Below are 57,671 nucleotides of genomic sequence, written 5' to 3'. Positions count from 1 at the left end.
GCACCTAATGCGCATAATGTGTTGTATGATGACTGCCAAGACAGTGCCAAACTTGCGTCCACTTTATGGCAAAAATATACGCCTAGAAGGGTGCTTTTTCTGGGTGCAAAGCCTGAGCTAAGTATTAGCCAGGCTCGTGAACATGGTTTTATGCAATCGTTCAGCAAGTACGCAAAGCAAAGTGCGGTTGAGCACCTTTATGCCAGTGAGTTCACCCGAGAGGCAGCTGAGCAACTCTTTCAACAGTGGCTTGCCAATAATCGCCTCCCCGATGCCGTATTTGTAACCTCATTAAGTTTATTGCAAGGCGTTCTTCAAACGTTATTAACCCATTATGGCAGTTTGCCGTCACAGCTGATTATTGCCACTTTTGGCGATCCAGCAATGCTAGAATTACTGCCTAACCCCGTGCTTAGTGCTGTTCAACCGTATGAAAAGATGGCGCAGTATTTAATGTGTACTGTAAAAGCAAAAGTCCATAAATATGAACAGATGCAGGCATTAACTTTAACTCGAGAAATCGTGTATTAAAAAGTGCGGTCTAACCGCACTTTTGTTTTTTATCGCCATTTTGTTGGTGGGTTTAAGAAGAGGTTGAGGCGTGAGGAATAGCAGGTAACGCCTTTACGGATTAGGTTATTTTTAGGGCGAATGGCTCGCCCAACGATGCGTTCGGCAATTGGTTGCCAAAACGATTGGCGTTGCAATGCTGCATCCATAAACGGATAGTCGGGATAGTCATTTTGTTGAAAAATAGCACATACTTCGCCTGTATTTTTATGTCCAATGATATTTAGCCCGATGGCATCAATGGTGATGTTAAAGTCAGCTTTTTCAACTTCTAGTGGCTGTTCTGGTTCAGTCCAAAGATGAATGTTGTCCGCACCGTAGGTCAGTAAAATTAAGGTTCTCAGCGACCATAATGCACTGCCTGATCCACTGTAACTGTCCACTAAGCGGCGGTCGGCTTGAAAAAGCCCTTGAGTGAATACACCACGTTGAATTGCACCACGCTGGATAAAAAAGCGGTTGAGGGTGGAGACGATGCGTTTGACCTGTCCGTCGGCTTTGCCTTGTTGCAGCATTGAGCTTACGAGCGCCGTTGGGGCAGCGAAGCGGTAGATGATACTGCGCCCAAAAAAGGTTAAACCTGTTGGGGTGAAGAGATATTTGAATTTATCACAGAACGCTTTTGCACTTTCGACGATAAAAGTGCGGTCGAAGCTCGGATCAATTTGATCGATCCAAAAGAGTGCATAGTGAAAGCCCCAAGAATTGTAGTAATCAAAATTGCCTTTTGCACCATCACGGAACCAGCCGTCACCTACGTAAAACTCTTTAATGCGGGCATAGCGATCGTGATTGATGCAGTCCTCACCACTGAGATCACGAATAACAAGTTGAGTGAGCACAATAAAGAGATGCCAGTTGTTATCGACGGTTTTAACATCGTTAATTTTTTTGAGCCAATTGAGAATTTGTGTTTGCTCAGCCGTTGTGTAATGTGCCCAAACCGCACTTTTACTTAACCACAGCGCGAGGGCAAAGTCGGCGGTTTCACAAATCACCTGGCTATAATCGTGTAGCTCGCCCCAAAATCCCGTACTTTGAGGATTCGTCGCATTGAGAAAACCTGTTTTTAACATGGCGGTGACTTGTGGATAGAGCAATGAATTTTGATTCTGCGGGTTATGTAAAAACGCGGCCAGAAGAGGGTAGCTACGAGCCGCACTTTCAATGGCATCACTTTCTACGCCTTGTTCTGCGGGGATGCCTGGGTAGTAGGCTTTCGCACCGTCATAGTGTGCGTGATGAAGAAAACTGCGGATAAAATAATCACGCATCACGGCGCAGCCGTTGGCAAAATCATACTCTTCATCAGCAAAAGTTTGTTGTAAAATAGCATCAAATTCCTTGAAAGTTTTTTTGTATTTGAACAGTTTGCCGATATTCTGTTTAAAAGTGCGGTAGTAATCTTGCCATGTTGGATGCTCATGGGCGAGAAATGGGCGTTCGGTATAGCGGATGTTATCAGGCATAAGTTGCTCCATAAAATAAGCACTCTCTAGATTTTACACTAGAGAGTGATGAGATGTGTGTTAAATATTATGCTTTTGGTTGTTCAGGGGGCGTACACGCGTCTAATTTTTTCTGCATTTTCTTCGTTGGTCCTGTGATAAATTCAACAGGACGCCAAGAATCCCCCGTTTTTTCCAGCCATGGGATCAACTCTTCTTTTACCAATTTTTCAATCAGTTCAGGCTGTTGATCGGCGATATTGGTTTGTTGGTATGGGTCATTAATGTTATCAAATAGCATATATTTGAGTGGTTCACCGTCTTGACGATCTATTTCGAGCGTGTGCGTTGCTGTACGTACGCCGCGTCGTCCAAACGATGGCTGACCATAAGGTACGAATAAATAAAGTTGCGATGTTGGATTTTCACCTTTATCATGCAGGACTTGTTCGGCAAGGCTAACGCCTTCAACGCTACCTGGGATTGAATCTTTCAAGCCGAGCAGGTCTAAAATTGTTGGATAAATATCCGGTGCGGACATTAATGCTTGGTTCACGCCCGGTTTGATTTTATTTGGTAAACGGAACATCATTGGTACACGCATAGATTCTTCAAAGATAACATTTTTCGTTGGCTTGCCGTGCGAACCAATACAGCAGCCGTGATCGGAGAAGAACACAACGAGAGTATTGTCGCTCAAGCCTTGTTTATCCAGTTCAGCGAGAATGCGACCAAATTGTTCATCAACCCCTGTAACCATGGCCAAGTAAGATTTGAAGTTATCAGGGCCGTATCCTTCAAGGTATTTTTTGTCCCAGTCAACATTTGGACGTGTGTTCAGATCTTTTGAGGTTTTGTCTTTGTACATATCCAAATATTTTTGCGGCACTTGGTCATAAGGTGAGTGCGGCGGATTCATTGAAACAACAAGGGCAAACGGTTTGTTGGGATCACGGTATTTATTTCCTTCATTACGCAAATAATTAATGGCCATATCTGCTTCGTGTTCAGGTCCCCATTGATCTACATATTCAGGATATTCTCGAGGTGTGTCGTTCCCCCAATACATTGGTTTCATATGGAGATCGTATGTTCCGTAAGAATACCAAAAATCAAAGCCATGGCGACGATCAGGTGGTGTCCATTCATTCCAGTAGCGCCCTTCCATTGGGTTGTTGTAGCTTTTAATATAAGGTTCATGTGGTACATCTAAATGCCATTTTCCGATATAACCGAGGGCATAACCTTCATCTTTCAATACATCAGACCAGCATTTAGCATAAGGCGACAGCTCAATTCCCACTTTACCGCCATAATCATGGGTATTACCTGTTACACCATTATGTAGAGGATATTGTCCTGTCATCAACATGCCGCGAAATGGGGAACAGAGCGGATAATTTGACACCATTTGATCCATCACTTTGGCTTGTTTTGCAAATGCGTCTAAGTGCGGCGTAATCGCGGGATCTTCGTTTTTAAATCCTTGTGCTTGCGCACGCATTTCATCAGGGAAAACCAATAATAAATTGAGTGGCGGGTCTTTAGGTTTTTTAGCGTTATCATTTGCTATTGCTTTACCCGCAAATGTTGCAGCGACAGAGCTACCAGCAACACCTTTAATAAATGTTCTGCGCGAGATACTCATATCTTGACTCCTTGATCATTATAGTAATTTCATTTTCTTTCGTTTTATGAGTATAGCAAAGAATATGTTCTTTATTTGAGAGGAAGTTCACAAATTTTAAAAATGGAAACCGCACTTTATAAAAAAGAGAAAGTAAAACAGGTTTTGTTAAAGTGCGGTTTGTTTTATGCCTTTTAATAACTAGGTTTAATGAAATGTGGAGGTTTATCTATCGTCAATGAAGTGAATTATTTTTGTGAGAGAGATCAAAAAAACGATATTCTATAATTGAGCTTTCGTTTTCTTTCGTTTATTGTTGTCGCAAGAAAATAAAAGAAATAAAGGTTGATTGTGATGAAAAGTGTAATTGAGCGTCGAATGGATATTGTTAGTCTCGTAAATGCACAAAATTCAGCACGTGTTGAAGATTTAGCAACACAATTTGGCGTATCAACAGTGACTATTCGCAATGACCTCAACTTTTTAGAAAAAAATGGTTATATTTTGCGCTCTCATGGCGTAGCAATGCCGAATAAAGGATTGATTGCCGAATTGTCTAATTCCGAAAAGCGTCAACGCAATAGTGGCATTAAGCAAAAAATTGGCGCAGCAGCACAGAAATTGATTCGTGATAATGATGCAATCATTTTAGATTCTGGCACTACCACAAGAGAGATTGCTACCTATTTAAAACAGTCTGCACTGTCTAATGTGCTGGTGATGACCAATGGGCTTGATATAGCCACAGAGTTAGTCAATGCAAATAATACCGAAGTGTTAATGACAGGCGGACGACTGCGGAAAAATGCATTGTCGTTTTCAGGTCGTCAAGCGGAGCTTAGCTTGCAAACGCATTGTTTCAGTAAATTTTTCTTAGGTGTTGATGGATTTGATTTGCGAGTTGGAATTACCACACACAATGAGCAAGAGGCGAATTTAAATCGAGTGATGTGTGAGGTGTCAAATCAAGTTATCGCAGTAACGGATTCAAGTAAATTTGGTAAGCAGAGTTGCCATATTATTCGCAGAGCATTTGAAATTGATACGTTAATTACCGATTCAGGTATCCCCGATGAGTATGTTAGTGCATTTCAAGACAATGGCATCGAGGTCATTATAGTAGATTAAACGGAGATAAGTCAGTGAGTATTTTATTAGATGTAATTCAACAACATAAAGCCGGTGGACATAATGGTATTTATTCGATCTGTTCGGCTCATCCAACAGTCATTGAAGCATCACTTTTACAAGCATTGAAAGATGATTCGGTTTTATTAATTGAAGCAACCTCAAACCAAGTTGATCAATTTGGTGGCTATACAGGGATGACACCTGCCGATTTTCGTGACTTTGTATTAGATTTGGCTCGCCAAGTGAATTTCCCTAAAGAGCGGTTAGTGCTTGGCGGCGACCATTTAGGCCCGAACCGTTGGCAAGGTCTGAGTGCGGATGAAGCCATGAAAAATGCCGAAGGGTTAATTGAGGCTTATGTGGCCGCAGGATTTGAGAAAATTCACCTTGATTGCAGTATGTCTTGCAAAGGCGATCCTGTGCCACTTTCCGACGAAATTGTAGCTGAACGCGCGGCTCGCTTAGCGGTGATTGCCGAAAAAACGGCTGAAAAGTGCGGTAATGCGGGCAAAACGGTATATGTGATTGGCACTGAAGTCCCTGTACCAGGCGGTGAAGCTGAGGCAATCAATGAGCTTGAGGTAACCCATCCTGACGCTGCTAAAAAAACGTTAAATACACATCAACAAGCCTTTGATAAAGTCGGTTTAAACACGATTTGGGACCGTGTGATTGGCTTAGTTGTACAACCAGGCGTTGAATTTGATCACACCAAAGTGATCGATTTTGTTCCCGAAAAAGCGAAAGCATTAAGTAATGTGGTCAGCGAATTCCCACATTTAGTGTTTGAAGCACACTCAACTGATTACCAAACAGCACAAGCCTATAAAGATTTAGTCGATAATCATTTTGCTATTTTGAAAGTCGGACCAGCCTTAACATTTGCGTTGCGGGAAGGGTATTACGGCTTATGTGGCATTGAAAAAGAGATTTTCCCAGCGGAAAAACGTGCCAATTTGCGTGATGTATTAGAAGAGGTGATGTTAGCGAATCCTGATAACTGGGCCAAATATTATCACGGCGATAAGCAACAACAGTTCTTCGCACGCAGTTATAGCTTTAGTGATCGCATTCGTTATTACTGGGCAAATCCAACTATTGGGGCTGCCGTAGATAAATTATTCTCGAACTTTGAAGGTGTGGAAATTCCATTGCCGTTGTTAAGTCAATATTTCCCAGAGCAATATATCAAAGTGCGTGAAGGCAAATTGCAAGCAGACGCCAAATCACTGGTTATTGATAAAGTACAAGGCGTGATTCGTGATTATGCTGCGGCTGCATTTTTCAATCAAAAATAAGGAAAAGAAGCATATGGAACAGTATTTAGGATTTACACTGGATGCGTTAGAAAAGCAAAGTGCGGTGATGACAGCGAAAGAAATTAATCAGCAACCGTCATCTTGGGCTAAAGCGTTGAAAAATTTAGATGCACAAAAAGCACAAGTGCTGGACTTTATTCAACCTGTTATGGCGGCAGACGTTTCTCGTATTATTTTTACAGGAGCGGGCACATCTGCATTTGTAGGGCATTCTATTGCGCCTGCGGTTCGCACCATTACGGGTAAACGCACAGAGTCAATTGCAACGACTGACATCGTTTCTAATCCGTATCAATATTTCAGTGAAGATATTCCAACGTTGTTGATTTCGTTTGCGCGTTCAGGTAACAGCCCTGAAAGTGTAGCGGCGGTAGATTTAGCTAACCAATGTTTAAGCAATGTACGCCACTTATTGATCACCTGTAATGAAAAAGGGGCATTGTTTGTCAACGGTTCAAAACAAGATAATGCGCTGCCATTGCTAATGCCAGCAGAAACAAATGATGGCAGTTTTGCAATGACATCGAGCTTCAGTTCAATGATGCTGACCACACTTTCTGTTTTCTTTTTATCACAGGGCTCTGTGGCTGAGCGGTTTGGCTATATTGCAGAAAACACCGAAAAATTGATCCCACGCTATGTCGATTATGTGAAAAGCATTATTGATGATGGCATTGAGCGCATTATTTATCTGGGCAGTGGCGGCTTACAAGGTTTGGCGCAAGAGTCTGCGTTAAAAATTTTAGAATTAACCGCAGGTCAGGTCGTGGCAACTTATGATTCCCCAATGGGCTTTCGCCACGGTCCAAAATCCATCGTGAATAACAAAACGATGATTGTGGAATATTTATCTAACAATGAATATACCCGTTTATATGATGTGGATTTATTAAAAGAACTTCGTCGTGATGGCATTGCCCGCCGTGTCACTGCGTTGACCGCACTTTCTGATGAAAGCATTGTAAATCCTGATGTATTGCAACTTGATGGCTTTGAAAATGCACACGATTTTGAGTTGTTATTCCCATATATTGTATTTGCGCAAATTTACGCGCTTTATAGCTCACTGAAACACAATATTACACCTGATAATCCTTGCCCAACCGGTGAAGTTAATCGTGTTGTTCAAGGCGTCATCATTCATAAATTTACTAACTAACTTGGAGGATTATATGCCAAACATTGTATGGACCCGAATTGATGAGCGTTTATTACACGGTCAAATTCGTATCACATGGGGCAAGCACACAGGTGCGAATTTGATTTTAGTGGCAAATGATGCGGCGGCTGAAGGTCCAAATGCGGCATTCATGCAAGCAGGTATGAAAGCGTCTGCAGGCGGTGAATATGCTGTGCGTTTTTTCACTATCCAAAAAACGATTGATGTGATTCATAAAGCCTCTCCGCAGCAAAAAGTCTTCATTCTTTGTAATAATCCAACGGATATTGCGAAGCTCGTTGAAGGGGGGGTGCCTATTAAACATGTCAATATTGGTAATATGCACTTCCATGATGGTAAAAAACAGTTAACTAAAACAGTTTCTGTTGATGAAAAAGATATCGAAGCATTTAACAAATTGGTAGCAGCAGGGGTGAAATGTACTGTACAGAACACACCAGATGCTCCTGAAGTCGATATTATGGATCTCATAAAATAATCTAATTGATATAGGAGTTTACGACTATGTTCTTTGAAGCACTCTTGGTTGCCGGATGGGCATTCCTGTGCGGTATCGATAAATACGATGTCGCGCTAAATATTCACCGTCCATTGATCACAGGTCCTGTTGTTGGCTTGATTATGGGGGATATGCAACTTGGTCTTGTCACGGGTGCAACCCTTGAATTAGCTTGGCTTGGTCTTGTTCCAAATGCTGGGGCTCAGCCACCAGATGTAACAATGGGAACAATTGCAGCTGTTGCTTTTGCGGTAATGACAAAACAATCGCCAGATGTTGCAATGGGTGTAGGTATGCCAATTGCAGTGGTGATGCAAATGTTGGTTATCGGTTTCTTTGCGGTAACATCGTTTACGATGGGCAAAGCGGATAGCTACGCAGAAAGTGCAAATCCTCGCGGTATTGACTTCTTATTAATTGCAACTATTTCACTTCGCTCTTTAATGTATGCCATTGTGGCCTTTATTACCGTTTACTTTGGTGAACACGCAGCACAATGGATCGATGCTTATGCACCGAAAACATTGCTTGAAGGCTTAGGTTTAGGGGCGCGTTTAGTACCAGCAATTGGTTTTGCAATGTTATTAAAAATTATGTGGTCAAAAGAAATGGCGGGTGTATTCTTCATCGGTTTCGTGGCAACAACTTACTTAAAATTACCAATCATGGCGGTCGCAATTATTGGTGGTTCAATCGCTGTTCTTTATTACTACTTCAGCGGTAACAATGGCAACAAACAACAAGCACAGGAGTTTGAAGATGGAATCTAATATGGAAAACAAAAGCTTAGTGGATAACATCGACGCATATCAAGATACCACAGTACGACAAGTTATCACTAAAGGCGACCTTTGGAAATGTGCGATCCGTGGCTTGTTTATGGAAGGGAACTTCAACTTTGAACGTATGCAAGCGGGTGGTTTTGCTTATTCAATTATTCCTGCGTTGGAAAAAATCCACGGCAACAATAAACGTGATTTGGCAACGGCATTGAAAAACCATCTTCAATTCTTCAATGCAAGCCCTAAACTCTTTACTTTCTTGCTCGGTACCGCTATTGCGATGGAAGAAAATAAAGAGCAGCCATCAACGATTAACGTCATGAAAGTGGCAGGTATGGGGCCAACAGGTGGTGTGGGTGATGCTATCGACCACATGACCTTAATGCCATTAACCTTAGCACTTGGTGCGTCAATTGCTATTGAAGGCTCAATTGCAGGTCCATTTGTATTCTTTATTCTTTACCAATTGGTTCACTTCTTTGTGTACTTTGGTTTGATGTTCATGGGCTACAAAGCGGGTACTGCGGCGATGGTAAGTATGAGTGACTCAACAGAGAAACTTGCTCGTGCAGCCAACATCATGGGTATTTTTGTTATCGGTGCACTGTGTGCGACCTTCATTCGGTTTAAAACGACCGCAACGCTCACCATGGGGGGCAAGGTCGTGCCGCTGCAAACCGACTTCTTTGACAAGATTATGCCAAATCTTTTACCACTAGCATTAGTCTTCTTAATGTTCAAATTGGTGAAAGGCACTGGATTCTGGGCTAAACCACCAGTATTAATCTTCTCAACACTTGCTTTTGGTGTTATTGGACACTACATCGGAATCATCTAACCAATTAGGGAGGGGCTTGCCCCTCTCTTTATCACATTTATTTGGGGGATATTATGTTAGGCATCGTCGTTTCAGGGCATTTACATTTCGCATCAGGTATGCAATCGGCCGTTGAGGCTATTGTCGGCAAACAAGAACAGTTAGAATTTGTTGATTTTTTAGAAAGCATGTCAACCGAGCAACTTGAAGAGCAACTTGTTGCAGCAATGAAAAACGTCAATCAGGGCGAAGGCGTACTTTTTTTAACCGATATTTACGGTGGCTCACCGACCAATCGCGCTATCAATATTTTATTACAACACCCTGACGTAGAAGTCGTATGTGGGGCCAATCTTTCTATGATCGTTAATGCTGCACTTGAGCGTGAAGAATTTACCTTAAAAGAATTAAAAGACGCATTAGTCAGCGGTGAAATGAGCAACATTAAAGACATTCGTGTTGAAGTTGAAGCAGCGATGAATGCGCAAGATGACGAAAGCGAAGACGGTCTATAAATAATCAAAGTGCGGTCAACCGCACTTTACAAAAGGAGCATGTATGAGCATTCAAAAAGATGCGGTACAAACCTTGATGAAACGGGTTTACCGCTGGCAAGCCGCTAATCAAACACGCAGCGTGATCCGCCGTTCAGGCAAAACTCGCTTTATTAAAGATACTGACTGGGAACGTGGCGTATTTTGGTCGTGTGCTGCTGCGGCATGGCTTGCCACAGGCGATGAAGAGTATCGTGATGGCGTGTTGAATTACACCTTACACACAGGCTTTAGAACAGGCCCAAATGCCCGTTTTGCTGATGATTTAGTGTGTGCACAAGGTTACATTGACGTGTATCCAGAAATCAATCAAGCAGAAGCCCTCGAGCCGACCATCAACTTCATCAATGATATGATCGACAATCCAAAACCTGGTCGTGAAGACTGGTGGTGGTGTGATTCGTTATTTATGGCACCGCCAGCATTTGCTAAATTAAGCAAACAAACAGGGGATGCAAAATACGTTAACTATATGAATCAAGCCTTTTGGGATAGTGTTGCGCATTTACAAGACCCTGAAACCGCACTTTTCTATCGTGATCATCGCTATATTCCTGACGGAAAAGGCAGTGAAATGCGTGAAGCCAACGGTGAGAAAGTGTTCTGGAGTCGTGGCATTGGTTGGGTGATTGCGGCGATTCCACGCATTTTGGCGAGCCTACCAGGTGATTTTGCTGATCGCGATCGTTATTTAAATTTATTTAAACAGTTGGCAGAGCAGGTGATCAAATACCAACACGATGATGGTTTTTGGCGTGCGAGCTTACTCGATCCAGATAGTTTCCCAGCTCCAGAAAGCTCAGCGAGTTCACTATTTTGCTATGCGCTCGCATGGGGTGTGAATCATGGAGTGTTAGATAAGGCGACCTATTTACCTGTAGTAGAAAAAGCCTGGTCGGCACTTGAAAGTGCGGTACACGAAAACGGCATGATTGGCTGGGTGCAACTGCCTGCATTTAACCCACGCGATGTGAAATTTGAGCATAACATTGATTATGGTGCAGGGGCATTTTTGCTTGCAGGATGTGAAGTACAGCACATTACACGCTAAGTCAGCGGTTGATGAAAAAGCGTAAGTGCGGTAAAATGAACCGTGCTTTCAATATATTTGATAAGTATTTTTTAAGACAAGTTTAAGGATAACAGTTTATGAAAATTGCATTAATGATGGAAAACAGCCAAGCGGCGAAAAATCCAATTATTTTAAAAGAATTACAAAGTGTTGTAGCACCAAAAGGCTACGATGTTTATAACGTCGGTATGGACAGTGAAAATGATCATCACTTAACCTATATTCACTTAGGCATTATGGCAAGCATTTTGTTAAACGCTAAAGCAGTGGATTTTGTGATCACTGGTTGTGGTACAGGTCAAGGAGCATTAATGTCATTGAACGCCCATCCAGGTGTGGTATGTGGCTACTGTTTAGATCCAGCCGATGCTTTCTTGTTTGCCCAAATTAATAACGGTAATGCCTTGTCATTGGCGTTTGCGAAAGGCTTTGGCTGGGGAGCTGAATTAAATGTACGTTATATGTTTGAAAAAGCCTTCGCAGGTGAGCGTGGTCAAGGCTACCCAGTTGAGCGCAGAGAGCCACAGTTACGCAATGCAGGCATTTTAAACCAAGTGAAAGCAGCGGTTGCGAAAGACAACTATCTTGATACCTTAAAAGCCCTTGACCCAGAATTAGTAAAAACAGCAGTTACAGGAAAACGCTTCCAAGAGTGCTTCTTCAACAATTGCCAAGATGATGAAATCCGCGCATACGTTGAAAGCGTGTTGAACGCATAATCAAAAAGTGAAAAAGCCAGCATTATGCTGGCTTTGGCGAATGTAAGAGGTGATAGTATGACGAAAAAAGTAGCAATTATTGGCGAATGTATGGTGGAGCTGAAAAAAGAAGGCGATCTTTATAGCTCTGGTTTTGGTGGAGACACCCTCAATACCGCACTTTACCTTTCTCGCTTAACCGCTGACCATGGGGTGGAAGTCGCTTATTTAACTGGGCTTGGCACTGACGAGTTTAGTCGTAATATGTTGGACGCATGGAAAAAAGAGCAAATTAATACGGATTTAGTCGCTATCTCTGAGAAAAAATTACCAGGGCTTTATACCATTTCGACTCGCCCTGATGGCGAACGTGATTTCCGCTATTGGCGCAGTGATGCGGCGGCGCGTTTTTGGTTGTCTAGCGTTGATGTGGAAGATTTATACCGCACTTTGAGCCAGTTTGAGTTGATTTATTTAAGTGGCATCAGTCTTGCCATTTTGCCCGAAAAAGAGCGAAATATTCTTTTTGACTTACTAGAGCGTTGTCATAATGAGGGTGTAAAAATTGCCTTTGATAATAATTATCGCCCAATTTTGTGGGAAAGCAAGGCAGCAACACAGCAAGCCTACGCACGCATTTTAAAATTGACGGATATTGCCTTTTTAACTTTTGATGATGAAGTGATGTTATATGGCGATAGTGCTTTAAGTGAATGTTTAGACCGCACTTGTGCGTTTGGTGTGCGTGAAATTGTGATTAAACGCGGCAGTGAATCGTGTATTGTCGTAACGCGTGATGAGCGAGTCGAACTTGCACCAACGCCAGTCAAAAATGTGATTGATACTACTGCGGCTGGGGATTCATTTAGTGCTGGCTATTTAGGTGAACGATTGCTAGGAAAACCAATTTTAGAGGCGATTGCAGGTGGGCATCGCTTAGCAGGCACAGTGATTCAGCATAAAGGGGCAATTATTCCCAAAGCGGCAATGCCAAAATAAGCGTAGAAGCAGGCGAAAGCCTGCTTTGCTTTTTAGAAGTAATGGTTTTATTATAAGCAAAAATGAGAGCCGTTTTTAATTAGGAGAGGTTATGTTGACGCTCAGACAACAACGTTTAAAAAAATTATGTAATAACAATAATATTATTGGTGCCTTGGCGATAGATCAGCGTGGTGCATTGCGCCGTATGTTAGGAGAGAGTGCAACGAATGAGCAATTGGCGGTATTTAAAGGCTTGGTATCGCAGTACTTAACACCTTATGCGTCCTCTATTTTATTAGATCCTGAAGTGGGTTGGGAAGCAGCAGGCAAACGTGCACCGAATGCGGGGCTTTTAATGGCGTATGAAAAAACAGGTTACGACAAAACGCAACCAGGACGTTATCCTGATCTGATTGATGATGTCTCTGTTTATCGCTTGAAAGAAAAAGGTGCAGATGGCGTGAAGTTATTACTTTATATTGATGTTGACGAAGGCAAAGAGGTCAATGACGTGAAAGAAGCCTTTGTTGAGCGAGTCGCCGCAGAATGTAAAGCGGAAGAAATGCCATTTTTCCTCGAACTTGTTAGCTATGATGCCAACGTAAGTGACGCGAAAGAATACGCTAAACTTAAACCACGTAAAGTGATTGAGGCAATGAAACTGTTCAGTCAACCGCACTTTGGGGTGGATGTGCTGAAAGTGGAAGTGCCGGTGAATATGAATTATGTGGAAGGCTACGGCAATGACGTCGTGCATACTCAAGCACAAGCCAAAGCGTTTTTTAAAGAACAGAGCGATGCTACCCATATCCCGTTTATTTTCTTAAGTGCGGGAGTTAGCTCTGAGCTATTTAATGATACACTACGTTTTGCCAAAGCGGCAGGTAGCCAATTTAATGGTGTTTTATGTGGGCGCGCCACTTGGGCGGGTGCAGTTGATGTCTTTAAAAACGAAGGCATTGAGGCGGCAAAAGTATGGCTTGAAACACAAGGCAAAGCGAATATTGAAGCCTTAAATGTCGTTTTAAATGAAACAGCACAGGGTATAACCTATTAATTTTAGAGCGTTATTCACGCTAATAACGCCTTTTTCTGAGTTTATTCAAGCGGAGTGATTTTGCAACAGCCTCAACATTTAGCTAAACCTAGCTATTTTCACGTGATGGCGAAGCCGAGCAGTTTTAATTGCAACATCAAGTGTGAATACTGTTTCTATCTGGAAAAAGAAGCGGTATTAACACACAAAGTAGATTTGATGAGCGATGAAACATTAAAGGCGTATGTGAAAAACTATATTCATTCTCATGCCGGTGAAACGGTTGATTTTGCGTGGCAAGGTGGTGAGCCAACATTAATGGGAATTGATTTTTATCGTAAAGTGGTTGCATACCAAAAGGCATTTGCAAATGGAAAAACCATTACGAATAGTTTTCAAACGAATGGCATCGCTTTTAATCGCCAATGGATGGAATTGTTTAAACAAAACCATTTTTTAATTGGTATTTCTGTTGATGGTGAAAGTGCGGTACACGATAAATATCGCATTTCTATCAATGGGCAGCCCACCTTTGAGCGTGTTAAACGGGGTATTGCGTTATTAAAAGAATACGAGGTGGATTTTAATACCCTGACGGTCATTAACGATCAAAACTGGCATAAAGGCGTGGCAACTTATGAGGCGTTAAAAGAGCTGGGTTCTACGTTTATGCAGTTTATCCCTATTGTGGAGGTGGCAAATTACGATTTAACAAAATCGGATTATTCGCCGAATAAAAATGCCAGAATGGCACATTTTTCAGTTCCAAGAGAGGGGTATGGGCGGTTTTTGCTGGATGTATTTAATCACTGGGTGCGTCGTGATGTTGGCACGATTTTTGTTAGGGAATTTGACAATCTGCTTGGACAATGGATGGGTTTTCCGTCCACCAGTTGCATCCATACCGTGACATGCGGCAAAGCTGTCGTGATTGAAGCCAATGGTGACGTGTATTCCTGCGATCATTTTGTTTATCCTGCATATAAAATTGGCAATGCGACCAAAACCTCACTAACAGAAATCATTAACTCTAAAAAACAAGTGGCTTTTGGTGATGCCAAGCGCGATACCTTAACCAAAGCATGCGAAAAGTGCGATGTGCGGTTAATTTGTCATGGTGGTTGCCCGAAACATCGCATTGTGCCATTAAAAGGGGAGCAGCATAAGCACAATTATCTTTGCCCATCGTATCAACTATTTTTCCGCCAAACCACACCCGTGATGAACCGCATGCGTCAAATTATTCAACGAGGTGGATCGGCAGCGGATATTATGCCAATGATAAGATAGCGTGCGGTTGCATAGTTAACAGAAGGACATTATGCAAAAAATTACCATAACTTTATTTGATAAAAACGAAAATATCAAACTCGCACGCAGTGATTTTGATGAAGTGGTGACCACCTTTAAAGGCGAATATGCCCAAGGGGATAAATGGGTTGTCGAGGCGCAGCATTATCCTTGCTATCTTAAAGTGCGGTTGGAAGATAGCTTTGAAAGTGCGGTGTTATATTTAACTGAAAAACTGGTCTTCACTATTCCATTTGGCGATGATATTCGCGTGTATAACAGCGATAAAGCCTTTCGTGGCGGTATTCATTTTGTCTGGGTGCGTGTTGCGCGTGAGTATGAAATTGCACAATATGGCAATTTAGCGTTCAACCCATATCAACAAGCGGCACAGCAAGGTATTTATCCAAGTGCGGTCAGCAATATTCAAGCGGGCAATATTCGTTTTGCCGCACGCAATGTGATTGATGGGGCATTTGACACCAGCGCACATGGGTCTTACCCTTACACTTCGTGGAGTAATGCCCAAGATCCTAACGCACAATTACACATTGAGTTTGGGCGTGAGGTTGAAGTTGATTGTATTGTGTTGTATTTGCGCGCCGATTTCCCGCATGATAGCTGGTGGCAAGCGATCACATTGCGTTTTGATGACGGGCAGGAAGAACAGATTGAGGCACAACGCACAGGTAAAGCGCAGTGTTACCACATCAGCCCACGACGTTGCCAAAAAATCACATTAACACACTTAATTAAAGGCGAAGAACCCGCCCCATTCACCGCACTTTCTCAGCTTGAAGTGCTTGGGCACAATGTATAAAAAAGTGCGGTTAAGCCGCACTTTGTTGTTTGTTTAGGCAGGAATTTGCCCAAATTTACCTGCGTTGAAGTCCGCAATGGCTTGCCTGATTTCCTCTTTGCTGTTCATAACAAAAGGACCATATCCCACCACGGGTTCATCAATCGGCACGCCCGATAGCAATAGTACTTTTGCACCATGTGGACTGTTTAGCTCTATTTCGTCGCCATCGTGATGGAAACTTACTAGCTCGCCAGTGCGCGCAATGTGATCACCGATTGTGATGTCACCACGCAAGACCACCAGTGATAAATTGTGGTTGCTAGGAACAGGCAACCGCACTTTGGCGTTTTCATTGAGCGTTATATCCCACACGTTCAATTCAGTAAACGTGCGTGCAGCACCGTGCGTATCGTATAGCTGCCCTGCAATAAGGCGAATACTTCCCGCATTTTCGTCCAAATTATAGACTGGAATCGTCTCGCTGGCTAAATGCTGGTAGCGTGGCGGATGTTGTTTATGGGCTTTAGGCAAATTCACCCATAATTGCACCATTTCAAATACACCACCTTGCTGACTAAAAGCCTTGGAGTGAAACTCTTGGTGAATAATACCATTGCCCGCAGTCATCCATTGCACATCGCCTGGGCGTAATACACCACCGCTGCCACTGGAATCACGGTGCTCAACCTCACCTTGATAGGCGATCGTAACCGTCTCAAAGCCTTTATGTGGGTGTTGCCCTACACCGCGTGGGTTATGGCGATTAGGCGCATATTCATGCGGCGCAGCATAGTCTAGCATTAAAAATGGATTTGTTTGGCGATCTTCGCCCATATGACTAAAGAGCTGACGTACAAAAAAGCCATCACCGACCCAATGTTTTGGGGCTGGGGTATAAATTCGATTAACTGTTCTCATAAATTCTCCTTAAAGTTTATCTTTATGGATGCTATTATAGCAGTTAGTTATTTTTATGTAAGTACGCACATTTTTTATACTTAGAGAGACATAAAAAAATGAATAAAATGAAAGACTTTTCTGAACGTTGCCCTGTGTATGATACGCTTGACATTATTGGTGGAAAATGGAAAGTGCTGATTGTGCACCACCTGACACAAGGAACACAGCGGTTTAACGCATTGCGTAGGGCAATGCCTAACATTACCCAGCGTATGTTAACGTTACAATTAAGAGAGCTCGAAGCCAGTGGTATTGTGCAGCGTAAAGTTTATCCTGAAGTGCCACCTAAAGTGGAATATTCCTTGACCAAATTGGGTGAAAGTTTACTGCCCGTTATTCAGGCTATGCACGATTGGGGGGCAAAATATGCCCGCCAATGTAAGCAGAAAACACAAAGTGCGGTTTAGCTTGACCGCACGTTAATGGTTTAGTGTGAAAACAGCAGCCACGCGATTTTGTTGGCGGTTTCAAGATCAATGGCAAACGTTTCTTGCGTGAGGTTTTGATTGTGAGCGAGCCACTGATTTAAACTGTGCTGGCAATTGAAAAAATGCATAATATTGCAACAACTACACGACCAATTGGCGTATTTATCTAAATTGGTGTGCAACACATAAATATCATTGCCGCCTTGCTCTACATGTACTTTGCCTTTATCAAGGGTTAGCACAATTTTATCGTGGCAATGCTCACAGTGACTTTCTATGCGAATGGGTTGATTAAACGCATAATGAAAACCGAGTGCATCAATCGCACACATTGCCCACGCTGCCCGCCCGTCGGCTAAAAATACCCGTTTATTGGTCGGCGTGGCTGAGATCGGATAAACCGCACTGAGCTGTTTTTCACGCACCGCCACCACATTTTTGGCAATTAATTGCTCGAGGATAGCATGCTGATGCGGTGTAAAGTGCGGTTGCTGGTTATTCAGTAAGCATTGCATAATATCGTTACGTAACCGATTTTCCTGAGTGGTCAATTTAGAGGTGATTGGCTGAGAGATGATTTTAGTAATCGGATAACAGGCTTGCATATACGCTCCTTGAGATAACTCATTGGCATATAGTATCAAAGTGCGGTAGAAAGTCTATGTTTTTTTGAGAACTATTCTCAACAAGTGGTATTTTACTGGTTTCAGTCATGGCTTTTGCTTTATGTTTTGGTGCTTTTTCGGTAAAATAACAGATTACGCAAAAAGGGCATACCGCACTTTTGATCCAGTGAATGATGTTATGGCAAAACAAGCACAGTTTTACATTCTCCCAAATGATGATGGGCAAGCATTAACCCAAGCAGAAATGCTCGCCTGTGACTTATGCGCACAAGCATGGCGTGAGGGCAAACGTGTGTTGGTGGCTTGTGAAAATCAAACACAAGCGTTAAAACTTGATGATGCCTTATGGGCACGTGATGCCGATGCGTTCGTGCCGCATAATTTGTCGGGTGAAATCACGACTTATGCCACACCAATTGAGCTTTCGTGGGTAGGGAAGCGTAATAGTCAGCGACGCGATGTACTGATTATGTTGCAACCAACAGTGCCTGATTTTGCTGCACATTTTAATGTGATTTATGATTTTGTGCCCGCCAGTGATGAACAAAAAGCCCAAGCGCGTGAACGCTATAAGCAATACCGTCAGTTAGGTTTTACCTTAACGACACAAACACCGAACAACGAAAACGAATAAGAAAATACTATGGAAACCACCTATAATCCAAAAAATATTGAACAGCGACTTTATCAACATTGGGAGTCGCAAGGCTATTTCAAGCCATCTTATGATGCAGCTCGCCCTAATTATAGCATTGCCATTCCGCCGCCAAATGTGACGGGCAGCTTGCATATGGGGCATGCGTTTCAACAAACGTTGATGGATACCTTGATTCGCTATCATCGCATGCAAGGTGATAATACGCTATGGCAAGTGGGCTCAGACCACGCGGGCATCGCTACCCAAATGGTGGTGGAGCGCAAAATTGCGGCTGAAGAGGGTAAAACCCGCCACGATTTCATCCGTGAAACCTTTATCGATCGCATTTGGGATTGGAAGGCTCAGTCAGGTAATACGATTTACCAACAAATGCGCCGCATTGGTAACTCGGTGGATTGGGAGCGTGAGCGTTTTACCATGGACGAGGGCTTATCGAATGCAGTGAAGGAAGTTTTTGTACGGTTGTATGATGAGGGGTTAATCTATCGCGGTAAACGCCTTGTAAACTGGGATCCGAAACTGCATACTGCCATTTCCGATCTGGAAGTGGAAAACAAAGAAGCGAAAGGCAGCTTATGGCATTTCCGCTATCCCCTCGCTAATGGTGCTAAAACCGCTGAAGGTCTGGATTACTTAGTGGTTGCCACCACACGCCCTGAAACCATGCTGGGCGATACCGCCGTTGCCGTTCATCCTGAAGATGAGCGTTATCAAAATTTGATCGGCAAAACGGTGATGTTGCCGCTGGTGAACCGTGAAATCCCGATTGTCGCCGATGACTATGTCGATCGTGAATTTGGAACTGGGGTAGTGAAAATCACGCCAGCCCATGATTTCAACGACTACGATGTGGGCAAACGCCATAATTTACCGATGGTAAATGTGCTGACACTTAACGCCGACATTCGCGATAAAGCTGAGGTATTTGACGGCAAAGGGCGTGAAATCTGTGACTATGACGCGATTATTCCAGCGCAGTATCAAGGCCTAGAGCGTTTCGCTGCACGCAAATTAATTGTGCAGGAATTTGAGCAACTGGGCTTGTTAGACAAAATTCAGCCTCACGATTTGAAAGTGCCTTATGGCGATCGTGGTGGTGTGCCAATTGAGCCAATGTTGACTGATCAATGGTATGTGAGTGTTGCGCCATTGGCGAAAGAAGCGATTCGTGCCGTGGAAGAGGGCGAGATTGAATTCGTGCCAAAACAGTATGAAAATCTCTATTTCTCGTGGATGCGTGATATTCAAGACTGGTGTATTTCTCGCCAATTATGGTGGGGGCACCGCATTCCTGCGTGGTACGACGCCGACGGCAACGTTTATGTTGAGCGCAGTGAAAAGGAAGTGCGGTCGAAATACAATCTCAGTGCTGATATTGCGTTGCACCAAGATGACGATGTGCTTGATACCTGGTTCTCATCGGGGTTGTGGACGTTCTCTACCCTTGGCTGGCCTGAGCAAACCCGAGAGCTAGAAATGTTCCACCCAACCAGTGTGTTAATTACAGGCTTTGACATCATTTTCTTCTGGGTGGCACGCATGATTATGTTCACCATGCACTTTATTAAAGATAAAAATGGCAAGCCACAAGTGCCGTTCAAAAAAGTGTATGTCACAGGCTTAATTCGTGATGAAAATGGGCAGAAAATGTCTAAATCGAAAGGCAACGTGCTCGATCCATTGGATATGATCGACGGCATTGATTTGGATTCCTTGATGGCGAAACGCACCTCCAATATGATGCAGCCACAGTTAGCGGAAAAAATTGGCAAAGCGACACTGAAAGCCTTCCCAGACGGCATTGCCGCACACGGCACTGATGCATTGCGCTTCACGTTGGCGGCACTAGCGTCTACTGGACGGGATATTAACTGGGATATGAGCCGCTTAGAGGGCTATCGCAACTTCTGTAATAAATTATGGAATGCCAGCCGTTTTGTCTTGATGAACGCCGAAGGTAAAGACTGTGGTTTCAACGGTGGCGAATTGAAATTGTCCGTTTCTGATCGCTGGATCTTGGCGGAATTCAACCGCACAGTGCAAACCTTCCGCCAAGCACTGGATCAATTCCGTTTTGATTTGGCGGCGAACGTGCTTTATGAATTTACATGGAATCAATTCTGTGACTGGTATTTGGAGTTGACCAAACCTGTACTGCAAAACGGCAGTGAGGCGGAGCAGCGTGGCACTCGTCACACCTTGCTCACCGTGCTGGAAAGCCTACTACGTTTGGCGCACCCGATTATTCCATTTATCACCGAAGAGATTTGGCAACGGGTGAAAAGTGCGGTCAACATCACCGCCGATACCATTATGCTACAACCGTTCCCAGCATTTGATGCCGCACGAGAAGACGCTGACGCTGTGAGCGAGATTGAATGGCTCAAACACGTGATCATCAGCGTGCGTAATATTCGTGCAGAGAAAAATATTCCACCAAGTAAGCCATTGGAATTGTTGCTGCGTAATCTCAACCCGCAAGAGCAGCAAGCCCTCGAGCAAAACCGCACTTTGCTACAAATCATGGCAAAGCTCGAACGCATTGAGGTACTGGCTGCTGACGTAGAAGCACCGTTGTCAGTTGCTAAATTGGTCGGCAATGTGGAAGTGCTGGTGCCAATGGCAGGTTTTATCGACAAAGACGCAGAGCTTGCTCGTTTGAACAAAGAGATGGCGAAATATCAGCAAGAAATTGAGCGTATTGAGAAAAAACTGGCTAATGAAGGCTTTGTCGCTAAAGCTCCTGCGCAAGTGATTGAAAAAGAGCGCGCGAAAATGGCTGACTACCAAGAGGGGCTCGCCAAACTCAACGCCCAATGCGAACGCATTAAAGTGTTGTAAAAAATAAAAGTGCGGTTAAGAAATTAACCGCACTTTTTATTTTTAAAACCCTAAAACGTCATTTTTCTAGATTAAATCACCTCAATCTCGGCATTGGCAATGCCGCGCAGTTGCCCACCTCGGCGACCGCGTTCGCCGTAGAATTTGGCTAAATCTTCGGGCTTTAATATGACTTTGCGTCTTCCTGATTTGATTGCCAAGCTGTTGCTTGGTGAGATGATCAAAATTTGGCTCAGTAACTCTTCGCGTGCTTTAGCCTTGTTGGCGGGAATGCCAATGATTTTGTTCCCCTTGCCTTTGGAAAGCATTGGCAGCTCTTGGACTGGGAAGATCAGCATTTTGCCGATGTTGGTGATGGCAACGAGCAGTTTGTCTTCCCCTTCAATGGCCTGAGGTGGCAGTGGCTGAGCGTTTTCAGGTAAATTAATAAGTGCTTTGCCTGCTTTATTGCGTGCAACTAAGTCACTGAAAGTACAAATAAAACCATAACCAGCATCAGATGCCATAAGATAACGCTGCTCGTCGTTGTCCATCAATACATGTTCGACATTAGCACCCGCTGGGAGCGTGAGTTTACCTGTAAGTGGCTCGCCTTGTGAGCGGGCGGATGGCAATGAAAGCGGCTCTATGGCATAACTGCGCCCTGTGCTGTCGATAAATACCGCAGGCTGATTGCTTTTGCCGCAAGCATGCTGAAGGTAGCTATCACCACTTTTATAGCTTAAATTTTGCGCATCAATATCATGGCCTTTGGCGCAGCGTACCCAGCCCATTTTCGAGAGTACGACGGTAACGGCTTCTGCTGGCAGCATCTCATTTTCCGCAATGGCTTTGGCCTCAGCGCGTTCCACTAATGGTGAACGGCGTGGGCTGGCGTAAGTTTTCGCATCTTGTTGAATTTCTTTTTTAATCAAGCTGTTGAGTTTGCGTGGCGAGTTGAGTAGTTGCTCTAGGCTATCACGTTCAGCATTGAGATCGTTCTGCTCGCCTTGAATTTTGACCTCTTCTAATTTGGCTAAGTGGCGCAATTTGAGATCTAAAATTGCGTCAGCTTGAATTTGGGTCAGGTTAAAGCGAGCCATTAACACTGTGCGAGGTTCGTCTTCATTGCGGATAATGTCGATCACTTCATCAATGTTCAAAAATGCGATCATTAAACCGTCTAAAATATGCAACCGTGCCAGCACCTTATCAAGGCGATATTGCAAACGACGTGTTACCGTTGTACGGCGGAAAGTAAGCCATTCGGTTAAAATGTCGAGGAGATTTTTCACCGCAGGTTTGCGATCGAGACCTATCATATTCATATTGATGCGATAGCTTTTTTCCAGATCGGTCGTGGCGAACAAATGTGCCATTAGTGCCTCCACATCCACACGATTGGAGCGTGGCACAATCACAATGCGTGTCGGGTTTTCGTGATCCGATTCATCGCGTAAGTCATCCACCATCGGCAATTTTTTGTTACGCATTTGACTTGCAATTTGTTCCATGACTTTTGCGCCTGATACTTGATGTGGCAGAGCCGTGACAATGATTTCACCGTCCTCTTTTTGCCATACTGCACGCATTTTTACCGAGCCACGTCCCGTGCTGTATATTTTTGCAATGTCAGCTTTTGGCGTGATGATCTCCGCCTCCGTTGGGAAATCTGGCCCTTGCACAAAATTTAAAAGTGCGGTTAGATCCGCAGTAGGATTGTCAAGCAAATGCACTGTTGCATCGGCAATTTCATTGATGTTATGCGGTGGAATATCCGTTGCCATGCCCACCGCAATCCCTGTAGTGCCGTTGAGCAAAATATGTGGTAAGCGGGCGGGCAGATATTCAGGCTCTTCGAGTGTGCCATCGAAATTTGGCTGGTAATCCACCGTGCCTTGCCCCAGTTCTGAGAGCAAAATTTCAGAAATTTTCGACAAACGCGACTCGGTATAACGCATCGCTGCGAACGATTTCGGGTCATCTGCTGCGCCCCAGTTTCCTTGCCCGTCGATTAACGGGTAGCGATAGGAGAAAGGTTGTGCCATTAACACCATCGCTTCATAGCAGGCACTGTCGCCGTGCGGGTGAAACTTCCCGAGTACGTCTCCCACGGTGCGAGCTGATTTTTTGTATTTTGCGCTAGCGTTTAATCCCAGTTCAGACATGGCATAAATAATCCGCCGCTGCACGGGCTTTAAGCCGTCGCCGATAAATGGCAGGGCACGATCCATAATCACATACATGGAATAATTTAAATATGCACGTTCAGTAAACGTGCCAAGCGGCATTTGTTCAACGCCCTCATAATTGATTGTGTTATCCATAAAATTCCCTTGACCGCACTTTATACGGTTAAATCAGCATTATTACCATTTGCTTGTAGCCATGTTTTACGATCTTCGGCCCGTTTTTTGGCAAGTAACATATCCATTAATTCAAGCGTGTTGCTATTTTCTGTTTGTGCTTCATCGGTTTCTGGGATTGCTAACGTCAGCTGTACCAAGCGACGTGTGTTTGGATCCATTGTGGTTTCTCGCAATTGTAATGGATTCATTTCCCCCAACCCTTTAAAGCGTTGTACATTCGGTTTACCACGCTTGGCTTTAAGCCGCTCCAAAATCGCCTCTTTTTCGGCTTCATCAAGGGCATAAAAAACCTCTTTCCCTAAATCAATACGATACAGTGGCGGCATTGCAACATACACATGCCCCTCTTCCACGAGTGCAGGGAAGTGTCGGACAAAAAGCGCACACAATAGAGTCGCAATATGCAAGCCGTCAGAGTCGGCATCGGCGAGGATACAAATTTTACCATAGCGTAGTTGGCTTAAATCACGGCTATCAGGATCAATACCAAGGGCGACGGCAATATCATGAATTTCCGCCGAGGCAAGCACTTGATCGCTGGCAACTTCCCACGTGTTCAAAATTTTACCTCGCAGAGGCAAAATCGCTTGATATTCCCGATCCCGTGCTTGTTTGGCAGAGCCGCCTGCTGAGTCTCCCTCTACTAAAAAGAGCTCAGTTTTGGCTAAGTCTTGACTGCTGCAATCGGCCAGTTTTCCTGGGAGTGCGGGGCCGCTGACCAATTTTTTGCGTACCACTTTTTTAGCTGCACGCAATCGACGTTGCGCGGAGCTAATGGCCATTTCAGCTAATTGCTCAGCTTGTTGTACGTTTTGGTTAAGCCATAGACTAAACGCATCTTTCACGCAGCCTGCCACAAAAACCGCACTTTGGCGTGAAGACAACCGCTCTTTGGTTTGCCCTGCAAATTGCGGATCTTGCATTTTAAGGGATAAAACATACGCACAGCGATCCCAAATATCATCGGCACTGAGTTTAATGCCACGAGGTAGGAGGTTGCGAAATTCACAAAATTCACGCATTGCATCCAGCAGACCTTGACGCAACCCGTTGACATGTGTACCGCCTTGTGGCGTTGGAATTAAATTGACGTAACTTTCGCTGAGTAAATCACCGCCATCAGGCAGCCAAGTTAATGCCCAGCTTACCGCTTCGCTGTCGCTTTTTATATCGCCAACAAATGGGATTTCAGGCAGGGTGGTAAAGCCGTCCACGCTTTCTTGTAAATAATCCGATAAGCCGTCTTGATAGCACCACACATCTTTCGTTTGGTTGACTTTATCGACAAAAATTACTTCAAGTTGTGGGCAAAGCACCGCTTTAGCACGCAGTAAATGACGCAGACGTGTCACAGAAAATTTTGCACTGTCGAAATACGTCGGATTTGGCCAAAAGCGTACAGTCGTACCCGTATTACGTCGTCCACAGGTGCCAATCACCTCAAGCTCTTCCACTTTATGCCCATTAGCAAAGGCGATACGATAGACTTCGCCGTTGCGTTTCACCGTCACTTCCACCCGCTCAGACAGGGCATTAACCACCGAAATACCCACACCATGCAAGCCGCCCGAGAATTGATAATTTTTATTCGAGAATTTACCGCCAGCATGCAGTTTGCTTAAAATTAATTCTACGCCTGAGATTTTTTCCACTGGATGAATGTCCACAGGCATACCACGCCCGTTGTCGATCACCTCAAGGGATTGATCCTCGTGTAAGATCACCTCCACCTTGCTGGCAAAGCCTGCTAAGGCTTCATCCACACTGTTATCAATCACCTCTTGTCCAAGATGATTAGGGCGCGTGGTGTCGGTGTACATTCCTGGGCGTAGTTGCACAGGCTCAAGGTCTTTTAAAACTGTAATATCATCGGCTTGGTAAGTTGATGTTGTCATAACCGTCTGTTTATCTGAAAATGATAGCGAAAGTTTACCCGATGTTGCCAATTCAGACAAATAAAAGGGGAATAAAAAGGCAAAGTGCGGTCTGACCGCACTTTACTCTGGGCTATGGTTTAATCATCGTGATCGCATTATAATATGCAAAACGCCTATATAGCTAAAAGTGCGGTTGAAATCATTTAAAATCAATTGTTGACACGCCATAAAGGAAACCCTATGCTGATGAACGCAACGCAACGCAACGCAACGCAACGCAACGCAACGCAACGCAACGCAACGCAACGCAACGCAACCTTGCCTAACTTCTAACCTGCTGTCAAGCACTTCCAACGTGGTTGGGGGTGTGAGATGACGGTCAAAAATTCTAGCCTATCCAAAGCCAAATCGGCGAAAAACGACGAATTTTATACGCAATATCACGACATTGAAAAAGAGATGCAAGCCTATCTTGATTTCAATCCCGATGTGTTCCGCAATCAAACGATTCTATTGCCTTGTGATGATCCTGAATGGAGCCATTTCACCAAATATTTTGCGCAAAATTTTGAGCGTTTCGGCTTGAAAAAGCTGATTAGCACCAGCTTTGCGGCGAAAAGCAAGCCTGTTGAATTGCCGTATCAGCCGACCTTGTTTGAAAGTGAAGATGCGCAGTTTGATGAAGAAAAAACCTTTTCTCACGGCAAAATTTTCACCCTTGAGCGAGACGTTAACCACGACCACAAAATCGATATTGACGACCTTGAATGGCGTTATCTGGAGGGCGATGGCGATTTTCGCAGCCCTGAAATTTGTGCACTGCGCGATGAGGCGGACATCATCATCACCAATCCGCCATTTTCGCTGTTTCGTGAGTTTTTGGCATGGATTTTGGCTGTACCGCAGACGAAGCAGTTTGCGATTATCGGCAATATGAATGCGATTACCTATAAAGAGGTTTTTCCGCTCATTAAAAATAATGAAATGTGGTTAGGTAATGGCTTTCAATCTGGAAATGCTTTTTTTAGCACGCCAGTTCAAAAAAATTATGCGGACGGTGTTTTTGATGAACAAACAGGATTAGTGAAATTTAGAAATTGTGTTTGGTTCACCAATATCGAACATGGTCGCCGTCATCAGCCCTTGCAATTGATGACGATGGCGGACAATCGCCGCTTTAACAAGCAAATCGCCAAAAATCCCAATGCCTACCAGCCCTATGATAATTACGACGCCATTGAAGTACCGCTCACCAATGCGATTCCGTCGGATTTCGAGGGCGTAATGGGCGTGCCGATCAGCTTTTTGGATAAATACAATCCTGAGCAGTTTGAGATTTTGGGCATTGACCGCTACATTGAAGACAATCCCAATTATGGGAAACGGTTTACAATGAATAATAAAGAAGTTTACGCCCGTATTCTCATCAAACATAACCGTTCTAAAACCGCACTTTCGCAAGGATACGCATCATGAAAGCCACCTTGAATACCGACATCACCATTGCGCAAATTTGCGAGGGCTTTGTCTACAACGAGCTGGAGGGCAAGGGCTTGTTTGGGCTGGCGGGTAAGCTCACTATTCAGCCGGAATATCAGCGCAACTATATTTATGCCGATGGCAAAAAAGATGTGGCAGTGATTGAGTCGATTTTGGCAGGCTATCCGCTGGGCGTGATTTATTTCAACAAACGCAAGGAGGACGGGCAACTGGAAGTGCTAGACGGACAGCAACGCATCACCAGCATCGGGCGGTTTGTAACCGATAAGTTTGCCATTATGAATAACGACGGTATACCGCAATATTTTAGTAGTATGCCGTCTGAAAAGCGGGAAAAAATCAAGCAAACCAAATTGCTGATTTATATCTGCGAGGGCGAGGAGAGCGAAATTAAGGCGTGGTTTAAAACCATCAATATTGCAGGCGTGCCGCTCAATGAGCAGGAGCTGTTGAATGCGGTGTATTCAGGGCAATTTGTCACGCTGGCGAAGGCGGCGTTTAGCAACAGCCAAAACGCCAATATCCAAAAGTGGTCGGCGTATGTGAAAGGCAGTGCTATCCGTCAAGACTTTTTGCACACCGCACTTGACTGGGTGAGCGGCGGCAATGTGGGCGATTATATGAGCCGACACCGCCACGACGATAATATCCATGAATTGCAAACCTATTTTAATACGGTAATCGATTGGGCAAGTGCGGTATTTATCGATGTGAAAAGAGAGATGTGCGGCTTGGAGTGGGGGCGATTGTATGAAACCTACAAGGGCAAGCCTTACAACCCAGCGGAACTAGACGCACGCATCACCGCACTTTATGATGACCCCTATGTGAAAAATCGCCGTGGCATTTTTGAATATGTATTGGGCGGCGAGGAAGACAAAACACTGCTAGACATTCGCATTTTTGATGAGGCGACTAAACGCAAAGCCTATAAAACCCAAACCGAAAAAGCCCAAGCGGATGAAAAATCCAATTGTCCACTGTGTGCCGTTGGCGACAACGCCAATAAAAATCGGATTTACAAACTCAATGAGATGGAAGCCGATCACGTGAGCGCATGGAGCAAGGGCGGTGCAACCACTTTAGAAAACTGCGAAATGCTGTGTCAATCGCATAATCGAGCGAAGGGGAATCGATAAAAAAGTGCGGTCTGACCGCACTTTCATGTGTTGAAGATTAGAGTACCATTGCTGCAATCCAACCGAAAAGCACTAACGGAATGTTGAAGTGGATGAAGGTTGGTACAACGGTATCCCAAATATGATCGTGCTTGCCGTCAGCATTAAGACCTGATGTTGGTCCAAGTGTTGAGTCGGAGGCTGGAGAGCCAGCATCGCCCAATGCAGCAGAAACGCCGACAATAGCGACAGTCGCCAGAGGCGAGAAACCAAGTGTCATACAAATTGGGATGTAAATAGTAGCAATGATTGGCACGGTTGAGAATGATGAACCGATGCCCATCGTAATAAATAGCCCGATTAATAGCATCAATAAGGCAGCCCAACCTTTATTATCACTACCAATGGTTTCACTGAAAGTTTGTACTAATGCGGAAACCCCATCTGTTGCTTTAATAACGCTGGCAAAACCTGAGGCTGCAATCATCACAAAGCCAATCATCGCCATAAGGCGTAAACCTTGTTGGAAGACATCATTACTTTCTTTTAATTTGAAAATGCCACCAAGTGCAAAAATACACAAACCTGCCAAGCCACCGATGATAATGGAGTCGGTATAAAGTTGTAGTGCAAAGGTAATGAAAATGGCAATCAGGCTGATCACAACATGATAAGATTGAACATGCGCTACGCGTTCCTCAATTTCCGCACTGGTTGGTTCTGGGGTGTTTGTTTCATAGTTGCGTGGTTTGCGATAGCTAATAAAAATCGCAAAGAGCAAGCCTAAAATCATGCCCGTAACGGGAACTAACATCGCACTACTCACTTGTGCAGCAGAGGTTTGCAGACCGAACTCAACACCCGCTTCATTGATTTTAGTTACGATGATGTTGTCGATAAAGATTTTACCGAATCCAACGGGTAAAATCATATAGGTTGCCGTTAAACCAAACGTAAGCGAACAGGCAACTGCACGGCGGTCTAATTTTAAGCGATTCATAATATCGAGCAGCGGTGGCACCACGATAGGAATGAAAGCAATATGCACAGGCAAGAGATTTTGTGAAGAAACGGCAAAGAGCAATAATAAAACGATAATAAAATATTTAAACCAAAAAAGTGCGGTTTGGCTAGGTTGTTGCCCGAGCTTTTTGATGACTTTCACCGCTAATAAATCGGTTAAGCCTGATTTAGAAATCGCTACGGCAAATGCACCCAAGATAGCGTAGTTCATTGCAACGGCAGCACCGCCACCAAGCCCGTCAGTGAAGGTATTTACCGTCGTTGCGATGTCCATACCGCCCATAATCCCTGCAACAAGGGCGGAAATGATTAGTGCAATCACCACATTAATGCGCAGGAGGCTCAATGCCAACAGCACAATAATTGCGATCACAACATTATTTGCAAATAACATAGTGTTGTTCCTGTAAGGTTGAAAGAAAAATAAAAGAAAAGTGAAAACCGATTTTACCTAAATAATGACTCAATTTATATTAAAAATTGGTGATCCTTGATGAATTTTTAAATAATTCACCATAAAACAAAATAATTCAGCCGTTTTTTCGGTGTCGTATAATGCGCCATGTGCTTGTTTTTGATCAAAATGAATATTGGCCGCTTGGCAGGCCTTTACTAAAACATTATTGCCTAGCATAAATGCGCCTAATGTGGCGGTATCTAACGTGGCAAAAGGATGAAATGGATTACGTTTTAGTGCACAGCGTTCAGCTGCCGCCATGATAAAACTGTGATCAAAGGCGGCATTGTGTGCAACTATGATGGAACGCTTACAATCTGCCGCTTTTTGGGTGCGACGCACCATACGAAACAGTTCACCTAATGCGTGCTCTTCGCTGACGGCACCGCGTAGCGGATTTTCAATATCAATGCCGTTAAATTTGAGTGAGTCAGGGTTTATATTCGCCCCATCAAACGGCGTAATATGAAAATGACATTTTTCATCAATATGTAATAAGCCTTGACTGTCCATTTTTAAGGTAATGGCAGCAAGTTCTAATAAAGCGTCACTTTTAGCATTAAATCCAGCGGTTTCGACATCAATAATTACCGGGAAATAGCCGCGAAAGCGATTTTTTAATACATTTAAATCAATTGTGACAGGGTTTGATGTTGTTTCATTAACTTCAGACATAAATACTCAATAACGCCCACAAATGTGGGCGATTTATTAATAACCTAAGGCTTGTTTTGCTTGTTTATTTTCAATAAATTCGATTTTATAGCCATCGGGATCTTCAACAAAGGCAATCACGGTTGAGCCACCTTTTACAGGGCCTGGTTCACGCGTGACATTGCCGCCAGAGGCTTTAACACGCTCACAGGTCGCATAAATGTCATCTACGCCAATGGCAATATGACCGTAGGCTGTGCCTAGATCATAGCTTTCCACGCCCCAATTGTAGGTTAATTCAATTACGGAGCTTGAATCTTCGTCGTCGTATCCAACAAAAGCAAGGGTGTATTTATATTCGGTGTTTTCACTTGTACGCAGCACGCGCATACCGAGTACGTTGGTGTAAAATTCTACCGAACGGTCCAAATTTCCAACGCGTAACATGGTGTGTAAAATTCGCATAATTGACTCCTATATAACAGGGAAATTTACATCTATTTTTGCTATACTAAAACGCAATACAGCACAATTCTATCATATTGAGTTTTTTATGTCGCAGCAAACCGAGAATAAAACCGCACTTTTGATTTACGCCCTTGTTCCTATTGCCTTGCTCATCAGTGCGGAAGGGCTTTTTTATGTACTACGAGTACAACTTTCTCCAAGTCGATTTTTTGCGTTATTTGGCTGTGCAGTGTTGCTTGCACAAGGTATTTTGCAGTTAATTTTTCTAAAAGGAGAGATTTGCCCTGGGCAACGTGGGCGGCTTTCTAACGTGGGACTTTATCTCGGTCTTTATTGGATAATGGTTTTGGTGTTGTGCTTTTTTAAACCTTTTGTGCCGCAAACGTGGCAAGCGATAGCGGGATTGCTGCTACTGTTTAGCACCTTTCAGCAGCCGAAAGATCCGCAGTTACGGCGAGCCATTTTGCTATTTGGCGTCGTGGCGGGCGTCATTGGGCTGCTGTGCTATGTTTTGCTTCTTTATCGACTTGATTATATGATGTGGCTTGTGTTAAGCCCCTTTAATCAAGCCATTATTGCGCTTGGGCTGGCATATTATCTCCTGCAATTATCGCGTAGTCGGTTAGCCAATTTTATACAATTACTGCCGATGGCAATGCTATTAATGTTAATCGGTAACGCCCTTTTTTGTGTGTTAATGTTTGCGTGGGTTTATGCCACGGATGTGCCAGTGAGGTTAAACCTTGGATTAATAGCACTTTATTTTGCCCTCCATTTGCTAGTCGCGTTGCTGTTGATTCGCTCACGCATTCGTAAAAAAGCGGGTGAGAAAATGCAAAGTGCGGTTGAAATAGCGTCAGCACTTGTTATGCCATTGCTCTTGATCGGCGCGGGTATGTGATGGGCAAAAAATTACTTATCGGAGCAGGTGTTGCATTTTTTGCATTGACAGGATTGCTAAGTTGGGTCGTGTTCGGTGATGGGCTGCAAAAAATAGCAAATCATTTTTTGTCTCCTGATTTTCGTATTGTGTGGCAACCCAAATTGGCGATTTCTCGTCAAGGGCTTTCAGCCCCACAGGTGCAACTTTTTTCTGAAAAGCATCACTGCCAAATTGTTGCGTTGGATGATACGCGATTTTTTTGGCGTGCACGAGAAATCAGTGCAGATAAGGTGCAAGTGAATTATGCTTGTGTGCATAAACTGATCACGGAAGAGCGCGCCGAAACATCAGATAAGACGCTTTCATTAAGTGCGCTTACCGCACTTATTCCGATTGGGCATATCACAATTAATCACCTCACATTTACAGACACTCATCTTATTGACAACCCGAGCCTGCGTACGTTGCTGCAAAGTGAAAGTGCGGTCAATGTTAGCCAAGCAGATGATGGGTTACAGCTGAGCTTAACTACACAGCACAATGGGGCGAATTTGCTCGGCGCGAGTGTGCATTTGCAAGGTAATCAATTACACGGTACGCTGGATTATCAGCCTGATGATGGCATAGAAAACACAGTGCAGTTTAATGCTACGTTAGCGGAGGATATTGCTCAGCTGCCTGAAAAAGCACAGTTAGACTATCGTTGGCGATGGGGCGATGTGTTCGTGCCGCAAGGGAAAATAACACTGGATTGGCAGGGAAAACGAGGCACGTTGAGTTTGTTTGAAACGGTGGATGGACATGATGAAAAACGTGTAAATCTGCCATTTGAGTGGCTTGGTAAGCAGCTGCGTATTGAAAAAGCAGGATTTCAATGGGATAAACATGTTCCTCAACCAATAAACGGTTTTATTGATCTCGATCTTGCTACGCGTGATGAGCAAAGCCTGTTGACAGGGCAGGATATCACGCTGAATTTTCGTCTTTCTTTATTAACGAATGGTGAGAAAGGCAAAGGGGTGATCGTGATTCAAGGTAAAAATGGTCAGCTCAATGCAGGGCAGCTTCATGTGGCACTTCAAGCCAATGGCAATGTGAAATCGGGTGATGCAGTATTTTATGCGCAATTACCGATGCACTTAGAAGGGAGCGTGAGCGAACCGCACTTACGCTTTTTATCTGGGGCGTTGCTGCGTATGCAAGGTAAAACAGACTACATTGATATTCAAGAATTACGCTTGCCTTTAGCAGGGGTAAGCATTAGTCCATTTGGCGTGAATGGGCGTTTGCAGGCGATTTTAAAAGGGCAAACTGATCAATTAAATCGCATTGATTTACACCTTGATGGAAAAGCGAACGAATTTATTGCTGGCATTCAGTCCCTATTCAAAGTGCGGTCAGGTGATGGCGTATCCACAGAGCATATTGCGAATATGTGGCAATGGAAATTTTGGGGCAGTGCTGGGGTAAACGTGCTGCATAACACCGTATCGCTTCAAGGGCGTGGGCAGTGGCAGGATAATCGTATTGACATTAAACAATTTGACGGGCAGATGACGGCGTTTGCGTTGTCAGGTGTACGTGTTCAACCGCTGGATATGACTATTGCGACGCCAATTCATTGGGATTATCAACATGACTCGTTACAAGGTGGCTTAGTGGTCAGCAATCGCTATATTGAGTTTGATTATGGGGGCAAATTTGAACAGCCCAGTATGACGATGACGCTCTCAGGGAAAGATTTTTCGCATTTAGCGATTAAAGGTGAGCTAAGTGCGAATAAATTAGGGCCAATCACCCTATTTGCACGCTATCAGGAACAACGCTTAAAGGGAAATATTTATTGGCCAGTACAGTCTGCGAAAGTCTTTCAATCACTTTTTCCGCCACAGATGAATTGGTTGATTAAACAAGGGCAGATCCGAGGGCAAACTGCATTTTCTATTACACCAGAACAAGGTGTGGTGGCTGGCGGGCATTTTGCTATTGAGCAAGGGCGAATTAAACTGCCCGATGGTGAGATTAAGGGCATTACGTTTTCGCTACCGTATCGCTATTTTGATCAACATTTTCAATTAGGCGTGAAAGCCCCAGTGTCAGTGAATGTGGCAGAGATGGAAAATAATGGTTTACGAGCAACGGATCTGTCGGTTAAGGTACAGGGCAATTATCCATACAGTGCGAAATCGCCCTTAAAGTTGTCACAATTGCGTTTGGCATTGCTTGGTGGGGAATTAAGTGTCAGCCATTTTGCGCTGCCACAACGTGATGTGGCACATTTTAAATTACAACAGATTGATCTTGCACAAGTACTGAGTTTGTTGCAATACAATCAAGTTTCTGCCACAGGTTTGTTAAATGCCGATTTGCCATTTTGGATTGATGGCAAAACGTGTATCATTTGCGACGGTGTGATAGAACAGGACAATCAATGGCATATTAAATTAAGCCCGGCTTTGGTTGAGCAAGTGAAAGCCAAAGGAGGCATGACAGAGCAGATTTTACTGGATCTTTTGCATGAAATGGCGGTATTTGACTCGAGCATTTCTGTGAATTTACACAATAATGGTTTGGGCTTAATGAAGGCGAAAATTCATGCAACCAATGCACAAGGCAACCCTGTTACATTAAATTATAACCATAAAGAGAATCTGTTTGATTTATGGTATTCTATTAACTTTGGTAATACGCTAGAGCAGCAATTAGACTATTTGCTTGAGCGACAACAAACGAGAAAATAAGTAATGAAAGTGATCATAGCGTTGACCGCACTTTTAGTGTTGTGGGCGTGTACCCCAAAAATTCAGTTAGAAACGCCGAAAACAGGCATTACAGTAAATTTAAACGTGGAAGTGGATCATAAAATTCAGATTGAAACTGACAATAACACCAAAGCGATTTTGGATAAAACACCACAAAAACATTAGGTTAGGTATCGTATTGTGTTTTCTCTTTGAATTCACATAAGTCTTCAATAATGCATGCACCACAACGCGGTTTGCGAGCAATGCAAGTATAGCGACCGTGTAAAATGAGCCAGTGATGCACATCCACTTTAAATTCAGCGGGTACAACCTTTATTAATTTTTCTTCGACTTTCACCACATCTTTTCCTGGTGCGAATTTTGTGCGGTTACAGACACGAAAAATATGTGTGTCCACTGCAATCGTGGGCCAGCCAAATGCCGTATTTAACACTACATTTGCGGTTTTTCGCCCAACCCCAGGTAAGGCTTCGAGTGCTTGGCGATCTTCAGGCACATCACCGTGATATTGTTGGCTTAAAATGTGGCACGTTTTAATAATATTTTCTGCCTTGCTATTATACAGCCCAATGGTTTTGATATATTCCTTTAAACCGTCCACACCCAGTTCAAAAATAGCCTGTGCAGTATTGGCGACAGGAAAAAGTTTAGCCGTCGCTTTATTCACTCCTTTATCAGTAGCTTGTGCTGACAAAATGACCGCAATTAATAACTCAAACGGCGAAGTAAAATTCAATTCTGTCGTTGGATGCGGGTTAGCCTCACGCAGGCGTGTTAAAATCTCAATGCGTTTTTGTTTATTCATTTTGCCGCTCGATTATCAATAATGTTTTTCACCGCTAAAATTAACCCCAATCCAATAAATGCACCTGGTGGCAAGATTGCGAGTAAAAACGTCGTATCCATATGCAGTATGGTAATTTGTAAATGAGCTGCCCAAGGACCGAAAAGTTGATCCAATCCAGAAAAAAGCGTTCCGTTGCCGAAGATTTCGCGGACTGCGCCGAGCAAAACAAGGCTTAGGGTCATGCCAAGCCCCATCGCAAAGCCATCAAAAAGTGATGGTGCCAGCGGATTTTTCGACGCAAATGCTTCAGCTCGCCCAATGACAATGCAATTCGTTACGATCAGCGGGATAAAAATCCCGAGGGCTAAATAGAGATCATAGACAAACGCATTCATCAATAATTGTACTGCAGTTACCATCGTGGCGATAATCATCACATAAATGGGAATGCGAATTTCATGCGGAATCGCACGACGGAAAAGGGATACAATGCCGTTAGTGCAAATAAGCACCAGCATCGTTGCCAGCCCTAGTCCAAGTGCATTGGTAACTGAACTGGATACAGCTAATAGTGGGCAAAGCCCTAACAATTGCACTAATGCTGAGTTATTATGCCAAATACCTTGTCGAAAAATACCAGCCCAGTCGGTACTGATTTTTTCCAGTACAACTGGCGATTTATCAAGGGTTAGTTGTTGATCAGTCATAACTTACTCACAGTGTTGTAATGGCAAAAGTGCGGTCGAATCGATATGTTCTAACACGGCAGTTGCGGTATATTTCACCGCATTGATTACCGCACGTGGCGTAATGGTCGCCCCTGCAAATTGGTCAAACTCACCGCCGTCTTTTTTCACCGCCCATTTTGCGACCTCGTTCAACGAAAAGTGTTTATTGCTAAAGCGATTAATCCAATCGGATTTGCTTGGCTCGACTTTATCACCCAGCCCCGGCGTTTCATTATGCTCAAGCACGCGTACGCCTAAAATGTCTCCCTGAGGTGTCATACCGATAAGCACAACAATTTTACCAGAATAGCCTTGCATGGTGAGCGTTTTTATTGCGTAAGCACTGATCACGTTATCTTTTTTGGCGACAAAAATTTGTTGAATATTCGGTGCAAAGTCAAAGTGCGGTTGAAGGCAGCTTTGTAAAATCGCATTATTATAACTACCTTGAGGCAACACCTGATTTAATAACATTTCTTGCTGTGCTTGACGTTGCGCGTTAATACGCGTTTTCGTTAACTGATTAACGCCAAGTGAAAGTGCGGTACAGACTAACGCGACAAACGCAAGAATCAAGGCCGATCGCAGCGTGATTTTAAACATTATTTTTTCCTCCCATGGCTGCCGTAAATGGCAGGTTGGGTGTAATGATCAATTAATGGCACGCAAATATTGCCTAATAAAATGGCAAAGGCAACGCCGTCAGGGTAATTGGCATAATAGCGAATAATATAAATTAAAATACCGACTAATGCACCGAAAACCCATTTCCCTTTTGGTGAGATGGCACCCGTTACAGGATCGGTGGCGATAAAAAAGGCACAAAACATTGTCGCACCGCTAAACAACGTGACTATAGGATTAATGCCATTGCTTGCCCCCAGTAGGTAATTGCCAGTAGCACAAATAAAAAGCGCAAGGCAAAGTGCGGTTGGAGTTTGCCAGTGAATGATCTTTTTCCACACTAAAAAGAGCCCCCCGAGCAAAAAGGTGAGATTGACTTGCCACCAGCCTTGTGCCAGCCCTATGCTAGATGCAAAAATCGGAGAGGAGAGTAGTGTTGGCATGGATACAGCGTGACTCAGGCCTGTTTTGATCGAATCAAGCGGCGTGGCTTGCGTAATTCCATCAATCGTGCCGACTAATTGTGCAAGGCTATACCCATCCGAGGTTATGCCTGAAAAGATAAGTGAGATTGCATCATGTAGCGATGGCGGCTCTTTTAATAGTGCAATGGGCGGCATCCAGCTGGTCATTTGCAAAGGGAATGAAATCAATAAAATGACATAACCGACCATAGCAGGGTTAAACGGGTTCTGCCCTAGGCCGCCATACACATGTTTTCCGAGTAATACAGCACAGAAAATGCCAATCAAAATGATCCAATAAGGTGCATAAGGCGGAATCGCAACCGCCAAAATCAGTGCGGTTAATAAGACGCTAAAATCGCTCACATAAAAAAAGAGCGGTTTACGTCGCAGCAGTGTTACAGCCAGCTCAAGGACATAGGCAAAACTCAACGCTAATGCACTTTGTATTAGCACGCCGACGCCGAAAAAATAGCACTGCACGAGAATGGCAGGCAACATCGCCAGCATGACCCACAACATAAAATGTGCGGTGAGCTGACGAGAATGAATATGGGGAGAACTAATGAGGGTAAACATTAATCAGCTTCCTTATGATTACGTTGTGCTTGTTTCGCTTTTGCACGAGCAATGGCGGCAGCAACGGCAGCTTTGCGTGGGTCGTTATCAGTGGATTCAACCGCACTTTGCACTTTTTCCGCTTGTTTCGCTTTTGCGTGAGCAATGGCGGCAGCAACGGCAGCTTTGCGTGGGTCGTTATCAGTGGATTCAACCGCACTTTGCACTTTTTCCGCTTGTTTGGCTTTTGCACGAGCGATGGCGGCAGCAACGGCAGCTTTGCGTGGGTCGTTATCAGTGGATTCAACCGCACTTTGTGTTTTTTCTGCCTGTTTGGCTTTTGCGCGAGCAATGGCGGCAGCAACAGCGGCTTTGCGTGGATCGTTATCAGTTGATTCAACCGCATTTTGTACTTTTTCTGCCTGTTTTTGTAACCGGCGAGCTTTGCGTTGCGCCATTAGTTCGCTATTATCAGGCACAATATCGCCTTTTTCATTTTGCTGTGTTGCTTGCACTGGGTGCTCTGCAAGGGCTTTTTTCGCTTTGAGCCGTTCAAGTGCGGCTTTAACCGGATCTTCGCCTTGTTGGTTTGCCACTTCTTGTCGCCGTTTCTCTGCGGCAGCTTTGGCGCGCGCTTCACGAGCTTGTTTTTCTTTCAATAGGCGTGCTTCACGGGCTTCAAACCGCACTTTTGCTTCTTCCGATAACCGCTCTTTTTCTTTGATGTCGGCAATTTTGGCTTTTTCCTGACGGAAATATTGGATAAGTGGAATGTGGCTTGGGCAAACATAAGCGCATACGCCGCACTCAATGCAGGCATCAAGATGATATTGCGTGGATTTATCATGCTCTTCGTTGCGTGCAAACCAATAAAGCTGTTGTGGTAATAATTGTACAGGGCAAGCATCGGAACAACTTGAGCAACGAATGCAGCTTTGTTCTGGCGGTGGGGCTTGGTATTCAAAATGATCTGGGGCAATGATGCAGTTGCTCATTTTGGTAATTGGGGCACTGAGATTGGGCAAAATATAGCCCATCATAGGGCCGCCAACAAAAATAGGCAGCCGTGGATCAGCTTGGTAACCGACCTGCGCTAATACATGCTGAATAGGCGTGCCAAAACGAAGCCAATAATTGCGTGGTTGTGGAATTTTATCGCCTGTTAGGGTTACGACTCGCTCAATCATCGGTTCACCATCGATGACCGCTTTTTTAATTGCAAACGCGGTGCCTGTATTATGCATTAAAATGCCAAGTTCAGATGAGCGTGCTCCTTGCGGCACTTCTAGCCCCGTTAAAATTTGGATCAGTTGCTTGGACGCTCCCGATGGATAAATCGTAGGGATGACACGAAGTATAATGTCGTTTGCACCTTTCAGTGCTTTTTTAACAGCCTGAATGGCACGAGGCTTGTTGTCTTCAATGGCGATGACCACGGTTTGCGCACGCGTGAGATAACGCAAAATGCGAACACCTTCAAGCATTTCAGCGGTATAGTCTTGCATAAGACGGTCATCACAGGTGATGTAGGGTTCGCACTCTGCACCGTTAATAATCAAGGCGTTTATGCCAGATAAGACGGCATTAATTTTACTAGCACTTGGGAACACCGCCCCACCGAGCCCCGCAATGCCTGCATTATGGATTTTTTCGACTAAGGTTTGCGGGGAGAGCGATAAATAGTCATCTGTTGGCGAGAGTTCAATCCAGCGATCTTCACCATCGGCTTCAAGATGAATCATGGTTTCACTTAAACCCGATGGATGATTGGCAGGGAAGGAACCAATTGCGCGAATATAACCTGATGTTGGGGCATGCACGGGCACATGGCGATAATCAGCATGTTGGGTTAAGGCTTGTCCTTTTAAAACATAATCACCAATCTCTACGCAGATTGTCGCTGATTGTCCGATGTGTTGCTTAATTGGGATATAAAAATTATTCGCCAATGCAAGGCGAGCGATGCGTTTGCCATTCGATTGGGATTTCATTTCACGAGGATGAATGCCTCCTGGGAAACGCCAGAGTTTACCGCTTTCCAGACGTTGCAGCAAATCACGCATGTTCTTGCTCCTTCGCCTCAATTGTTCGAGTTGGAATAATTAAAGTGCGGTCAAATTGCCAATTCCAGTGTTCTAACTCTTTTTTCACGGGTTCCATCGTGATGCAATCTGTTGGGCAAGGGGCAACACATAGCTCGCAACCTGTGCATAGGCGCGGAATAACCGTATGCAATGCTTTATTTGCACCGATAATTGCATCCACTGGGCAGGCTTGAATACATTTAGTACAACCAATGCACATTTCTTCGTGGATAAATGCCACTTTTATCTCAGGTGCACCTTCTTCAAAGTCTGTTTTAGGCACATCTACGCCGAGTAAATCCGCTAATTGGACGACAAGGGGTTGCCCACCGGGTACGCATTTCGTGATGACATCGCCATTGGCAATTGCATCTGCGTAAGGGCGGCAACCAGGATATCCACATTGCCCACATTGACTTTGCGGTAAGAGCGCATCAATTTTCTCCACAATGGGGTCACTTTCAACGTTTAATTTTACCGATGAAAAGCCTAAAATTGCACCGAAAATCAACGCAAGTACTGAGATGATAATCAGTATCCAGTGCATGGTGGAGAGTTGCGCAAGCATATTCATTAGCTATGCACCAAGCCAGCAAAGCCTAAAAATGCCAATGACATTAGCCCGGCAGTAATCAATGCAATCGATGCACCACGAAACGGCATTGGTACATCTGCACCCGCTAAACGCTCACGCAATGCAGCAAAAAGTACCAGCACCAGCGAAAATCCTAAGGAGGCACTAAAGCCATACACCACGGATTGTACTAAATTATGTGAAAGATTGACATTAAGCAATGCCACGCCTAACACGGCACAGTTTGTGGTGATGAGCGGAAGGAAAATCCCCAATAAGCGGTAAAGTACTGGACTGGTTTTATGGATGACCATTTCAGTAAATTGTACTACCACGGCAATAACTAAAATAAACACCAGTGTTTGTAAAAAATTGGCATCAAGCGGCGTTAGGATATAACGCTGAATTAAATACGAGCAAAGGCTTGCCACAGTTAAGACAAACGTGGTTGCCAGCCCCATGCCAATTGCAGTTTCGATTTTTTTAGAAACGCCCATAAACGGGCATAAACCTAAAAATTTAATCAATACAAAGTTATTGACCAGTGCGGTGCCAATGACTAATAAAAGATAATCTATCATCGTTTCAATGCCAAAAAATTAAGGATGCTATTATGGCGATTTCTCTTAAATAGAACAATACTCGATCGTGATTATTTTAGCAAACTTATGGTTCAACCATCAGCGGGGGAGGTAATGGCTCAGGTTTACCTAAAAAGTGCGGTTTTTTCTGCGTGAATAAATCCCACAGCATATAAACACGGGCTAAGAGTTCGCGTATACGCACACCATAGTGTCCTTCAGGGTAGTCTGCGGCAAAACAAATGGCATTAATGTCGTAATATTTTGCAATGAATAATGCTCGCTCACAATGAAAACGTTGAGAGATAATGGTCATGGCATGTGCGTGAAAAATATCTTTGGCACGGATTACTGAATCCAAGGTGCGAAAACCTGCAAAGTCGAGATATAAAAACTCAGCATCCACCCCCAGTTTGCGGAGATCTTTGAACATATTACGTGGTTCATTATAGGAGGCTTGGCGGTTGTCTCCACTGAGTAATAAATAATCGACTTTATGCGCTTTAATTAATTTTTGTGCAGCGAGTAGGCGATTGTAATAAAACAAATTTAACGAATTGTCGCTAAAATAGCGGGAAGTGCCTAGCACTACGCCATAGGGGCGGTAAGGTAATTCATCACTATTTTCATACACATCACCACGCACATAAACGCTAACGCCGATGTCGATTACGGCGACGCCAAGCAAACAGCAAAGTGCGGTCAGCCCAAGGTAGCGTAGCAGTTTGGGCAAAATAGGTCGCAGTGCTATTCGCATAAAGCGAGGTTGCGTACGTTGTGGTTCTGGGGATGCGGTATCAGTTTTTTTTCTCGGCATAATATGAGCAAGCAGTCAGCATGATTCGATTATACCTATTTTTCAATCGGTTAGAAAGTTAAGCCGACCGCACTTTTGCTTTTTGTGCCGCATTTTCGCTATAAGTGATATATAAAATGGCAATGATAATTAACGCTGCGCCTAACCACAAGCGTCCAGGCGGTACGGCAGAGAAAATAAGCCAGCCAGCGAGTACATTGAGTGGCAATTTTAGAAAATCAAAGGGTTGTAGATAAGCGGCATCGGCTAAATTATAGGCTTTTGCCACGGCAAGCTGAGCAATTGCGGTTAAAAAGCCCAGTAAAATGAGGTAACCCAGTTCCATGGCAGTAGGGGCAACAAGGCTATTATTGACGGCCATCAATAGATTAAATGGTGTGATTAAAATGAATAGATACACCACGATGGTCGTTGGCGACTCGTGAGCGGAGAGTTTTTTAACCATCAACGAATAAATCGCCCAACAAAGTGCGGCGGCAAGCGGTAACAGGGCGACTGGGTTAAAGTCCTCCGCCCACGGTTTTAAAATGAGCATTGCGCCACTGAAACCGAGCAAGGTGGCAAATAGGCGATTGGCACCGACGTTTTCTTTCAAAAATATAGCGGCACCTAGGGTAGCAAAAAGCGGTGAGGTCATAATGAGTGCGATGCCTTGCCAAATGGGAATAGGGTAAATCAAGGCACTAATCCAACATTGGATACCAATTACCGAAATACCAACGCGTATGATATGCCACAGCAAATATTGGGTTTTTAACACATTTTTACCTGCGCGAAAAAGGCTCGGTGCGAGGAAAAGTAAGGCGAAAAGGTATTGGTAAAGCGCAACTGATTGTGAGCTAATTGTGGAATGTAGCCCTAAAATTTGCGTTAACGCATTAATGGCAGCAAACACGATACCCGCTAGAATCATTGTCACTGCGCCTTTGATTGGATGATGTAGCATACTTTTTACTGTAATCAAAAATGGTATAAGCATACCGTGCAATCAGAAAAAAGCAAACCTATTTTAGCCGTTTTTAAATCTAGACGTTTAGACTGCTAAAATTTCTTGACATCTGATCGCACGCTCGGTAACGTAATGACATTTTATTTATTAGCTGTATGCAAGGTCGTATGACAATCCAACGTGTAACGTTATTCCAACACCAGCCACTGACACTGTTTAATGGTGGGCAGTTAGAGCAGATACAAGTGGCGTATCAAACGTATGGTGAACTGAATTCACGCAAAGATAATGCCGTGCTGATTTGCCACGCACTGACGGGTGATGCCGAACCGTATTTTGAACCAACTTCAGGGCAAAAAGGATGGTGGCAAAATTTTATGGGTAGTGGACTTGCGTTGGATACTGACCAATATTTTTTCATTTGTTCTAACGTGTTAGGTGGTTGTAAAGGGACAACAGGGCCTTCTTCGCCGACCCCATTTGATGGCATGCCGTATGGTAGCCGTTTTCCCGCAATCACGATTCAAGATATTGTTCATGTCCAAAAAGCCTTGTTAGATTATTTAGAGATTCCGCAGTTACATGCGGTGATTGGCGGCTCTTTCGGTGGTATGCAAGCCACCCAATGGGCAATAGCCTATCCTGATATGATGACCCATGTGCTGAATTTGTGTTCATCATTGTCACTAAGCCCTGAAGCCGTGGGTTTTGATCATGTGATGCGTCAGGCGATAATCGGCGATCCGCACTTTAATCATGGTGATTACTATGGCGCAACACCGCCACATCAAGGGTTAGCGGTGGCGAGAATGTTGGGCATGCTCACCTACCGTACAGGCAAGCAATTAAATAAAGCGTTTGGGCGTGCCAAAAAGCAAGAACAACGCTATTTTGGCGATGTGTTTCAAGTGGAGTCGTATCTAAGTTATCAGGGGCAAAAATTTCTTGAACGCTTTGATGCAAACAGTTATCTGCACCTAACACGCGCATTGGATTGCTATGATCCTGCCGATGGCTTTGATAATATACAAACCGCACTTTCTCGCATTCAGGCTCACTACACGTTGATTGCCGTTGCCAGTGATCAATTGTTTACATTGCATGATATGCATACCACTCGAGATTTACTGTGTAACAGTGGAGTCAACGTAGATTATTTTGAACTTAATTCTGATTTCGGGCATGATGCTTTTTTGGTGGAATATGATTTTTTCGCCCCTTGCCTGCGTAAAGGATTGGGGCAATAAGGTCAAAGTGCGGTTAAAACCGCACTTTTTGCATAGTGTGATGCTTAAATTGTTCTGCTAATTGTTTCAATGGCTGACCGTGAGGTAGCATAAGATCGGGTGCAATGTCGAATAGCGGAATTATCACAAATTCACGCTGGTGCATATCATAATGCGGTATGGTTAAGCGGTCGGATTGGATGATATGGTTGCCGTAAAGCAAAATATCCAAATCCAACGTACGCTCTCCCCAACGGCGTTTACGCACACGTCCTTGCGCTATTTCAATGCGTTGTAGTTCATCAAGCAATTCTAATGGGCTAAGTGCGGTATCCAGTGCCGCTACAGCGTTAACATAATCAGGCTGATCTTGTGGACCTAACGGCGTACTTTGATAAAATGCACTAACCGCACATAATTGGGAGCCTTTGAGCTGTCTGAGTGCACTGAGTGCCAATGTGAGTTGCTCAGTGGGATTATCTAAATTGCTGCCTAGCGCAATATAAGCTCGCACCTTAGCCATTATTCGCGCCCTTTATTGCTGATGTATTGCGCGGTTTTGTGCGGCGGCGACGAGGACGGCGTTTTTTCATCGGAGGTGATTTTTTATTTTGTGCTTGCACTAGGGCATCGCGTTGGCTTTGATTACTGAGCTGATATTCATGCCACCATTCTGTTAATTCGATTAATTCCCCTTTTTCCAGTTCGGCACGCATAGCAAGCAAATCAAAGCCTGCTCTGAATTTAGGGCGAGCAAAAGTGCGGTCAGCTTGATTGCCGTTGCGTCGAGGAAATTGGAGTTGCATAAACCAAATTTCGCGAATAACAATGGTATGTCGGCGAGGCACGGCGAGGGCTTTACAAAGCCCGCTTAAAATTTCTGCAGCCGCCACATTAAATGCGTCGGCATTATTTAAATTCGCTTCATTTTTGAGCTGCTCCATATTTTCCCGTAACGGATACCAAAAGACGGCGGCAAACATAAAGGCAGGATTAATGCGAAGGTTATCTTCAATACGTTCGTCTGTTGAACGCAAGGCATGCTCAATCATGCGCTCTGCCAAAGAATCCTGATTTGGGGTGAAAAATGGCATTAAAGTAGGGAATAGGTATTTTACCAAATCAAATTTGCGTAACAGCTGGTAGGTTTTCAGCCCATTGCCACTTTGTAATAATTTAAGAGATTCATCAAATAAGCGTGCTGCTGGAATTTGGCGGAGTAATGCCGCGTAGTGATGAATGGGATCGAGGCTTTCACGCTCAAGGAACATATCCAGTTTTGCCATAAAACGAATAGCACGCAAAATCCGAACCGGATCTTCTTGATACCGCACTTTAGGATCGCCAATTAAGCGTAATTTGCCTGTACGAATATCGTCAACTCCGTTGAAATAGTCTAGCACCACATTATGTTGTGGATCGTAATATAGCGAATTTACCGTGAAATCACGCCGTTTAGCGTCATCTTCCAGTGTGCCATATACATTGTCTCGCAGCAGCATGCCATCGGTGTTACATTTGCGTTGCATGTCATCATTATTATCGGATTCTCCACGGAAGGTGGCGACTTCAATAATATCACGCCCAAACATAATGTGGGCTAAACGAAAGCGTCGTCCCACTAAACGGCATTGGCGACCAAATGCGCGCTTGATTTGCTCTGGGCTGGCGTTAGTTGCAACATCAAAATCTTTTGGGGTACGCTCAAGTAAAATATCACGCAGGCAGCCACCTACGAGATAAGCCTCATAGCCATTGCGTTGTAATTTGGCAACAACACTAAGCGCATTGCGGTGAATAAGACGTGCATGCACGCCAATGCCAGAGGCTTTGTGTTTAACCGGTTCAAGACAAGACGGAATTTTCGTACTCAATTCCGATTTTGGTGTGTGTTTGTTGTGCGTGTTAGGGTTTTTCGGTGCAGGAGGTTGGGCGTGTTCTTGTTTCCCGAAAAACTGTTTAATTAGTTTTAAAATAGGACACCTCAATTGGCAAACTCAATGAAATACGATTGCAAATTGTAGTCAAAATCGCAGATTTTGCAAGTTAAAGCCCCTCAGTTACATATAAGGGGCAATATCAAGTTTATTTTGATGTTTGTTTTTCACGAATTTCCGCTAAGGTTTTGCAATCAATACATAAATCTGCGGTCGGGCGTGCTTCTAAGCGGCGAATGCCAATTTCAACGCCACATGTATCGCAGTAACCGAAATCACCTGTGTCGATTTTAGCGAGGGTGTGATCAATTTTTTTCAACAACTTACGTTCGCGATCGCGGCTGCGTAACACCAGTGAAAATTCTTCTTCTTGTGTTGCACGATCGGCAGGATCTGGGAAGTTTGCTGCTTCGTCTTGCATCTGTGCCACAGTTTTGCCTGCTTCATCGACAATTTGATGACGCCATGCATTGAGAATTTTTTTAAAATGAGTGAGTTGATTCTCATTCATATATTCTTCATTTTTCTTTTCAACATAAGGCTCCACGCCAGCCAAAGACAAAAGGCTCAACGACGTTTTCGGCGCACTTTTACTCATTTTATTCTCCTGTGTGTGAACCCGTAAAATCAAGGTTCATTCATGAGTGGTATAACAGTAACTCTATTGAGGTAGAGTTAATCACTAGATTTTTTAAAGGCGTATATTTATCAGAACCCGACCCGTTTGGCAAATAAAATATTGTCAATATTGCGGTTTTTTTAGACGCAAACACTTTCTTATGTCAATTTTTATTGAAAAACGTGATGTGCTTCACTTTTGCGATCACCATTCCAACATAATTATGCGGATCTTTTGTTCAGTTATTTTCTCTGATAAATGTCTTTTTATTTTAATGTGGGAAAACGGGTGTTATTACGCATTGCACTATGCTATTTGACCGCACTTTTACAAGTGTTATTTATTCCCCTTGTAGTAACGGCATTTTTTCCTTTTGTATTGGTTATGGCTACTGTTACGGGTATTTGGGGTTGGGTTAAGCGGGGAAGAAAATGGTTGACAACCGCACTTTTCCTTATTTGTGTTGCGTTCACACAGTGGCAACTTGCTGATTTTTGGGACAATGCCACTGCGGTGGGCGAGATTGGGAAAATGACTGCCACGGCAGATATTATCGAGATAAAACATCAAAGTGCGGTTTATACCGCTGTGGTGGCGAAAGTGGATTTGCGAGCATGGAAATTGGGGCGGCAAAACGTGCTATTGAATTGGCAAATAGACACATCTCCACAAGTGGGGCAGCGTTGGCAGTTGGCACTTCATCTGATGCCGTTAAAAGGGCGGTTGAATTTTGACGGATTTAGTCGACAGCGTTGGCTTATTTCGCAATCAATTATTGCGACAGCCACGGTTAAAACAGGCGAACGACTCGCGCAGAAAAAAACAGTTCGGGAGCGTTTATTTGATTTGGTTGCAGCACAAGTCAAAGGGCTGGATAATGCAGGGCTTATTTTAGCCCTTGCTTTTGGCGAGCGTAGCGAGATTACACAGCCACAATGGCAGGCATTTCGTGAAAGTGGTACAGCGCATTTGATGGCAATTTCAGGGCTGCATATCGGGCTGATTGCTTTTTTCGGCTGGGCTGTGGCGCGAGCGATACAGTGGGGCTTGCCACAACGTTGGATTACACCGCACTTTCCTTTAATGTTGGCATTATGCAGTGCATTTTTATATGGCTATTTGGCGGATTTTTCACTCCCGACACAGCGTGCTTTGAGCATGTTAACGGTATGGCTACTGGCACGCTTATTACGCATTCACCTACGTTGGTGGCAGGTGCTGATTTATGCTGCGTTGGTTGTGACGCTATGCTCGCCGTTCGCGTATTTACAAGAAGGTTTTTGGCTTTCATTTGGTGCGGTGGCTGCAATTGGCGTATTTAATACATTATTGCCATTGAACGCATGGCACTGGCGTTCAACGCCGCTCAAGCAGCAGATGAACCGCACGTTTTATTTTATGATCTCTCTTTTGCATGTGCAGTTGGGATTATTACTTTTCTTAACGCCGTTACAATTGCTGTTATTTGGGCAGGTTGCGGTGGGTGCATTGTGGTCAAATCTTGTGTTGTTGCCACTCTTTAGTTTTGTCATTATGCCGCTGTTATTGTTAAATCTGTTCACCGCAGGCATCACATGGCATTGGGTGGATTATCTACTAAGCCTTAGCATGAAGCTGATTGCTCTGTTGCCAAATGGCTTGTTGACTTTATCAAGTCAAACCATGTGGTATCTTAGTGCGGCAATTTGGATTATAACCGCACTTTTACTGCTCGCAGCGAAATATTGGCAAGAAACATCGTTGTTATTTGTGGCTCCGCCATTGAAATACCCGCAAATCGCAAGCTGTTTTTTGGTTTTAGGGGTAAGTTGTATCGTGATGGCGTTGCCCATGCGTTCGCCGACATGGCAGTTGAGTGTTATGGATGTGGGGCAAGGACTGGCGATAATCATTGAGCGGCAAGGCAAAGCAATCCTGTATGACACAGGGCAGGGGTGGGAAGGGGGCAGTATGGCGAGGCTTGAGCTCATTCCCTATTTGACACGCCGTGGTGTTCAGCCAGAGATGCTTTTTATTAGCCATGATGATAATGATCATAGTGGTGGCGTGCGTGATGTGTTAGCGCAGTATCCTACGCTGCAATTCATCAGCCCATCAAAAAAGGATTATGGCAAAACGTCACAAGGTTGTGTGAGTGGAAAACAATGGCATTGGCAAGGATTTACGTTGACCGCACTTTTACCTTACACGTTGCGTGAGCGTGCGAAGAATGCGGACTCTTGTGTGCTTTTGATTGAACGTGAAGGGCTTCGTGTGTTGCTCACTGGTGATTTAGATGTGAAAGGCGAACGAGCGATAGCACAGGATATAAAGCCAATTGATTGGCTGCAAGTTGCGCATCATGGTAGTAAAACATCCAGTTCGTGGCAGTTTTTAAACGCAACGCATCCCAAAATTGCGTTGATTGGTGTGGGGTTGCATAATCCGTGGCGTTTTCCTCATGCGTCGGTGCTTTCACATTTAGCACATATGCAAAGTGCGGTTTTTGACACTGCACAGTGTGGGCAAATTCGTCTGAGTGTCTATGCAAGGGATTGGCATGTGGCTTGCGCGCGTGGGCAATATTCGCCATGGTATTATTCAATTGTTGGCGTTATGGAGCAGAACAGTTTAAAATAAGGGCAAATGAGCATGAAAGAATAGTAAGAATGAACGAAACAGAAACTGAATTACTGGATAAAGATTTTTCTACGGGTAAAACGTTTAAACGCCTATGGCCGATGATTTTGCCGTTTAAATCAGGATTGATTGTGGCTGCCGTTGCATTAATTATTAATGCACTGGCTGATTCTGGCTTGATTTATATGTTAAAACCGTTGCTTGATGATGGTTTTGGCAAAGCTGATAGTGGCTTTTTGAAAATTATGGCTGTGGTGGTCGTGGTGCTTATTTTCTTTCGAGGGCTAAGCAATTTTATTTCCACATATTGCCTAGCGTGGGTTTCAGGCAAAGTGATTATGGTGATGCGTCGTAAATTATTTAAGCATATGATGTACATGCCAGTCACATTCTTTGACAATAACTCTTCAGGTAAATTACTTTCTCGCATTACCTATGATTCAGAGCAAGTGGCGGCTTCATCGTCAGGTGCGTTAGTGACTATTGTTCGCGAGGGGGCGTATCTTATTTCATTGTTAGTAGTCATGATTTATACCAGCTGGCAACTTTCTGTGGTGTTATTTATTATCGGACCTATTATTGCCGTTCTGATCAGCATTGTATCTAAACATTTCCGTCGTTTAAGTAAAAATATGCAAACCTCTATGGGAGAGTTGACCGCATCAGCTGAGCAAATGCTGAAAGGGCATAAAGTCGTGTTGTCGTTTGGTGGGCAAAAAGTGGAAGAGGCACGCTTTAACCATGTTAGTAATGATATGAGACGCAAGGGAATGAAAATGATGATGGCATCGGCCATTTCCGATCCGATTGTACAAATTATTGCTTCGTTTGCGTTAGCGGTAGTGTTGTATCTTGCCACCATTCCAAGCATTATGGCACAGTCGCTCACTGCGGGGGATTTTACAGTCGTATTTTCCTCAATGCTGGCGATGATGAAACCGCTCAAATCGTTAACCAACGTAAATGCTCAATTTCAGCGTGGAATGGCTGCATGCCAAACGTTATTTAGCATTATGGATTTACCAAAAGAGAAAGATGATGGCACCTTGAGCGTGGAAAAGGTACGAGGGGAAGTGTCTTTTCGAGATGTGACCTTCCGTTATGCCAGTAAAAATAATGATGTGTTACGTCATATTAATTTGACCATCCCAGCAGGCAAAACTGTTGCATTGGTTGGGCGTTCTGGTTCTGGTAAATCGACCATCGCAAATTTGATTACGCGTTTTTATGATGTTTCTCAAGGCGAAGTGTGTCTGGATGGACATAATGTGCAACATTATACACTTGAAAATTTACGCAAGCATTGTGCGGTAGTATCACAGCAAGTGCACTTGTTTAATGATACCGTAGCCAATAACATTGCTTATGCCGCAACAGAAGATTACACCCGTGAGCAAATTATTGCCGCTGCAAAAGCAGCATATGCCTTAGAATTTATTGAAGATTTACCGCAAGGTATGGATACTATAGTGGGTGAAAATGGCGTCATGCTTTCGGGCGGGCAGCGACAACGCCTAGCGATTGCACGAGCTCTATTGCGTAATGCGAGCGTGTTGGTGCTTGATGAAGCGACATCGGCGTTAGATACCGAATCTGAGCGTGCAATTCAGGCAGCATTGGATGATATGCGTAATGAACGTACGATTATTGTGATTGCTCACCGGCTTTCAACGATTGAAAATGCCGATGAGATTGTGGTGATTGATCACGGTGAAATCGTTGAACAAGGCACGCACAGTGCGTTATTGGCAAAAGGCAATGCTTATGCTCAACTACATAAAATGCAATTTAACCACACGTAAATCATGAAATTTTGGTTTAAGCGAACGTTTTTAAGTTATCTGTTATTACCGCTTTCTGCACTTTTTGGGCTGATTACTTATGTGCGTCGTATACTTTATCAGCATTTATTAACACCTTATAAAGCCGCAGTACCCGTTGTGATTGTCGGGAATATCAGTGTCGGTGGCAATGGCAAAACGCCAGTGGTAATTTGGTTAGTGCAAGCATTGATGGCAAAAGGGAGACGTGTCGGTGTGATTTCCCGTGGATATGGCGGTGAGAAAACAAATAAAGTGCGGTTGGTTAATAGCTCAAGTGATCCACGTTTAGTGGGCGATGAGCCTGTTTTAATTGCAAAACGGACAGGTGCTACAGTTGCTGTTTACCCTAATCGCAAATACGCTATTGAAGCATTATTAGCCGATCAAGAACTTGATATTATTATTGCTGATGACGGAATGCAGCACTATAAACTGGTGCGTGATATAGAGTTGGCAGTTGTTGATGGTGAGCGACGCTTGGGCAATGGCTTTTTGTTACCCGCAGGGCCTTTGCGTGAATGTCCTGCGCGGCTTGATACTGTTGATGGGATTATTTGCAATGGTGGCGTGGCGCATTCTGGCGAGGTTCAAATGCACTTAAAAGCACAAAGTGCGGTTAATCTTGTTAGCCGTGAGGTGCAACCGTTAGCGTATTTTCACGATAAAGCGGTGGTGGCCATGGCGGGTATAGGTAACCCCGATCGGTTTTTTGCTACATTAAAGCAGGCAGGTATTGAGCTTACCACAACACATCATTTGGCAGATCACCAACACGCATCGTTTGCAACATTACAGGCAATGACAACGCCAACACAAACGTTATTAATGACGGAAAAAGATGCGGTGAAATATCAAGATCAGGCACAAGCAAATTGGTGGTATGTCCCTGTGGAGGCGCAAATGAGTACGGAAATTATGCCAATTATGGCAAAAATTGAGAGGTTGTTGCAATGAATAAACAGGTTTTGGGAATGCTGGCATGTCCACGTTGTCAGGCGAAATTACGCTATGATGAAGCAAACGCACGTTTAATTTGTGCACACGAAAATATAGCATATTCAATCGATCAAGATATTGTGGTGCTTTTACCTGAAAGTGCGGTTGAGCTAGATAAAAATGAGGTGAAAAATGACTGATTTTACAGTAATTATCCCAGCACGCTATGCTTCATCTCGCTTGCCAGGCAAACCATTGGCATATATTGCGGGTAAACCCATGATCCAACATGTATGGATGCAGGCGAAAAAAGCTGGTGCAAAGCGTGTTGTAGTGGCAACCGATGATGAAAGAGTACAAAGTGCGGTTCAGCACTTTGGGGGGGAAGTATGCATGACATCAACGCATCACAACTCGGGCACAGAGCGTTTGGCTGAGGTGGTTGAGGCGTTAGGCTTGGCGGATGATGAGATTGTGGTCAATGTGCAAGGTGATGAACCGTTGATTCCGCCAAGCATTATTGAGCAAGTCGCCTCGCTATTGTGTGGTAGTCAGGCGAAAATGGCTACCTTAGCGGTTCAACTAGATGATGCTTACGAACTTGCAAATCCAAATGTTGTTAAGGCGTTGTGTGATAAAAATGGCTATGTGGTGTATTTTTCTCGTGCGCCCATTCCGTGGCATCGTGATGAATTTGCACAAACCGCGGTGAGTGAGGCACAAAGTGCGGTTGACGCATTTCCATACTTGCGCCATATTGGGCTTTATGCTTATCGAGCAGGATTTATTCGTCAATATGTTGCATGGGAGCCAAGTCCAATTGAACACATTGAGTCATTAGAACAATTGCGCGTGTTGTGGTATGGCGAAAAAATTCATATGGCAATCGCTAAGCAAACGCCAGCGGTTGGGGTGGATACAGCGGAGGACTTGGAAAAAGTTCGCCAAATTTTAGCATAACAAAAAAAGGATAGGGTATGTTTGAGAAAGTAGTAGGATCTGTGTTATCTGGGCTTTTCGGGCAAGATAAAGGGGAGCAGAGCATGCAAGCAATGCAACTTATCAATGCACTACTAAACTCACAAGGCGGTGTGCAAGGGCTTTTAACGAAGCTACAACAAGGTGGCTTAGGCGATATTGTACAGTCGTGGTTGGGGCAAGGGGAGAATAAACCTATTTCGCCGCAGGAAATCGATCAGGCAATTGGCTCACAGACGTTAGAGCAAGCCGCGCAACAAGCTGGGCTTGATAATAAACAACACGCATCAGATTTATTATCGCAATTTTTACCGCAAATCATAGACAAACTCAGTCCTAATGGACATGTAAATGATACAAATAATACAGATTTGCTCAGCAAAGGTGTTCAGTCTGTGTTAGGCAGTTTATTTAAAAAATAAATGTTTGATGCAACGCTATTTCTTGCCAATGTCACCACCGAGCCAGGCGTTTATCGAATGTATAACGCACAAGAGGAGGTCATTTACGTTGGCAAGGCGAAGGATTTAAAAAAACGGTTAAGTAGTTATTTTCGTAAAAATCTCGCCAGTAAAAAGACGGAAGCACTTGTTTCGTTGATTGCACATATTGATGTGACCGTAACACACTCGGAAACGGAAGCGTTGTTACTTGAGCACAATTATATTCAAAAATATCAACCAAAATACAATGTGCTACTGCGAGATGATAAATCGTATCCTTACATTTTGCTGACGAAAGAACAGCATCCACGCGTTACGTTTCATCGTGGTAGCCAAAAAATAAAAGGCGAATATTTTGGTCCATATCCTAATCGCTATGCAGTAAGTGAGGCATTGGGGCTTATCCAAAAAATATTTCCGATTCGCCAGTGCGAAAACTCGGTTTATCGCAATCGCTCACGTCCTTGTTTGCAATATCAAATTGGACGTTGTCTTGCGCCTTGTGTGGCAGGTTATGTAAGTGATGAAGATTACCAGCAGCAAGTTCGTTATGTGCGTTTATTTCTGCAGGGGCGAGATAGTCAAATTATTGAACACTTGGTCAGCCAAATGGAAACAGCAAGCCGAGAATTGAATTTTGAGAAAGCCGCACTTTATCGAGATCAGATTCAATCAGTGCGTGCGGTAACTGAAAAGCAGTTTGTTGCCAATGCCAGCGGAGAGGAAATGGATTTAATCGCAATCGCACATCGGCATGGGCTGGCGTGTGTGTATATTGTGTTTATTCGTCAAGGCAAGGTGCTGGGCAGTCGAGGCTATTTTCCAAAATTGCCACATCATACCGTACTTGATGAAATTGCCCACGGCTTTTTGGGGCAATTTTATTTACAAGGTGCACAGGGGAGAAGTATTCCGAAGCGGATTGTGATCAACCGTAAATTGAGTGATAAAACATTATTGGAAACCGCACTTAGTGAACATGCTGGCAGCCAAGTGCAGATTCAAGACAATGCCAAAGGTAAGCAATCTCAATTTTTACACTTGGCAGAAATTAATGCAGAGAATGCCTTAACTGATCAGCTTAAGCAGAGTGGACGTATCCGTGAACGCTATCAAGCATTGTGCGAGTTATTAAACCTTAAGCATATTATGCGAATGGAGTGTTTTGATATCAGCCATACTATGGGGCAGCAAACCGTTGCGTCTTGTGTGGTATTCAATCACGAAGGCCCTTTTAAAGCCGATTATCGGCGTTTTAATATTGATGGCATTACCCCTGGTGACGATTATGCCGCCATGGAAAAAGCGTTGTTAAAACGTTATAACAAGCCATTAGATATTGATAAAGTGCCTGATATTATTTTTATTGATGGGGGAAAAGGGCAACTTCATCGTGCGCAGTCTGTTTTTGACCATTTAGATGTTCCATGGGATAAAACCAAACCCTTACTCATTGGGGTAGCAAAAGGCGTAGATCGCAAAGCTGGATTGGAGACATTGATCATTAGCCGACAAGATAAAGAATTTCATTTGCCCGCAGACAGCATTGCATTGCACTTAATTCAACATATTCGAGACGAATCTCATCGCTATGCGATTGGGGCTCATCGCAAAAAACGCCAAAAGGCATTTACACAAAGTGGATTGGAGGCGATAGAAGGGATTGGTGCAAAACGGCGTCAAGCATTATTAAAATATCTTGGCGGTATGCAAGGCGTGAAAGCGGCAAGTGTTGATGATATTGCACGCGTACCGGGGATTTCCAAAGCAATGGCTGAAACAATTTTTGATTACCTGAAGCATTCGTGAGTTTTCAAGCTGACTAATTTGGAGTACAATAAACCAAATTATGCGCTGAATTGACTGCTATGAAATTAAACTTTCCGACATTCCTTACCTTATTTCGCGTGGTGCTGATTCCGCTCTTTATTGCTTGCTTCTATCTTCCATTTAAGTGGGCTCCATTTTTGACCGCACTTGTCTTTTTAATTGCTGCGATTACAGACTGGTTTGATGGATTTCTGGCACGAAAATGGAACCAAACGACCCGCTTCGGTGCTTTTTTAGATCCTGTGGCAGATAAAGTAATGGTAGCGGCAGCACTAGTATTGGTGGTAGAGTATTATCACTCCTTTTGGATCACTTTACCTGCTATCGTTATGATTTCACGAGAAATTATTATCTCAGCCTTACGTGAATGGATGGCCGAAATTGGTGATAGAAGTAAAGTTGCTGTATCCATTTGGGGCAAAGTCAAAACGACTGCTCAAATGATTTCACTCATTGGATTATTATGGCGAGCAGCACCATGGATGGAAACATTAGCAACAATAGCGTTATACATTGCCGCTATTTTAACAGTATGGTCAATGTTGCAATACCTCAAAGCCGCACGTGGTAGCCTTTTAGATGATGTTGCACCATAAACAAGTTGTTTTTTGAGCAATCAGTACATCTCACTGTAAAACGCTGTTGACTAATAATGATAAATCAGTAAAATGCACAGCACTTAACAAATATTGCGGGAATAGCTCAGTTGGTAGAGCACAACCTTGCCAAGGTTGGGGTCGCGAGTTCGAGTCTCGTTTCCCGCTCCACGCCCGAGTGGTGGAATCGGTAGACACAAGGGATTTAAAATCCCTCGGCTTTCGAGCTGTGCCAGTTCAAGTCTGGCCTCGGGCACCATCTCATTTTAATCTTCTCTCCTCTTTTAAACAAAAGTACTATTATTTCTAATACCTCCTTAACATTCATTTTTCTGTGTTAAGAGAGATAACTATGCGAACTTTTGTAATTGCCATCGTCTCAACAAAAGGTGGCCAAACTAAGAGCACAAATGCGGCCAACATTGGTGCATTTTGTGCAGAACATGGACTCAAAACTTTATTAATTGACACAGACGTACAGCCTACACTGACGTCCTATTATGAGCTGGATTATTCTGCGCCCGGTGGGTTATATGAGCTCCTGATCAACAAAATTACTGAACCAGCGACAATCATTTCAAAAACAGTTGTCAAAAATCTTGATCTGATTCAGTCAAATGACGCTGGTGGTATCATCAACCAAATGCTTCGTAACGCACCTGATGGTGCATTGCGATTCCGCCATTTACTCAGTCAAATACCAGGATATGATGTCATCGTAATTGATACGCGCGGTACGCGAGATATTACGGTTGATATGTCGGTATTGGCATCCGATGTACTTTTCTGTCCAATTCTTCCACACATTCTATCCGCGAAAGAATTTATCCGCGGTACGGTGGGAATGTATCAAGAATTGCAAACCTTCACCAATTTTGGTTTAGTGCTGCCACCAATTAAAGCGGTTGCAAGCTGTGTTGATAATACAAATGACGCGAAATTTGTGTTGAAACAACTCCACGATTTGTTTGAAAAATCCTTTGAAAGCGAGACAACGACATTGATGGATTTCATCATTCCATCAAGAGTAGCATATCGTGAAGCGGCAACATATTCCCTACCAGTCTATAAGCATAGCAAGGTGGAATATGATGTCATTAAAACGATATGCAGTGTACTCATGCCGCAATTTGCTCACAAATTTGAGCAATAAGCGAGGTGAGTATGGTATCAAAAAATGCAAAGCCTACCGCCGAATTGCTCTATTCTGACTATGCAGAGCAATCAGTTATCGGTGGCTTATTATTGGATAACAATGCGTTTGATGAGATTGGCGATACGCTTGAGCCTAGTGATTTTTATTTGAAAACGCACAGGGTTATTTTTGAACAAATTTCATCCTTGTTATTGAAAGGAACGGCTGTCGATCTTGTTACACTCGATGAGGTGTTAAAACAGCAAAATCTCAGTGAACCCACTGGCGGGTTTGCTTATTTAGCCGATGTTGCCAAAAACACGCCATCAGCTGCGAACATCAAAAACTATGCAGATGTAATCAAGCAATATAGTCGCCACCGTCAATTACTGGCTTTGGGGCAACATCTTGTTGCTGAAAGTAGTAGCGCAAAGACATCAGAGCAATTGGACGCGTTGATTGATTATGCTGAGAAAGGCATTACTCAAATTACACTTTCTACAGTATCAGATGATGGTGTTTGTAATCTTAAGCAGGGATTCCAAAAAGTTGTTGATCGCATTGAAGCGGCTGCGTTAAAGCAAAATCCAGTCAGCGGTACGCCAACAGGAATTGCCAAACTTGATGAAATGACAACAGGTGGACAGCCTGGCGATCTCATTTTGATTGCTGCTAGACCATCGATGGGGAAAACTGCATTTTCTCAAAATATTGCTTGGCATACTTTGGAAACCTTCAAGGACAAGCCAATCCAATATTTCAGCATGGAGATGCCAGCCGATCATCTTTTACAACGATTCATTTCTATGCTGGGTTCAGTCAGCTTGCAAGCTATCCGACAAGCAGACACATTGACAGACTACGAGTGGGCGAAAATTTCAGAAACCATGAAAACTATCTTGGATGATTGGCAAGATAGATTGCTCATTGATTGTTAATGATCATGCAAAA

54 protein-coding genes and 2 tRNA genes (1 of these 56 running past the window's edge) are annotated in these 57,671 nt (G+C 43.8%); 35 read left to right on the top strand and 21 right to left on the bottom strand.

Going from position 1 to position 57,671, the window contains the following annotated elements; all coding sequences use genetic code 11:
• On the top strand, window positions 1-531 hold the 3' portion of the coding sequence (cra, locus tag HPC40_RS06440) for a catabolite repressor/activator (protein WP_208118670.1). It extends 447 nt beyond the left edge of the window; the window shows 531 of its 978 coding nt (coding positions 448-978); the start codon falls outside the window, past its left edge; it ends in the stop codon at window positions 529-531.
• A 29-nt stretch (window positions 532-560) separates the two neighbouring features.
• On the opposite strand, the gene HPC40_RS06435 is transcribed toward cra, so the two are convergent.
• Both HPC40_RS06435 and HPC40_RS06430 read right to left on the bottom strand, forming a co-directional pair.
• Window positions 561-2,039, bottom strand: a complete 1,479-nt coding sequence (locus tag HPC40_RS06435; RefSeq protein WP_235972337.1) for a DUF2264 domain-containing protein — start codon at window positions 2,037-2,039, stop codon at window positions 561-563.
• 67 nt (window positions 2,040-2,106) lie between these two features.
• Window positions 2,107-3,666 (bottom strand): sulfatase-like hydrolase/transferase, encoded by a 1,560-nt coding sequence (locus HPC40_RS06430; protein WP_208118669.1) that lies wholly within the window; start codon window positions 3,664-3,666, stop codon window positions 2,107-2,109.
• Window positions 3,667-3,999: 333 nt separating this feature from the next.
• Here HPC40_RS06430 and agaR point away from each other — a divergent pair, with 333 nt between their 5' ends.
• From agaR to HPC40_RS06365, 13 genes are all read left to right on the top strand, one after another.
• Window positions 4,000-4,773 (top strand): transcriptional repressor AgaR, encoded by a 774-nt coding sequence (agaR, locus tag HPC40_RS06425; protein ID WP_208118681.1) that lies wholly within the window; start codon window positions 4,000-4,002, stop codon window positions 4,771-4,773.
• Window positions 4,774-4,787: 14 nt separating this feature from the next.
• Window positions 4,788-6,074: a tagatose-bisphosphate aldolase subunit KbaZ gene (gene kbaZ / locus HPC40_RS06420; protein ID WP_208118668.1), complete on the top strand. Its 1,287-nt coding sequence runs from the start codon at window positions 4,788-4,790 to the stop codon at window positions 6,072-6,074.
• 13 nt (window positions 6,075-6,087) lie between these two features.
• Window positions 6,088-7,254: an SIS domain-containing protein gene (locus HPC40_RS06415; RefSeq protein WP_208118667.1), complete on the top strand. Its 1,167-nt coding sequence runs from the start codon at window positions 6,088-6,090 to the stop codon at window positions 7,252-7,254.
• 13 nt (window positions 7,255-7,267) lie between these two features.
• Window positions 7,268-7,753, top strand: coding sequence for a PTS N-acetylgalactosamine transporter subunit IIB (agaV, locus tag HPC40_RS06410; RefSeq protein WP_208118666.1), 486 nt, complete (start codon window positions 7,268-7,270; stop codon window positions 7,751-7,753).
• Window positions 7,754-7,779: 26 nt separating this feature from the next.
• Window positions 7,780-8,544: a PTS N-acetylgalactosamine transporter subunit IIC gene (gene agaW, locus HPC40_RS06405; protein ID WP_208118665.1), complete on the top strand. Its 765-nt coding sequence runs from the start codon at window positions 7,780-7,782 to the stop codon at window positions 8,542-8,544.
• A 1-nt stretch (window position 8,545) separates the two neighbouring features.
• Window positions 8,546-9,394 (top strand): PTS system mannose/fructose/sorbose family transporter subunit IID, encoded by an 849-nt coding sequence (locus HPC40_RS06400; RefSeq protein ID WP_235972336.1) that lies wholly within the window; start codon window positions 8,546-8,548, stop codon window positions 9,392-9,394.
• A gap of 53 nt (window positions 9,395-9,447) precedes the next feature.
• Window positions 9,448-9,888, top strand: coding sequence for a PTS galactosamine/N-acetylgalactosamine transporter subunit IIA (gene agaF / locus HPC40_RS06395; protein ID WP_208118663.1), 441 nt, complete (start codon window positions 9,448-9,450; stop codon window positions 9,886-9,888).
• 43 nt (window positions 9,889-9,931) lie between these two features.
• The gene (locus HPC40_RS06390) at window positions 9,932-10,978 is read left to right on the top strand and encodes a glycoside hydrolase family 88/105 protein (protein WP_208118662.1); all 1,047 of its coding nucleotides are present in this window, start codon (window positions 9,932-9,934) and stop codon (window positions 10,976-10,978) included.
• A 98-nt stretch (window positions 10,979-11,076) separates the two neighbouring features.
• Window positions 11,077-11,718, top strand: coding sequence for an RpiB/LacA/LacB family sugar-phosphate isomerase (locus HPC40_RS06385; RefSeq protein ID WP_208118661.1), 642 nt, complete (start codon window positions 11,077-11,079; stop codon window positions 11,716-11,718).
• 57 nt (window positions 11,719-11,775) lie between these two features.
• Window positions 11,776-12,696 (top strand): 2-dehydro-3-deoxygluconokinase, encoded by a 921-nt coding sequence (gene kdgK, locus HPC40_RS06380; RefSeq protein WP_208118660.1) that lies wholly within the window; start codon window positions 11,776-11,778, stop codon window positions 12,694-12,696.
• 91 nt (window positions 12,697-12,787) lie between these two features.
• Window positions 12,788-13,735: a tagatose 1,6-diphosphate aldolase gene (locus HPC40_RS06375; RefSeq protein ID WP_208118659.1), complete on the top strand. Its 948-nt coding sequence runs from the start codon at window positions 12,788-12,790 to the stop codon at window positions 13,733-13,735.
• Between the two features lie 105 nt (window positions 13,736-13,840).
• A complete protein-coding gene (locus HPC40_RS06370) occupies window positions 13,841-15,004 on the top strand; it encodes an anaerobic sulfatase maturase (RefSeq protein WP_208118680.1) in 1,164 nt (387 codons plus the stop codon).
• Window positions 15,005-15,035: 31 nt separating this feature from the next.
• On the top strand, window positions 15,036-15,824 hold the full coding sequence (locus HPC40_RS06365; RefSeq protein WP_208118658.1) for a hypothetical protein: 789 nt from the start codon (window positions 15,036-15,038) through the stop codon (window positions 15,822-15,824).
• Window positions 15,825-15,857: 33 nt separating this feature from the next.
• Here the strand turns inward: HPC40_RS06365 and HPC40_RS06360 are convergent, their stop codons facing one another.
• A complete protein-coding gene (locus HPC40_RS06360) occupies window positions 15,858-16,724 on the bottom strand; it encodes a pirin family protein (RefSeq protein ID WP_208118657.1) in 867 nt (288 codons plus the stop codon).
• Between the two features lie 107 nt (window positions 16,725-16,831).
• On the opposite strand from HPC40_RS06360, the gene HPC40_RS06355 reads away from it, so the two are divergent.
• Entirely contained in the window at window positions 16,832-17,173 is a 342-nt protein-coding gene (locus tag HPC40_RS06355; RefSeq protein ID WP_456242935.1) for a winged helix-turn-helix transcriptional regulator, read from the top strand.
• Window positions 17,174-17,193: 20 nt separating this feature from the next.
• Here the strand turns inward: HPC40_RS06355 and merB are convergent, their stop codons facing one another.
• Window positions 17,194-17,799: an organomercurial lyase gene (merB, locus tag HPC40_RS06350; RefSeq protein ID WP_208118655.1), complete on the bottom strand. Its 606-nt coding sequence runs from the start codon at window positions 17,797-17,799 to the stop codon at window positions 17,194-17,196.
• Between the two features lie 199 nt (window positions 17,800-17,998).
• Here merB and HPC40_RS06345 point away from each other — a divergent pair, with 199 nt between their 5' ends.
• Entirely contained in the window at window positions 17,999-18,454 is a 456-nt protein-coding gene (locus HPC40_RS06345) for a DNA polymerase III subunit chi (RefSeq protein WP_208118679.1), read from the top strand.
• Between the two features lie 9 nt (window positions 18,455-18,463).
• Complete coding sequence (locus HPC40_RS06340) at window positions 18,464-21,319, top strand: valine--tRNA ligase (protein ID WP_208118654.1); 2,856 nt, start codon at window positions 18,464-18,466, stop codon at window positions 21,317-21,319.
• Between the two features lie 71 nt (window positions 21,320-21,390).
• Here the strand turns inward: HPC40_RS06340 and parC are convergent, their stop codons facing one another.
• Together parC and parE are read right to left on the bottom strand one after the other, a co-directional pair.
• The gene (gene parC, locus HPC40_RS06335; protein WP_208118653.1) at window positions 21,391-23,625 is read right to left on the bottom strand and encodes a DNA topoisomerase IV subunit A; all 2,235 of its coding nucleotides are present in this window, start codon (window positions 23,623-23,625) and stop codon (window positions 21,391-21,393) included.
• Window positions 23,626-23,645: 20 nt separating this feature from the next.
• Complete coding sequence (gene parE / locus HPC40_RS06330) at window positions 23,646-25,562, bottom strand: DNA topoisomerase IV subunit B (protein ID WP_208118652.1); 1,917 nt, start codon at window positions 25,560-25,562, stop codon at window positions 23,646-23,648.
• 354 nt (window positions 25,563-25,916) lie between these two features.
• Between parE and HPC40_RS06325 the strand changes: the two genes are divergently transcribed.
• Both HPC40_RS06325 and HPC40_RS06320 read left to right on the top strand, forming a co-directional pair.
• Window positions 25,917-27,020, top strand: a complete 1,104-nt coding sequence (locus HPC40_RS06325) for an adenine-specific methyltransferase EcoRI family protein (RefSeq protein WP_208118651.1) — start codon at window positions 25,917-25,919, stop codon at window positions 27,018-27,020.
• A complete protein-coding gene (locus tag HPC40_RS06320; RefSeq protein WP_235972335.1) occupies window positions 27,017-28,183 on the top strand; it encodes an HNH endonuclease family protein in 1,167 nt (388 codons plus the stop codon). Before HPC40_RS06325 ends, HPC40_RS06320 begins: the two co-directional genes overlap by 4 nt.
• 37 nt (window positions 28,184-28,220) lie before the next feature.
• On the opposite strand, the gene HPC40_RS06315 is transcribed toward HPC40_RS06320, so the two are convergent.
• From HPC40_RS06315 to gloA, 3 genes are all read right to left on the bottom strand, one after another.
• A complete protein-coding gene (locus tag HPC40_RS06315; RefSeq protein ID WP_208118650.1) occupies window positions 28,221-29,579 on the bottom strand; it encodes a Na+/H+ antiporter family protein in 1,359 nt (452 codons plus the stop codon).
• A 69-nt stretch (window positions 29,580-29,648) separates the two neighbouring features.
• Window positions 29,649-30,317 (bottom strand): ribonuclease T, encoded by a 669-nt coding sequence (rnt, locus tag HPC40_RS06310; RefSeq protein WP_208118649.1) that lies wholly within the window; start codon window positions 30,315-30,317, stop codon window positions 29,649-29,651.
• Window positions 30,318-30,353: 36 nt separating this feature from the next.
• Window positions 30,354-30,761, bottom strand: coding sequence for a lactoylglutathione lyase (gene gloA, locus HPC40_RS06305; protein WP_208118648.1), 408 nt, complete (start codon window positions 30,759-30,761; stop codon window positions 30,354-30,356).
• An 88-nt stretch (window positions 30,762-30,849) separates the two neighbouring features.
• Between gloA and HPC40_RS06300 the strand changes: the two genes are divergently transcribed.
• The 3 genes from HPC40_RS06300 to HPC40_RS06290 are packed head-to-tail and all read left to right on the top strand — an operon-like array spanning window position 30,850 to window position 34,574.
• The gene (locus tag HPC40_RS06300) at window positions 30,850-31,665 is read left to right on the top strand and encodes a hypothetical protein (protein ID WP_208118647.1); all 816 of its coding nucleotides are present in this window, start codon (window positions 30,850-30,852) and stop codon (window positions 31,663-31,665) included.
• Complete coding sequence (locus tag HPC40_RS06295) at window positions 31,665-34,388, top strand: intermembrane phospholipid transport protein YdbH family protein (protein WP_208118646.1); 2,724 nt, start codon at window positions 31,665-31,667, stop codon at window positions 34,386-34,388. The genes HPC40_RS06300 and HPC40_RS06295 overlap by 1 nt, the downstream gene beginning before the upstream one ends.
• A gap of 3 nt (window positions 34,389-34,391) precedes the next feature.
• Complete coding sequence (locus HPC40_RS06290) at window positions 34,392-34,574, top strand: YnbE family lipoprotein (RefSeq protein WP_208118645.1); 183 nt, start codon at window positions 34,392-34,394, stop codon at window positions 34,572-34,574.
• A gap of 1 nt (window position 34,575) precedes the next feature.
• On the opposite strand, the gene nth is transcribed toward HPC40_RS06290, so the two are convergent.
• The 9 genes from nth to HPC40_RS06245 form a co-directional block, all read right to left on the bottom strand.
• Window positions 34,576-35,217: an endonuclease III gene (gene nth / locus HPC40_RS06285; RefSeq protein ID WP_208118644.1), complete on the bottom strand. Its 642-nt coding sequence runs from the start codon at window positions 35,215-35,217 to the stop codon at window positions 34,576-34,578.
• Window positions 35,214-35,906: an electron transport complex subunit E gene (locus tag HPC40_RS06280; protein ID WP_208118643.1), complete on the bottom strand. Its 693-nt coding sequence runs from the start codon at window positions 35,904-35,906 to the stop codon at window positions 35,214-35,216. The genes nth and HPC40_RS06280 overlap by 4 nt, the downstream gene beginning before the upstream one ends.
• A gap of 3 nt (window positions 35,907-35,909) precedes the next feature.
• Window positions 35,910-36,530, bottom strand: coding sequence for an electron transport complex subunit RsxG (gene rsxG / locus HPC40_RS06275; RefSeq protein WP_208118642.1), 621 nt, complete (start codon window positions 36,528-36,530; stop codon window positions 35,910-35,912).
• On the bottom strand, window positions 36,530-37,594 hold the full coding sequence (rsxD, locus tag HPC40_RS06270; protein ID WP_208118641.1) for an electron transport complex subunit RsxD: 1,065 nt from the start codon (window positions 37,592-37,594) through the stop codon (window positions 36,530-36,532). The genes rsxG and rsxD overlap by 1 nt, the downstream gene beginning before the upstream one ends.
• Window positions 37,594-39,636 (bottom strand): electron transport complex subunit RsxC, encoded by a 2,043-nt coding sequence (gene rsxC, locus HPC40_RS06265; protein ID WP_208118640.1) that lies wholly within the window; start codon window positions 39,634-39,636, stop codon window positions 37,594-37,596. Before rsxC ends, rsxD begins: the two co-directional genes overlap by 1 nt.
• A complete protein-coding gene (gene rsxB, locus HPC40_RS06260) occupies window positions 39,629-40,231 on the bottom strand; it encodes an electron transport complex subunit RsxB (protein ID WP_408021822.1) in 603 nt (200 codons plus the stop codon). The genes rsxC and rsxB overlap by 8 nt, the downstream gene beginning before the upstream one ends.
• Window positions 40,231-40,812 carry an electron transport complex subunit RsxA gene (gene rsxA / locus HPC40_RS06255; RefSeq protein ID WP_208118639.1) on the bottom strand — a complete coding sequence of 194 codons (582 nt, stop codon included), beginning with the start codon at window positions 40,810-40,812 and terminating at the stop codon, window positions 40,231-40,233. Before rsxA ends, rsxB begins: the two co-directional genes overlap by 1 nt.
• Before the next feature lie 85 nt (window positions 40,813-40,897).
• Window positions 40,898-41,569, bottom strand: a complete 672-nt coding sequence (locus HPC40_RS06250; RefSeq protein WP_208118676.1) for a SanA/YdcF family protein — start codon at window positions 41,567-41,569, stop codon at window positions 40,898-40,900.
• Window positions 41,570-41,687: 118 nt separating this feature from the next.
• Window positions 41,688-42,548 carry a DMT family transporter gene (locus HPC40_RS06245; RefSeq protein WP_328805309.1) on the bottom strand — a complete coding sequence of 287 codons (861 nt, stop codon included), beginning with the start codon at window positions 42,546-42,548 and terminating at the stop codon, window positions 41,688-41,690.
• A 197-nt stretch (window positions 42,549-42,745) separates the two neighbouring features.
• On the opposite strand from HPC40_RS06245, the gene metX reads away from it, so the two are divergent.
• Window positions 42,746-43,825: a homoserine O-acetyltransferase MetX gene (gene metX / locus HPC40_RS06240; protein WP_208118638.1), complete on the top strand. Its 1,080-nt coding sequence runs from the start codon at window positions 42,746-42,748 to the stop codon at window positions 43,823-43,825.
• A 13-nt stretch (window positions 43,826-43,838) separates the two neighbouring features.
• On the opposite strand, the gene folK is transcribed toward metX, so the two are convergent.
• The 3 genes from folK to dksA all read right to left on the bottom strand — a co-directional run bounded on the left by folK (window position 43,839) and on the right by dksA (window position 46,339).
• Window positions 43,839-44,327 (bottom strand): 2-amino-4-hydroxy-6-hydroxymethyldihydropteridine diphosphokinase, encoded by a 489-nt coding sequence (gene folK / locus HPC40_RS06235; protein ID WP_208118637.1) that lies wholly within the window; start codon window positions 44,325-44,327, stop codon window positions 43,839-43,841.
• Entirely contained in the window at window positions 44,320-45,792 is a 1,473-nt protein-coding gene (pcnB, locus tag HPC40_RS06230) for a polynucleotide adenylyltransferase PcnB (RefSeq protein WP_208118636.1), read from the bottom strand. The genes folK and pcnB overlap by 8 nt, the downstream gene beginning before the upstream one ends.
• Window positions 45,793-45,889: 97 nt before the next feature.
• Entirely contained in the window at window positions 45,890-46,339 is a 450-nt protein-coding gene (gene dksA / locus HPC40_RS06225) for an RNA polymerase-binding protein DksA (RefSeq protein ID WP_208118635.1), read from the bottom strand.
• A gap of 309 nt (window positions 46,340-46,648) precedes the next feature.
• Here dksA and HPC40_RS06220 point away from each other — a divergent pair, with 309 nt between their 5' ends.
• The 12 genes from HPC40_RS06220 to HPC40_RS06165 all read left to right on the top strand — a co-directional run bounded on the left by HPC40_RS06220 (window position 46,649) and on the right by HPC40_RS06165 (window position 57,658).
• Window positions 46,649-48,979 (top strand): DNA internalization-related competence protein ComEC/Rec2, encoded by a 2,331-nt coding sequence (locus HPC40_RS06220; protein WP_208118634.1) that lies wholly within the window; start codon window positions 46,649-46,651, stop codon window positions 48,977-48,979.
• Between the two features lie 29 nt (window positions 48,980-49,008).
• Window positions 49,009-50,781: a lipid A ABC transporter ATP-binding protein/permease MsbA gene (gene msbA / locus HPC40_RS06215; RefSeq protein WP_208118633.1), complete on the top strand. Its 1,773-nt coding sequence runs from the start codon at window positions 49,009-49,011 to the stop codon at window positions 50,779-50,781.
• Between the two features lie 3 nt (window positions 50,782-50,784).
• A complete protein-coding gene (lpxK, locus tag HPC40_RS06210) occupies window positions 50,785-51,756 on the top strand; it encodes a tetraacyldisaccharide 4'-kinase (RefSeq protein ID WP_208118632.1) in 972 nt (323 codons plus the stop codon).
• Window positions 51,753-51,938 (top strand): Trm112 family protein, encoded by a 186-nt coding sequence (locus tag HPC40_RS06205; protein ID WP_208118631.1) that lies wholly within the window; start codon window positions 51,753-51,755, stop codon window positions 51,936-51,938. The genes lpxK and HPC40_RS06205 overlap by 4 nt, the downstream gene beginning before the upstream one ends.
• Complete coding sequence (gene kdsB, locus HPC40_RS06200) at window positions 51,931-52,698, top strand: 3-deoxy-manno-octulosonate cytidylyltransferase (protein ID WP_208118630.1); 768 nt, start codon at window positions 51,931-51,933, stop codon at window positions 52,696-52,698. The genes HPC40_RS06205 and kdsB overlap by 8 nt, the downstream gene beginning before the upstream one ends.
• A gap of 17 nt (window positions 52,699-52,715) precedes the next feature.
• The gene (locus HPC40_RS06195; RefSeq protein WP_208118629.1) at window positions 52,716-53,138 is read left to right on the top strand and encodes a YidB family protein; all 423 of its coding nucleotides are present in this window, start codon (window positions 52,716-52,718) and stop codon (window positions 53,136-53,138) included.
• Window positions 53,139-54,968, top strand: coding sequence for an excinuclease ABC subunit UvrC (gene uvrC, locus HPC40_RS06190; protein WP_208118628.1), 1,830 nt, complete (start codon window positions 53,139-53,141; stop codon window positions 54,966-54,968).
• Between the two features lie 59 nt (window positions 54,969-55,027).
• Window positions 55,028-55,585, top strand: a complete 558-nt coding sequence (gene pgsA, locus HPC40_RS06185; protein WP_208118627.1) for a CDP-diacylglycerol--glycerol-3-phosphate 3-phosphatidyltransferase — start codon at window positions 55,028-55,030, stop codon at window positions 55,583-55,585.
• Between the two features lie 95 nt (window positions 55,586-55,680).
• Window positions 55,681-55,756 (top strand) — tRNA-Gly (locus tag HPC40_RS06180).
• 1 nt (window position 55,757) lies between these two features.
• Window positions 55,758-55,844 (top strand) — tRNA-Leu (locus HPC40_RS06175).
• Between the two features lie 93 nt (window positions 55,845-55,937).
• Window positions 55,938-56,738: a ParA family protein gene (locus HPC40_RS06170; protein WP_208118626.1), complete on the top strand. Its 801-nt coding sequence runs from the start codon at window positions 55,938-55,940 to the stop codon at window positions 56,736-56,738.
• An 11-nt stretch (window positions 56,739-56,749) separates the two neighbouring features.
• Window positions 56,750-57,658: a DnaB-like helicase N-terminal domain-containing protein gene (locus HPC40_RS06165; protein WP_208118625.1), complete on the top strand. Its 909-nt coding sequence runs from the start codon at window positions 56,750-56,752 to the stop codon at window positions 57,656-57,658.
• The last annotated feature ends 13 nt before the right edge of the window (window positions 57,659-57,671 follow it).

It is taken from the genome of Spirabiliibacterium falconis (assembly GCF_014885015.1).
Classification (GTDB): Bacteria; Pseudomonadota; Gammaproteobacteria; order Enterobacterales; family Pasteurellaceae; genus Spirabiliibacterium; species Spirabiliibacterium falconis.
Note: the sequence above shows the minus strand (reverse complement) of the source record. Positions and strands in the feature narration are given on the sequence as shown.

What these genes read in the sequence shown, in the direction of transcription:
- HPC40_RS06340 (WP_208118654.1), top strand. Translation starts at nt 18,464, where the DNA reads ATGGAAACCACCTATAATCCAAAAAATATTGAACAGCGACTTTATCAA.
- pgsA (WP_208118627.1), top strand. Translation starts at nt 55,028, where the DNA reads ATGAAATTAAACTTTCCGACATTCCTTACCTTATTTCGCGTGGTGCTG.
- rsxA (WP_208118639.1), bottom strand. Translation starts at nt 40,812, where the DNA reads ATGATAGATTATCTTTTATTAGTCATTGGCACCGCACTGGTCAATAAC.
- HPC40_RS06320 (WP_235972335.1), top strand. Translation starts at nt 27,017, where the DNA reads ATGAAAGCCACCTTGAATACCGACATCACCATTGCGCAAATTTGCGAG.
- HPC40_RS06280 (WP_208118643.1), bottom strand. Translation starts at nt 35,906, where the DNA reads ATGACTGATCAACAACTAACCCTTGATAAATCGCCAGTTGTACTGGAA.
- gloA (WP_208118648.1), bottom strand. Translation starts at nt 30,761, where the DNA reads ATGCGAATTTTACACACCATGTTACGCGTTGGAAATTTGGACCGTTCG.
- dksA (WP_208118635.1), bottom strand. Translation starts at nt 46,339, where the DNA reads ATGAGTAAAAGTGCGCCGAAAACGTCGTTGAGCCTTTTGTCTTTGGCT.
- HPC40_RS06415 (WP_208118667.1), top strand. Translation starts at nt 6,088, where the DNA reads ATGGAACAGTATTTAGGATTTACACTGGATGCGTTAGAAAAGCAAAGT.
- HPC40_RS06375 (WP_208118659.1), top strand. Translation starts at nt 12,788, where the DNA reads ATGTTGACGCTCAGACAACAACGTTTAAAAAAATTATGTAATAACAAT.
- rsxB (WP_408021822.1), bottom strand. Translation starts at nt 40,231, where the DNA reads ATGAATATGCTTGCGCAACTCTCCACCATGCACTGGATACTGATTATC.
- HPC40_RS06430 (WP_208118669.1), bottom strand. Translation starts at nt 3,666, where the DNA reads ATGAGTATCTCGCGCAGAACATTTATTAAAGGTGTTGCTGGTAGCTCT.
- kdsB (WP_208118630.1), top strand. Translation starts at nt 51,931, where the DNA reads ATGACTGATTTTACAGTAATTATCCCAGCACGCTATGCTTCATCTCGC.
- rsxC (WP_208118640.1), bottom strand. Translation starts at nt 39,636, where the DNA reads ATGCGTGATTTGCTGCAACGTCTGGAAAGCGGTAAACTCTGGCGTTTC.
- HPC40_RS06325 (WP_208118651.1), top strand. Translation starts at nt 25,917, where the DNA reads ATGACGGTCAAAAATTCTAGCCTATCCAAAGCCAAATCGGCGAAAAAC.
- msbA (WP_208118633.1), top strand. Translation starts at nt 49,009, where the DNA reads ATGAACGAAACAGAAACTGAATTACTGGATAAAGATTTTTCTACGGGT.
- folK (WP_208118637.1), bottom strand. Translation starts at nt 44,327, where the DNA reads ATGGCTAAGGTGCGAGCTTATATTGCGCTAGGCAGCAATTTAGATAAT.
- HPC40_RS06195 (WP_208118629.1), top strand. Translation starts at nt 52,716, where the DNA reads ATGTTTGAGAAAGTAGTAGGATCTGTGTTATCTGGGCTTTTCGGGCAA.
- HPC40_RS06205 (WP_208118631.1), top strand. Translation starts at nt 51,753, where the DNA reads ATGAATAAACAGGTTTTGGGAATGCTGGCATGTCCACGTTGTCAGGCG.
- HPC40_RS06295 (WP_208118646.1), top strand. Translation starts at nt 31,665, where the DNA reads ATGGGCAAAAAATTACTTATCGGAGCAGGTGTTGCATTTTTTGCATTG.
- agaV (WP_208118666.1), top strand. Translation starts at nt 7,268, where the DNA reads ATGCCAAACATTGTATGGACCCGAATTGATGAGCGTTTATTACACGGT.
- HPC40_RS06355 (WP_456242935.1), top strand. Translation starts at nt 16,832, where the DNA reads ATGAAAGACTTTTCTGAACGTTGCCCTGTGTATGATACGCTTGACATT.
- HPC40_RS06385 (WP_208118661.1), top strand. Translation starts at nt 11,077, where the DNA reads ATGAAAATTGCATTAATGATGGAAAACAGCCAAGCGGCGAAAAATCCA.
- lpxK (WP_208118632.1), top strand. Translation starts at nt 50,785, where the DNA reads ATGAAATTTTGGTTTAAGCGAACGTTTTTAAGTTATCTGTTATTACCG.
- rnt (WP_208118649.1), bottom strand. Translation starts at nt 30,317, where the DNA reads ATGTCTGAAGTTAATGAAACAACATCAAACCCTGTCACAATTGATTTA.
- kdgK (WP_208118660.1), top strand. Translation starts at nt 11,776, where the DNA reads ATGACGAAAAAAGTAGCAATTATTGGCGAATGTATGGTGGAGCTGAAA.
- agaW (WP_208118665.1), top strand. Translation starts at nt 7,780, where the DNA reads ATGTTCTTTGAAGCACTCTTGGTTGCCGGATGGGCATTCCTGTGCGGT.
- parC (WP_208118653.1), bottom strand. Translation starts at nt 23,625, where the DNA reads ATGGATAACACAATCAATTATGAGGGCGTTGAACAAATGCCGCTTGGC.
- parE (WP_208118652.1), bottom strand. Translation starts at nt 25,562, where the DNA reads ATGACAACATCAACTTACCAAGCCGATGATATTACAGTTTTAAAAGAC.
- HPC40_RS06250 (WP_208118676.1), bottom strand. Translation starts at nt 41,569, where the DNA reads ATGCGAATAGCACTGCGACCTATTTTGCCCAAACTGCTACGCTACCTT.
- merB (WP_208118655.1), bottom strand. Translation starts at nt 17,799, where the DNA reads ATGCAAGCCTGTTATCCGATTACTAAAATCATCTCTCAGCCAATCACC.
- agaR (WP_208118681.1), top strand. Translation starts at nt 4,000, where the DNA reads ATGAAAAGTGTAATTGAGCGTCGAATGGATATTGTTAGTCTCGTAAAT.
- HPC40_RS06360 (WP_208118657.1), bottom strand. Translation starts at nt 16,724, where the DNA reads ATGAGAACAGTTAATCGAATTTATACCCCAGCCCCAAAACATTGGGTC.
- HPC40_RS06345 (WP_208118679.1), top strand. Translation starts at nt 17,999, where the DNA reads ATGGCAAAACAAGCACAGTTTTACATTCTCCCAAATGATGATGGGCAA.
- HPC40_RS06315 (WP_208118650.1), bottom strand. Translation starts at nt 29,579, where the DNA reads ATGTTATTTGCAAATAATGTTGTGATCGCAATTATTGTGCTGTTGGCA.
- HPC40_RS06390 (WP_208118662.1), top strand. Translation starts at nt 9,932, where the DNA reads ATGAGCATTCAAAAAGATGCGGTACAAACCTTGATGAAACGGGTTTAC.
- HPC40_RS06365 (WP_208118658.1), top strand. Translation starts at nt 15,036, where the DNA reads ATGCAAAAAATTACCATAACTTTATTTGATAAAAACGAAAATATCAAA.
- HPC40_RS06170 (WP_208118626.1), top strand. Translation starts at nt 55,938, where the DNA reads ATGCGAACTTTTGTAATTGCCATCGTCTCAACAAAAGGTGGCCAAACT.
- HPC40_RS06290 (WP_208118645.1), top strand. Translation starts at nt 34,392, where the DNA reads ATGAAAGTGATCATAGCGTTGACCGCACTTTTAGTGTTGTGGGCGTGT.
- rsxG (WP_208118642.1), bottom strand. Translation starts at nt 36,530, where the DNA reads ATGTTTAAAATCACGCTGCGATCGGCCTTGATTCTTGCGTTTGTCGCG.
- nth (WP_208118644.1), bottom strand. Translation starts at nt 35,217, where the DNA reads ATGAATAAACAAAAACGCATTGAGATTTTAACACGCCTGCGTGAGGCT.
- HPC40_RS06165 (WP_208118625.1), top strand. Translation starts at nt 56,750, where the DNA reads ATGGTATCAAAAAATGCAAAGCCTACCGCCGAATTGCTCTATTCTGAC.
- metX (WP_208118638.1), top strand. Translation starts at nt 42,746, where the DNA reads ATGACAATCCAACGTGTAACGTTATTCCAACACCAGCCACTGACACTG.
- HPC40_RS06300 (WP_208118647.1), top strand. Translation starts at nt 30,850, where the DNA reads ATGTCGCAGCAAACCGAGAATAAAACCGCACTTTTGATTTACGCCCTT.
- agaF (WP_208118663.1), top strand. Translation starts at nt 9,448, where the DNA reads ATGTTAGGCATCGTCGTTTCAGGGCATTTACATTTCGCATCAGGTATG.
- HPC40_RS06435 (WP_235972337.1), bottom strand. Translation starts at nt 2,039, where the DNA reads ATGCCTGATAACATCCGCTATACCGAACGCCCATTTCTCGCCCATGAG.
- uvrC (WP_208118628.1), top strand. Translation starts at nt 53,139, where the DNA reads ATGTTTGATGCAACGCTATTTCTTGCCAATGTCACCACCGAGCCAGGC.
- HPC40_RS06400 (WP_235972336.1), top strand. Translation starts at nt 8,546, where the DNA reads ATGGAAAACAAAAGCTTAGTGGATAACATCGACGCATATCAAGATACC.
- rsxD (WP_208118641.1), bottom strand. Translation starts at nt 37,594, where the DNA reads ATGTTTACCCTCATTAGTTCTCCCCATATTCATTCTCGTCAGCTCACC.
- HPC40_RS06370 (WP_208118680.1), top strand. Translation starts at nt 13,841, where the DNA reads ATGGCGAAGCCGAGCAGTTTTAATTGCAACATCAAGTGTGAATACTGT.